At 35.0% G+C, this 57,671-nt stretch carries 52 protein-coding genes and 1 other RNA gene (1 of these 53 running past the window's edge); 11 read left to right on the top strand and 42 right to left on the bottom strand.

The window, feature by feature from the left end:
• Positions 1-193: the beginning of an SdpI family protein gene (locus tag F5ESL0246_RS02905; protein WP_122018019.1), read on the bottom strand. Its footprint begins 203 nt before the window's first position; the window shows 193 of its 396 coding nt (coding positions 1-193); its start codon is at positions 191-193; its stop codon lies off the left edge, out of view.
• 21 nt (positions 194-214) lie between these two features.
• The gene (gene manA / locus F5ESL0246_RS02900; RefSeq protein ID WP_122018018.1) at positions 215-1,183 is read right to left on the bottom strand and encodes a mannose-6-phosphate isomerase, class I; all 969 of its coding nucleotides are present in this window, start codon (positions 1,181-1,183) and stop codon (positions 215-217) included.
• A gap of 599 nt (positions 1,184-1,782) precedes the next feature.
• On the opposite strand from manA, the gene ssrA reads away from it, so the two are divergent.
• Positions 1,783-2,150, top strand: a transfer-messenger RNA (tmRNA) gene (ssrA, locus tag F5ESL0246_RS02895).
• Positions 2,151-2,292: 142 nt separating this feature from the next.
• On the opposite strand, the gene F5ESL0246_RS02890 is transcribed toward ssrA, so the two are convergent.
• The 11 genes from F5ESL0246_RS02890 to F5ESL0246_RS02845 form a co-directional block, all read right to left on the bottom strand.
• On the bottom strand, positions 2,293-3,105 hold the full coding sequence (locus tag F5ESL0246_RS02890; RefSeq protein ID WP_122018017.1) for a Cof-type HAD-IIB family hydrolase: 813 nt from the start codon (positions 3,103-3,105) through the stop codon (positions 2,293-2,295).
• The gene (locus F5ESL0246_RS02885; protein WP_122018016.1) at positions 3,080-3,568 is read right to left on the bottom strand and encodes an HIT family protein; all 489 of its coding nucleotides are present in this window, start codon (positions 3,566-3,568) and stop codon (positions 3,080-3,082) included. Before F5ESL0246_RS02885 ends, F5ESL0246_RS02890 begins: the two co-directional genes overlap by 26 nt.
• 71 nt (positions 3,569-3,639) lie before the next feature.
• On the bottom strand, positions 3,640-4,824 hold the full coding sequence (locus F5ESL0246_RS02880) for an acetate/propionate family kinase (protein ID WP_122018015.1): 1,185 nt from the start codon (positions 4,822-4,824) through the stop codon (positions 3,640-3,642).
• Positions 4,825-4,867: 43 nt separating this feature from the next.
• On the bottom strand, positions 4,868-5,869 hold the full coding sequence (locus tag F5ESL0246_RS02875; RefSeq protein ID WP_122018014.1) for a class I SAM-dependent methyltransferase: 1,002 nt from the start codon (positions 5,867-5,869) through the stop codon (positions 4,868-4,870).
• A 183-nt stretch (positions 5,870-6,052) separates the two neighbouring features.
• A complete protein-coding gene (locus F5ESL0246_RS02870; RefSeq protein ID WP_158592476.1) occupies positions 6,053-6,538 on the bottom strand; it encodes a ComGF family competence protein in 486 nt (161 codons plus the stop codon).
• Between the two features lie 7 nt (positions 6,539-6,545).
• The gene (locus tag F5ESL0246_RS08125) at positions 6,546-6,815 is read right to left on the bottom strand and encodes a hypothetical protein (RefSeq protein ID WP_147441035.1); all 270 of its coding nucleotides are present in this window, start codon (positions 6,813-6,815) and stop codon (positions 6,546-6,548) included.
• Positions 6,808-7,245, bottom strand: a complete 438-nt coding sequence (locus F5ESL0246_RS02865) for a prepilin-type N-terminal cleavage/methylation domain-containing protein (RefSeq protein ID WP_122018012.1) — start codon at positions 7,243-7,245, stop codon at positions 6,808-6,810. Before F5ESL0246_RS02865 ends, F5ESL0246_RS08125 begins: the two co-directional genes overlap by 8 nt.
• Positions 7,223-7,567, bottom strand: a complete 345-nt coding sequence (locus tag F5ESL0246_RS02860) for a prepilin-type N-terminal cleavage/methylation domain-containing protein (RefSeq protein WP_122018011.1) — start codon at positions 7,565-7,567, stop codon at positions 7,223-7,225. The genes F5ESL0246_RS02865 and F5ESL0246_RS02860 overlap by 23 nt, the downstream gene beginning before the upstream one ends.
• A 12-nt stretch (positions 7,568-7,579) precedes the next feature.
• Positions 7,580-8,584, bottom strand: coding sequence for a type II secretion system F family protein (locus F5ESL0246_RS02855; protein ID WP_122018010.1), 1,005 nt, complete (start codon positions 8,582-8,584; stop codon positions 7,580-7,582).
• On the bottom strand, positions 8,550-9,524 hold the full coding sequence (gene comGA, locus F5ESL0246_RS02850) for a competence type IV pilus ATPase ComGA (RefSeq protein ID WP_122018009.1): 975 nt from the start codon (positions 9,522-9,524) through the stop codon (positions 8,550-8,552). Before comGA ends, F5ESL0246_RS02855 begins: the two co-directional genes overlap by 35 nt.
• A 200-nt stretch (positions 9,525-9,724) precedes the next feature.
• A complete protein-coding gene (locus F5ESL0246_RS02845; protein ID WP_122018008.1) occupies positions 9,725-10,450 on the bottom strand; it encodes a YebC/PmpR family DNA-binding transcriptional regulator in 726 nt (241 codons plus the stop codon).
• A 259-nt stretch (positions 10,451-10,709) separates the two neighbouring features.
• On the opposite strand from F5ESL0246_RS02845, the gene F5ESL0246_RS02840 reads away from it, so the two are divergent.
• The 4 genes from F5ESL0246_RS02840 to F5ESL0246_RS02825 all read left to right on the top strand — a co-directional run bounded on the left by F5ESL0246_RS02840 (position 10,710) and on the right by F5ESL0246_RS02825 (position 16,757).
• Complete coding sequence (locus F5ESL0246_RS02840; RefSeq protein ID WP_369916842.1) at positions 10,710-12,317, top strand: APC family permease; 1,608 nt, start codon at positions 10,710-10,712, stop codon at positions 12,315-12,317.
• Between the two features lie 99 nt (positions 12,318-12,416).
• Positions 12,417-13,238 (top strand): Cof-type HAD-IIB family hydrolase, encoded by an 822-nt coding sequence (locus F5ESL0246_RS02835; RefSeq protein WP_122018006.1) that lies wholly within the window; start codon positions 12,417-12,419, stop codon positions 13,236-13,238.
• A gap of 42 nt (positions 13,239-13,280) precedes the next feature.
• Positions 13,281-13,982, top strand: a complete 702-nt coding sequence (locus tag F5ESL0246_RS02830) for an ABC transporter ATP-binding protein (RefSeq protein WP_122018005.1) — start codon at positions 13,281-13,283, stop codon at positions 13,980-13,982.
• Positions 13,983-13,994: 12 nt separating this feature from the next.
• A complete protein-coding gene (locus F5ESL0246_RS02825; protein WP_122018004.1) occupies positions 13,995-16,757 on the top strand; it encodes an ABC transporter permease in 2,763 nt (920 codons plus the stop codon).
• A gap of 252 nt (positions 16,758-17,009) precedes the next feature.
• Here the strand turns inward: F5ESL0246_RS02825 and F5ESL0246_RS08350 are convergent, their stop codons facing one another.
• Both F5ESL0246_RS08350 and F5ESL0246_RS02815 read right to left on the bottom strand, forming a co-directional pair.
• A complete protein-coding gene (locus F5ESL0246_RS08350; RefSeq protein ID WP_147441034.1) occupies positions 17,010-17,099 on the bottom strand; it encodes a GrpB family protein in 90 nt (29 codons plus the stop codon).
• Entirely contained in the window at positions 17,100-17,312 is a 213-nt protein-coding gene (locus F5ESL0246_RS02815; RefSeq protein WP_122018003.1) for a GrpB family protein, read from the bottom strand.
• A gap of 286 nt (positions 17,313-17,598) precedes the next feature.
• On the opposite strand from F5ESL0246_RS02815, the gene F5ESL0246_RS02810 reads away from it, so the two are divergent.
• The 3 genes from F5ESL0246_RS02810 (at position 17,599) to F5ESL0246_RS02800 (ending at position 19,821) form a co-directional block, all read left to right on the top strand.
• Positions 17,599-18,363 (top strand): ABC transporter ATP-binding protein, encoded by a 765-nt coding sequence (locus tag F5ESL0246_RS02810; protein WP_122018002.1) that lies wholly within the window; start codon positions 17,599-17,601, stop codon positions 18,361-18,363.
• A 1-nt stretch (position 18,364) separates the two neighbouring features.
• Complete coding sequence (locus F5ESL0246_RS02805; protein WP_122018001.1) at positions 18,365-19,099, top strand: multidrug ABC transporter permease; 735 nt, start codon at positions 18,365-18,367, stop codon at positions 19,097-19,099.
• Positions 19,100-19,185: 86 nt separating this feature from the next.
• A complete protein-coding gene (locus F5ESL0246_RS02800) occupies positions 19,186-19,821 on the top strand; it encodes an antibiotic transporter permease (protein ID WP_147441057.1) in 636 nt (211 codons plus the stop codon).
• A 93-nt stretch (positions 19,822-19,914) separates the two neighbouring features.
• Here the strand turns inward: F5ESL0246_RS02800 and F5ESL0246_RS02795 are convergent, their stop codons facing one another.
• The 11 genes from F5ESL0246_RS02795 to F5ESL0246_RS02745 all read right to left on the bottom strand — a co-directional run bounded on the left by F5ESL0246_RS02795 (position 19,915) and on the right by F5ESL0246_RS02745 (position 32,654).
• Positions 19,915-21,822, bottom strand: coding sequence for a copper-translocating P-type ATPase (locus F5ESL0246_RS02795; RefSeq protein WP_122017999.1), 1,908 nt, complete (start codon positions 21,820-21,822; stop codon positions 19,915-19,917).
• A gap of 18 nt (positions 21,823-21,840) precedes the next feature.
• Positions 21,841-22,212 (bottom strand): cupredoxin domain-containing protein, encoded by a 372-nt coding sequence (locus tag F5ESL0246_RS02790; protein ID WP_122017998.1) that lies wholly within the window; start codon positions 22,210-22,212, stop codon positions 21,841-21,843.
• Positions 22,213-22,499: 287 nt separating this feature from the next.
• Positions 22,500-23,156, bottom strand: a complete 657-nt coding sequence (locus F5ESL0246_RS02785; protein WP_122017997.1) for a hypothetical protein — start codon at positions 23,154-23,156, stop codon at positions 22,500-22,502.
• Positions 23,157-23,279: 123 nt separating this feature from the next.
• Entirely contained in the window at positions 23,280-23,606 is a 327-nt protein-coding gene (locus F5ESL0246_RS02780; protein ID WP_122017996.1) for a YxeA family protein, read from the bottom strand.
• 2 nt (positions 23,607-23,608) lie between these two features.
• The gene (locus tag F5ESL0246_RS02775) at positions 23,609-24,268 is read right to left on the bottom strand and encodes an ATP-binding cassette domain-containing protein (protein ID WP_122017995.1); all 660 of its coding nucleotides are present in this window, start codon (positions 24,266-24,268) and stop codon (positions 23,609-23,611) included.
• Between the two features lie 10 nt (positions 24,269-24,278).
• Entirely contained in the window at positions 24,279-26,294 is a 2,016-nt protein-coding gene (locus tag F5ESL0246_RS02770; protein ID WP_122017994.1) for a hypothetical protein, read from the bottom strand.
• A 238-nt stretch (positions 26,295-26,532) separates the two neighbouring features.
• A complete protein-coding gene (gene tpiA / locus F5ESL0246_RS02765; RefSeq protein WP_122017993.1) occupies positions 26,533-27,288 on the bottom strand; it encodes a triose-phosphate isomerase in 756 nt (251 codons plus the stop codon).
• Positions 27,289-27,310: 22 nt separating this feature from the next.
• Complete coding sequence (pgk, locus tag F5ESL0246_RS02760; protein WP_122017992.1) at positions 27,311-28,522, bottom strand: phosphoglycerate kinase; 1,212 nt, start codon at positions 28,520-28,522, stop codon at positions 27,311-27,313.
• A gap of 108 nt (positions 28,523-28,630) precedes the next feature.
• On the bottom strand, positions 28,631-29,647 hold the full coding sequence (gene gap / locus F5ESL0246_RS02755) for a type I glyceraldehyde-3-phosphate dehydrogenase (RefSeq protein ID WP_122017991.1): 1,017 nt from the start codon (positions 29,645-29,647) through the stop codon (positions 28,631-28,633).
• A 62-nt stretch (positions 29,648-29,709) separates the two neighbouring features.
• Positions 29,710-30,741, bottom strand: coding sequence for a sugar-binding transcriptional regulator (locus tag F5ESL0246_RS02750; protein ID WP_122017990.1), 1,032 nt, complete (start codon positions 30,739-30,741; stop codon positions 29,710-29,712).
• Between the two features lie 386 nt (positions 30,742-31,127).
• Positions 31,128-32,654 carry a GW dipeptide domain-containing protein gene (locus F5ESL0246_RS02745; protein ID WP_122017989.1) on the bottom strand — a complete coding sequence of 509 codons (1,527 nt, stop codon included), beginning with the start codon at positions 32,652-32,654 and terminating at the stop codon, positions 31,128-31,130.
• A gap of 165 nt (positions 32,655-32,819) precedes the next feature.
• On the opposite strand from F5ESL0246_RS02745, the gene F5ESL0246_RS02740 reads away from it, so the two are divergent.
• Positions 32,820-34,262, top strand: a complete 1,443-nt coding sequence (locus F5ESL0246_RS02740) for an APC family permease (protein ID WP_122017988.1) — start codon at positions 32,820-32,822, stop codon at positions 34,260-34,262.
• A gap of 87 nt (positions 34,263-34,349) precedes the next feature.
• A complete protein-coding gene (locus tag F5ESL0246_RS02735) occupies positions 34,350-34,793 on the top strand; it encodes a Fur family transcriptional regulator (RefSeq protein WP_122018173.1) in 444 nt (147 codons plus the stop codon).
• Between the two features lie 194 nt (positions 34,794-34,987).
• On the opposite strand, the gene F5ESL0246_RS02730 is transcribed toward F5ESL0246_RS02735, so the two are convergent.
• Together F5ESL0246_RS02730 and F5ESL0246_RS02725 are read right to left on the bottom strand one after the other, a co-directional pair.
• Positions 34,988-36,118 carry an SLAP domain-containing protein gene (locus tag F5ESL0246_RS02730; RefSeq protein ID WP_122017987.1) on the bottom strand — a complete coding sequence of 377 codons (1,131 nt, stop codon included), beginning with the start codon at positions 36,116-36,118 and terminating at the stop codon, positions 34,988-34,990.
• Positions 36,119-36,846: 728 nt separating this feature from the next.
• The gene (locus F5ESL0246_RS02725; RefSeq protein WP_369916901.1) at positions 36,847-38,544 is read right to left on the bottom strand and encodes an SH3-like domain-containing protein; all 1,698 of its coding nucleotides are present in this window, start codon (positions 38,542-38,544) and stop codon (positions 36,847-36,849) included.
• Between the two features lie 170 nt (positions 38,545-38,714).
• On the opposite strand from F5ESL0246_RS02725, the gene clpP reads away from it, so the two are divergent.
• A complete protein-coding gene (clpP, locus tag F5ESL0246_RS02720) occupies positions 38,715-39,299 on the top strand; it encodes an ATP-dependent Clp endopeptidase proteolytic subunit ClpP (RefSeq protein ID WP_122017986.1) in 585 nt (194 codons plus the stop codon).
• Positions 39,300-39,418: 119 nt separating this feature from the next.
• Here the strand turns inward: clpP and whiA are convergent, their stop codons facing one another.
• From whiA to secA, 14 genes are all read right to left on the bottom strand, one after another.
• Positions 39,419-40,354 (bottom strand): DNA-binding protein WhiA, encoded by a 936-nt coding sequence (gene whiA, locus F5ESL0246_RS02715; RefSeq protein ID WP_122017985.1) that lies wholly within the window; start codon positions 40,352-40,354, stop codon positions 39,419-39,421.
• 7 nt (positions 40,355-40,361) lie between these two features.
• Positions 40,362-41,390 carry a gluconeogenesis factor YvcK family protein gene (gene yvcK, locus F5ESL0246_RS02710; protein ID WP_122017984.1) on the bottom strand — a complete coding sequence of 343 codons (1,029 nt, stop codon included), beginning with the start codon at positions 41,388-41,390 and terminating at the stop codon, positions 40,362-40,364.
• A 4-nt stretch (positions 41,391-41,394) separates the two neighbouring features.
• Positions 41,395-42,273 carry an RNase adapter RapZ gene (rapZ, locus tag F5ESL0246_RS02705; protein WP_122017983.1) on the bottom strand — a complete coding sequence of 293 codons (879 nt, stop codon included), beginning with the start codon at positions 42,271-42,273 and terminating at the stop codon, positions 41,395-41,397.
• A gap of 88 nt (positions 42,274-42,361) precedes the next feature.
• Positions 42,362-42,904 carry an HdeD family acid-resistance protein gene (locus tag F5ESL0246_RS02700; RefSeq protein ID WP_122017982.1) on the bottom strand — a complete coding sequence of 181 codons (543 nt, stop codon included), beginning with the start codon at positions 42,902-42,904 and terminating at the stop codon, positions 42,362-42,364.
• Positions 42,905-42,960: 56 nt separating this feature from the next.
• Positions 42,961-45,801 carry an excinuclease ABC subunit UvrA gene (gene uvrA / locus F5ESL0246_RS02695; protein WP_122017981.1) on the bottom strand — a complete coding sequence of 947 codons (2,841 nt, stop codon included), beginning with the start codon at positions 45,799-45,801 and terminating at the stop codon, positions 42,961-42,963.
• Positions 45,791-47,833 carry an excinuclease ABC subunit UvrB gene (gene uvrB, locus F5ESL0246_RS02690; protein WP_122017980.1) on the bottom strand — a complete coding sequence of 681 codons (2,043 nt, stop codon included), beginning with the start codon at positions 47,831-47,833 and terminating at the stop codon, positions 45,791-45,793. The genes uvrA and uvrB overlap by 11 nt, the downstream gene beginning before the upstream one ends.
• Before the next feature lie 98 nt (positions 47,834-47,931).
• Positions 47,932-49,659 carry a phospho-sugar mutase gene (locus F5ESL0246_RS02685; RefSeq protein ID WP_122017979.1) on the bottom strand — a complete coding sequence of 576 codons (1,728 nt, stop codon included), beginning with the start codon at positions 49,657-49,659 and terminating at the stop codon, positions 47,932-47,934.
• A 220-nt stretch (positions 49,660-49,879) separates the two neighbouring features.
• Positions 49,880-50,806, bottom strand: a complete 927-nt coding sequence (gene trxB, locus F5ESL0246_RS02680; protein ID WP_122017978.1) for a thioredoxin-disulfide reductase — start codon at positions 50,804-50,806, stop codon at positions 49,880-49,882.
• Between the two features lie 57 nt (positions 50,807-50,863).
• Positions 50,864-51,883: an NAD(P)H-dependent glycerol-3-phosphate dehydrogenase gene (locus F5ESL0246_RS02675; RefSeq protein ID WP_122017977.1), complete on the bottom strand. Its 1,020-nt coding sequence runs from the start codon at positions 51,881-51,883 to the stop codon at positions 50,864-50,866.
• A gap of 41 nt (positions 51,884-51,924) precedes the next feature.
• Positions 51,925-52,761: a prolipoprotein diacylglyceryl transferase gene (gene lgt, locus F5ESL0246_RS02670; protein ID WP_122017976.1), complete on the bottom strand. Its 837-nt coding sequence runs from the start codon at positions 52,759-52,761 to the stop codon at positions 51,925-51,927.
• Complete coding sequence (gene hprK / locus F5ESL0246_RS02665) at positions 52,762-53,706, bottom strand: HPr(Ser) kinase/phosphatase (RefSeq protein ID WP_122017975.1); 945 nt, start codon at positions 53,704-53,706, stop codon at positions 52,762-52,764.
• A 17-nt stretch (positions 53,707-53,723) separates the two neighbouring features.
• Positions 53,724-53,993: a hypothetical protein gene (locus F5ESL0246_RS02660; protein WP_122017974.1), complete on the bottom strand. Its 270-nt coding sequence runs from the start codon at positions 53,991-53,993 to the stop codon at positions 53,724-53,726.
• 15 nt (positions 53,994-54,008) lie between these two features.
• Positions 54,009-55,125 (bottom strand): peptide chain release factor 2 gene (gene prfB, locus F5ESL0246_RS02655; protein ID WP_199688553.1). Its coding sequence is split into 2 segments (ribosomal slippage): positions 54,009-55,052 and positions 55,054-55,125, totalling 1,116 coding nucleotides; the frame shifts between segments, so codons are not numbered across the junction.
• Positions 55,126-55,192: 67 nt separating this feature from the next.
• The gene (secA, locus tag F5ESL0246_RS02650; protein WP_122017972.1) at positions 55,193-57,592 is read right to left on the bottom strand and encodes a preprotein translocase subunit SecA; all 2,400 of its coding nucleotides are present in this window, start codon (positions 57,590-57,592) and stop codon (positions 55,193-55,195) included.
• Positions 57,593-57,671: the final 79 nt, after the last annotated feature.

The following is a 57,671-nucleotide window of genomic DNA, read 5'->3' as shown; positions in this document are numbered from 1 at the left end:
CTAGTGATAATTGAATTAACCCGAAAAAAATAAAATTCAAACTTGCACGTACTTGAGCAAAATGAAAACTGTGCTTATTGACTTGTGCTAAATATGAAAAATAGCCATAAAAATGATTAGGGTGTTCGGCAGGATAAACTAACCATAATAGTCCTACAGTTATTATAATCGAGCCACAAGCAATATAAATCATTTTAACCATCCCTTTTGTAAACTAGTTGTCACTTCCAGGCGCAGAAATCATCATTTTCATCTTTCCAGAGAAAGAAAACTCTTTAATCATATTTGGAATAATAAAATTATCTCCAATAGAAATATTATAAATTTTACTATCTACTTTTATTACCCCTGTTCCTGAAATCACAGTAACTAACATGTACGGATGATTTACAAGACCAGTTTGCCAATCCCCATCGAGTTCTACTTGCCATAAATAAAAATGTGGTGACATAGGCGGTGTGACAAGTATTTTGATAGTAGCATCTTTTTCTTGTTTTACATTAATATTAAGCTTAGGATCAACATGAGGTACTTTGGTTACGTCAATTGACTTTTGCGTATGCAATTCACGTTTTTTACCTGTTTTTTGATCTATTCGATCATAGTCATAGAGTCGATAAGTGATGTCACTGGACTGTTGCGTTTCAATCACCATAATTCCTTTAGTTAGAGCATGGATAGTTCCCGCCGGAACATAGAAAAAGTCACCAGCCTTAACAGGTACTTTACGTAAAAGTTGATCCCACTCTCCATGGTGGATCATTTCTGCTAATTCATCACGGTTTTTAGCAGTATGACCATAAATTAAGTACGATCCAGGATCAGCTTGTAAAACGTACCAACTTTCAGTCTTACCGCTATCATTTTCAATTTTATGAGCATATGAATCATCTGGATGTACCTGTACCGATAAGTTGTCACAGGCATCAAGAAATTTAACCAATAGTGGAAATTCTGAACTTTTGGGATTACCAAAAAGTTCAGGATTTTCACGATAAATTTTTCGCAAACTCTTGTTCTTAAATACACCATTAACAGCTACTGAAGCAGCTCCTTTATAACCAGAAATGACCCAGGCCTCACCAACTTTGCCAGCAGGAATATCATAATTAAAAATTTCCTTTAACTTACGTCCACCCCAAATTTTAGGTCTAAAGTAAGGTTTTAAAAAAATAGGTTCCATATTTTATCACCTCTAAATAAGTGTAAACTTTTATCACAAAAATTTAAAACCATTTCTTAATTTTAAAATCAAAAAACTTCTTTCTTAATATTTTGTTCAAAATTTAAAGACTTTTATTTTATCATTTAAGTTGTTATATTTTAGCTTTAATTTAGTTAAGTTGAACATTGATTTTTACTTTGTACAAAAATCCACGTTAGCTATCAACTTATAGTTGTTAGCAATTTTTAAAGAAATATCCTTAGCTTTTATTGGGAACTGTTAGTTTTTACAATCTTGTTTAAACTTAATTATAATAACCAATTATAAAAAAAGAAACTTTATCCTATCCAACTTTATTGTAATATTCAAGTTGTTTTGTTTATTTCGCTCTAATCATTAACTTTAGATTATCGTTTAAACTAACTTGCATATTAAGTAATAATACTATCTAGATATGAGAATAAAAACTGAAACATTGGTATTGGAATAAAAAAGGAAAAGGCGATTACATTATTTTTAACCTTATTCAAAATTAACTCAATATAACTGGTTAACCATGTACAAAATTACCAAGTGGTCGTATAACATAAACTATGCTATAATATTATTATCAAAAAGGGGATGTTTTGGGATTCGACAGGCGTAGATTCGCATTGACTGCGATCCGTAGGTCACGTCTACGTTAAAACGTCACAGTTTTATAACTGCAAATAAACAAAATTCTTACGCATTAGCTGCCTAATTTAGGCACATGTGTTGCTTCTTACTTGATTACTCACGTCTAGTTTGAGAAGTATCAACTTAGTGAGTTACGTTTAACTACCTCATCTGAATAGTTAAAAAGAGTCATTTCAGATTAGCTAGTTCATTCTTGCCCTGTTATATGGCGTTTTGAATTAGTGAAATTCAAATAGTATAACTATGTTCGTAGATGTTAGTGACGGAATGCGTTTGGACAGGGGTTCAATTCCCCTCATCTCCATTTTAAAAAGCCCTTAACTATAATAGTTAAGGGCTTTTTACTTGGCTAAGGTATCTGAATTGTATCTAATCAATTATTTTTTCTTTGTTCAACATATTCTAAATAATGTCTAAGTTTTTTTCTTTAGCATTTTTTAAAAGTGTAATCACAATAATACATATTTATTGAAGGCTTTCATAATTCCGTTTTCATCATTTGTTAAGGTAACATAATCTGCATGCTTTTTTGCCTGATTAGAACCATTTCCCATTACAACAGATATACCAGCAAAATCAAGCATTGGAATATCATTTCTCTCATCTCCAATTGCCATAATTTCATTCGCATCAATTCTCAGTTGTCTAGCTAAGAATTCGAGGGCAACACCTTTATTAACATTTTTATGCATTACTTCAAGAAAATTTGCCGCCGCCCTTACAACATAATTTCTTTGTCCAAATTTAGCAACTACATCTTGTTCAATTTGATCCAGCTTTTTTGTTTCATCAGCAAAAACTGCTTTGATGATATGATGATTTTCTGATAATTCTTCTGGTTTTCTAATTAAAATTCCAGCATCATTCTCCCAAGCTTGAATTACTGTAATTCGATTAACATTATGATTACTAGTAATAATCTGACTATCGGCATCAACAATGTTGTATGCAACTTTATGCTTTTGGGCATATTGATCTATTTGTTCATAAGTTGTCTGAGATAATCTATCATCCTTAAGCTTACTCCCACCAAGTGACTCAATCACTGCACCATTAAAAGTGATCACATACTGATCATCTCCAGTTATTTTAAGATCACTTAAAAAGTGTTGAACCCCAGCTAACGGCCTACCAGAACAAAGAACTACTTTAATTTCTCGATCTAGTGCCTGCTTAACAACTTTTTTAGTGGATTCAAGTAATCTACCATGGCTATTTAACAGTGTATCATCAACATCAATTGCTACTAGTCTTATCATCAGTTTTATCCCCTACTTTTGCTATTAAGTATTTGGTTATTGCTGCTCTTAACTCACCATGTTTTTGAGAATTATATTGATACTTCTTCTCAGTCCAATACTTCGTATTATATCCAAGCCAAACTGGTTTAATACGTTTAACTGGATTTTCAAATTTATATCTTGGAAAAACATGTGCATGTAAAAACTTATCAGTATTACCTAAAATATCATAATTAATTCGATCAGCATGACAAACGTGTAAAATGGCATCTCCCAATATACTCATATCCCGTAAAAAAATTGTTCTTTCCACAATGCTTAATTCATTCAGAGATGCAACATTCCTTTTTGGTAACAACACACAATAACCAGGTAAAAATTGGGTATCACCGAAAGCAGCATAACCACCCTCTAATTCGGCCATAACCATTGGATTAGTCCCATTTATTGCTGCAGTAATTCGATCTTTTTGCCAATTGCCCATATAAAAACTCCATATTTATATAATAAAAGATCGTTAAAAATTAACGATCTTTATTATATATTAAATTGTGATTAATTTAAATGGGCTAAACGGACAACATCACGTTCAATCATTAATTCTTCATCAGTCGGAATAATCATTGCTTTGATCTTAGAATTTGCTTTAGAAATGAACTTCTCACCATTAACTTTGTTAGCTTCATAATCCGGTTCTAAGCCCATAAATTCAAATGATTGCATAATCTTTTCTCTAACTCCTGCATCATGCTCACCTACACCAGCAGTAAAGATAATTGCGTCAACGCCTTCCATTTCAACAATATATGAACCAACATATTGTCTAACGCGATTAACAAAAATATCACGAGCCAAACTTGCTCTTGAACTAGAATTATTTTCTAAGTCACGCATATCAGAAGAGATTTCAGAAATTCCGAGCAAACCAGATTGATCATTTAATATCTTGATCATCTCATTAATATCAATATTTTCCTTGTTCATAATATATTGCAAAACCGATGGATCAACATCTCCGGAACGAGTCCCCATTGTCACACCAGCAAGTGGAGTAAAGCCCATAGAGGTATCGTAGGACTTGCCATTTTTAACCGCTGTAACTGAAGCACCTGATCCTAAGTGGCAAACGATCAATTTCAAATCTTTTGCTTCTTTACTCAACATTTCTGCTGCTCGCCCCATAATATAACGAACGGATGTACCATGTGCCCCGTATTTACGAACACCATATTTTTCATAATACTTATAAGGAATTGAATATATATAATGCTCTGGATCTAATGTTTGGTGAAATGACGTATCAAAAACACCAATCTCTGGGACACCTGGCAATAATTTCATAAAAGCTTCAATCCCTTTGCCCTCAGCAGGATTATGCAGGGGAGCATATTCTTTCAGTCCGTAAATTTTTTGTAACTTTTCTTCATCAATAATTGCAGAATCAGTAAATTCTTCTCCTCCGGCAACAATTCTATGCCCAACACCAACAATCTCACTTAAATCTTCAACCACTTTGTATTCTTTTAAAGCTTTTAGCAACAAATTAACTGCTGTTTCTTGATCCGGAATAGTGACTTCTTCAGAATGCTTTTCACCATTAGACAATTTAATTTCAAAAGATGAACCTTCAATACCTACCCGATCTGCAATTCCTTCTGCCAAGACTTTTTCTTCAGGTAAAGCAAACAACTTATACTTAAAAGAAGAGCTACCTGAATTAATTGCTAAAACTTTTTTCATAAACTTAATCCTTCCATACAGACAATTTTGACTTTTTCACAAATTAATCAATATTTTTAGTATACCACTCATTTAGTTTAACATTAAGCTTTATTAGGTCTTTCTCTTTTTTTAAAGTGTCCAACTTTGTGAGAAAAACTTCACTAGTATGGACATCATTTCCATGATTTTGAAATACTAAAACAGCCTTTTGATTTAACTTATTTTTAAACATGCTGTCTGGTAATTCAACAATCGCTCGAAGGGCAACTTTTTCTGATAACCATGGCATGAAGTCGCTTCCTCCTTTACCGGAAAGAATTGCTTGCGGTACTAGCAAGAAAGCATAACCACCAGGTTGTAAATTTTTAATGATTTGTTCAATAAATAACAAATGAGCAAAAGAATGTCCTTTTTCAGATTTAGTTGTAAAGTTTACCGCATTATCATCCAGTGGATAATAACCAATTGGCAAATCACTAATAACTACATCAGGATTACTAAATAACCATGGTGTAAGCGCATCTTGACAGTATAAATCAATCTTAAGTTTATTTAACTGTGCGCCAATATCAGTAAAGTTAAGCATTGTTTCATCATTATCTATTCCAATTAATTTGAAGTTTACTTTAGAATGATTTGCACTCTTTAACTGATTAACAACCGAAAACATTAGATCGCCCATTCCAATTGCAGGGTCAGCCAAAAGTAAACTTTTGTTCGGAAGTAACTTTTGCATAAACATTGCAATTATAGTTGAAATTGTAAGTGGTGTAGGCAACTGATTAGCATTAAGACCATCTTCTTCTACATCTTTAAGCAATAAGTAAGTATAAATTTGTACCTTTACTTGTTGGGTAAGCTTTTTATAATGTAGTTGTGAATATTTTTGACTTAATAGCTTGACTGTTTCCGGATCTGGTGCTCCAACTTCAACCTTAATTTGATCATTTTCAAGATTATCAAATGTTTCAGTCAATGCTTCCCCAAAAGTTACATTTAGTGCATCTTGCAAACATTCTACACAACTCAAAAATTCATTATATAATTTTTCGATTTTATCCATTACTATTCCCCTTATCTTCTAATCATTTTAATAGAATAAAGGGAACCAGTGCAAGCAAATCATTCATTAAGCAGATATTCAATTATCAAATAATTGTTTTTCATATCATTGCGATAGATTTCTTGATAAAATTGCAAAAAAATTAAACATGTACTTAATACTAGTACACTACTTAATAAGGCACTAGCTTTCAATTTTAATTTTTTTCTTTTTGCTAAATTCATTTTTTTCTCTCTTCTTAGGCTGAGCACCGAATTTAAAAATTAAATCAGAATTACGATTATCTTTTTCAGTGATATGAATTTCCATTAAACAATCTTTTGTATGAAAATTCGCTCGTTTGATATTCAATAAAAGTGGCATATGCCCACCTTCAGATGTTGTTACACGAATCATATTTTTATACTGAGAAACTAAATAGGTCTTTTTTTGACCGTCTTCATCAACCTTAACAAATGCCCCTTGTCTTGAATTGGATATTTCTGGAAGTGTATAAGCTGCTTTGACCTTATCCTCATGCAAAAACCGATTCAATTGAACGTATGCAAACACAACATCATCAGTTTTGTGAAACATTCGATTAGAAACCGTTACAGTTTTGATTAAATTTTGTAAAGTTAAAACTACAAGCAAAGTTACAATGACCGAAAAAACTGCTTCTGCTAGCATAAACCCCTTATTTTTTGATGTAATAAGTTTCTTTGGTGGATATATCATATATACTTTTTTCACCCCGCAACTCATAAAGTTGATCATGAACCATGATACTTTTAAGATTATTTTTCTTTAGTACACGCCAAGCATAGATTCGGTCTGTTTTCAATTCAATCTTTCGTTCCGTTGTCCTAGTATCACTAACTATTAATGCCATTGAGGAAACCCCCATGATTGCTAAGATTAAAGCAACCATGCTTTCTGCTAATAAAAAGCCTTTTAATCTACGCATTACTATCAATTGCGCGCCCCCAGGTCATTTGTAATTTAATAATTTTAGTGTTTTTTCGATCGGTAATTTTAACTGTGTGAGCTGGCATCGAACCTTTGGCCGAAAGATTGATAGTGGAAAGATTATAAATCTTTATATGCTTATCAATATTTAAAGTTCGTGAGTAACCATTTCCCCAAATCGTAAGCTTGTTAATCGAAGCATAATATCTAATAACAGCAGGTTGATGCCGAATAGTTGAAATTCTAGCGGCCTGTTCAATAGAACTTTTAACTTCCCTAGTAGTATTGTCTAAAAGTAATTTTTCATTATATGTAGCAAGCTGAACGCTTTCTAATAGTACCAAACTAATAGCGATTATTAATGTCACCATTGTTTCAACCAAGGTGAATCCCGATGATTTTTTGTTAATTTTTTTCAACCACACCATTAGTTACCCGATAATTTTTAGACTTATCTAACTGCCTTTTAGTTAAGTAACCATCATTAAACATATTATTGAAATTTACATCCTTTCCATCTCTATCCTTATCATCCTCATATAATTCAACTTGAGTTTGTAATGTGGTTTTAAAAGCATCTTCTGTTCGATCACTTGCCTTTTGTTTCTGTCTAGTTAAATTAGGAGCAATAATTATAATTAACATAACAATAATTGCAACTACTACTACCATTTCGATTAACGTAAATCCTTGAGCCTTACTTGTTTTAGCAATAAGATTTAATATATATTTCTTAAAAAAATTCTTCATTATTAACACTCCTCAAATACTTTGCATCATGGCGTACATTGGCAGCAACAATTTTAAATACAACCCAATAATACATAATCCAATTAAAATAAAACAGAATGGTTGAATATCAACAATTACTTTTTCAATTTCTTGTGTTAAATTCGCAAATAATGTTTGCCCTAGCAGTAAACACCGTTTACCCATATCTTCTTTCTTTAAGCCTGCTTGTAGAAGTAGTAGTAATTCATCAGGTAAAAAATATTCTGCTTTAATTATTTTGCTTAAATTTTTCCCGTCTGCTAGTTGTTGTCCAATTTTATGTCCAATATAATTTTGTAATGAACCTTTTTCTTGTTTAGAAGCATATTCACACATTTTCTGTAATGAAAATCCTCCTGAAAGCAATAGGCCCACATCATAAATCAAGATATATTTAACATATAACTTAACTAACGGACCGATAATTGGATAATGCGCTAACCGAAGAAGAGATTGGTAATCTTGTTTTTTTAGTAATGTCAATACTCTAACCAAATAGTAAAGGAGTAAAAATACCAAAAGAAGCATCCCCATTAACATTAAGTCTCCTGTATGTTCTCCAGAATTAGCGAACTGGTTAGATACAAATGTTTGCATAAAAATCAACAATACAATCATCATCATAGCTAACACAATTGGATATGATAATTCAGTTCTTAGTTTTTTTTCTTGTTCTATTTTTAAGCGATTTAATGTTGCTAATTGTGAAAGACATTCAATTAAACTTCCCTGCTCCATTGCTAGATCAACTTGCGTAGCAACAGTTTTGGAAAACCCTAATTGTAACATTTCATTACTCAAACTTACGCCCGCTTTTATTTCACTGCTTAATTTTTGAATTAACTTTTGCCGACTTGGCCACAAAACAGGCATTATCTCCAAACTATTATTCAAAGAAAAACCATTATTTAAACTATTCTGCAAATAATCAAGAAAATTTAATCGTTCTTGAGCTGTTAACTTATCCTTTTTCAAATTGTTGATATACTTGCGCACTAATTTCACCTCTTTCCTTTAATTTAGCAAGATGCTTAGACCAATTAATAAAATTACTCCGCTTTTTAAGATTAATTTGTGATTGTAAAATTTCTCCACTAGCTATGTCCATCAAGCACGACGGCCCTTTAATTGTTGGAAGCAAGCGTTGATAACAAACGGCTGTTAAACAATTACTTAATTCATTTAAATTTATGTGCAAACTTTCAAGACGTGAAATTGTTTGAAGCGTGCTTTTAGCATGAACAGTTGCAAAAACCAAATGTCCACTTAAAGCAGCATCAACTGCCAAACGAGCAGTTGCAGCATTTCTGATTTCACCAATAATCAAAATATCAGGTCGATGCCTTAATGCTGCTTCTAATAGACTCAAATAAGTGATATCAGCCTCTAAGTTCACTTGTGTCTGCAAAAATGTTGCCTCATGTATTTCGACAGGATCTTCAATTGTCATTACCATTTGATTATGCCCAACTGTTTTAGCCAATTTATACATTGTTGTCGTTTTGCCAGATCCTGTTGGTCCACTAGTAATAATTAGCCCTCGCTGATAGGCTAACTGTTGCAACTGATTAATTTGCTCTTCAAAAAAATAATTACTATCCGCAATTTGATATATGATTCTAATAACTAGAGATTCATTATTGGTAAAATCGCCTAGACTAGATAATCTGAGAAAGTAATTTTGATTGTGATAAACATAAACCTGTGCGCCAACTTGAGGGCGACGGTGTTCAGCAATATCCATTTGAGCACCAAATTTTAAAAAATTAATAAGTTCTCGACCCTCGTTAATTGAAAGAGTAGCCTGTTTTTTTAGTTCATCGACTAATCGAAAATTTACAATCATTTCATCGACACCCACTACGAAAAAAACATCGCTTGCATGTAGATCAATCGCTGACTCAATTAGAGAATTAACCACTTCTTTAATCCGCATAAAAACCTCCTTTTTTGCTGCCAATATTAAATACGCAAAAAAGGCAAATTTTTTCCTCAAAAAAATTTATATTCAGCTTTGTTATCATTCAACAAATTATTTAAGACAAACAAAAAACCTATGAAATTGTAATAATTTCATAGGTTCTCAGTATCAATTATTAACGAAAATGTGGGTTAAAATAATTTTGATTTTAATGCTTAATCTTCGTCAGCAGCAGTGTAAACATTCTGAACGTCATCATCATCTTCTAATGCTTCAACCAAGTTATTAAATTGCTCCTTTTTCTCTTCAGGAACTTCAGTTGTGTTTTCTGGGATCATTGTTAATTCAGCATCCGCTAACTTATAACCCGTTTTTTCCAATGCATCTCTAACTTGAGCAAACTGTTTAGCATCTGTATAAATTTCATAGGCTTCATCACTAGTCTGAAGATCTTCACCACCAGCATCCATAACATCAAGCAGCATTTGCTCTTCATCAGCATCAGTAGTTGAACGATCAATTACAATGTATCCTTTTCGATTAAACATATAGGCAACTGACCCAGTAGCACCTAATGAACCACCATTACGAGTAAATGCAACTCTAACAGACGAGGCAGTCCTATTTTTATTATCAGTTAAAGCTTCAACAAAAATAGCTACACCTCCTGGTGCGTAGCCTTCATAGGTAATTTCATCATAATGCTCATCCGAATTCCCTTCAGCTTTCTTAAGTGCGCGGTCAATATTCGATTTAGGCATATTATTTGCGTGAGCCTTATCCATTACCATTCGCAAATTAGGATTTCCGGAAGGGTCAGGACCACCATTCTTTGCAGCCATATAAATTTCACGAGATAACTTTTGGAAAATCTTCCCTCTCTTTGCATCTTGCGCATTCTTGCGGCCTTGAATATTGTGCCATTTTGAATGTCCTGACATAAGAATCCTTCTTTCTCTTTTTCATCATATTTAATGAATTAATCTTAACGCATACACTGATAAAATTCAATAGTAGCAATCATTTCTGCTTATTTTCACAATTGCGGATTAGAGCTACCATTAATAATAATTTCAGATTTTATCTAGTCAATAACAAGATTAATTAGTAAAATAAAAATAATGGTTTTTAGAAGGAGATAAACTAGTGGAGGAAATAAATTCAAATAAAAAATATATATCTTGGCCAATTTTAACCTTAATGGCCTTTTGTACGGTAATCGGTCTTGATGATATCATGTATAATTTCCAAAATCAGGGCATGCCAGTCGTTACTTCTTGGATTATTATGTGTATTTTTTATGTTATTCCGTACTCATTAATGGTTGGTCAGTTAGGTTCTGTTTTTAATAAAGAAGGCGGTGGTTTGTCTTCTTGGGTTCGCGGAACAAACGGAGAATTTCTTGGCTATTTTACTGCTTGGACATATTGGGCAGCTTCAATCCCCTATGCAGTAGACTCGGCTAATGAAATTATTGTTGACCTTGGTTGGGCTTTAACTGGATCAGAGAAATTTCAAAACCAAATTTCTAATACCAAGTTTGCATTAATGACTTTTGCCATGTTTATTATTTTTATTTTTGTTGAACATTATTTTTCACGGTCAATGGAAGTTTTATCAACGATTGGCGGTGGATTAATGCTAATCATGACATTAATGTTTGTCTTTTTGGCATTTTTAGGATTAGCTAAATCAGGTGGTCACATGGCAACACAACCATTCACCTGGCATACCTTGATTCCTAAATTTGATATGCACTATTGGACCACAATAGCTATGCTAATTTATGCACTCAACGGTTGTGAATTAGTTGCTCCTTATGTAACACAAATGAAAAAGCCTAAAAACGATTTTCCTAAGGCAATGGTAGCTCTCGCACTTATGACAATTTTCTTAACTGTATTTGGTTCATTTGCTCTTGGAATTTACTTTAATAGTTACCACATTCCCAACGACTTAAAAATGAACGGAGCTTACTATGTTTTCGATATGGTTGGTCAACAATATGGTTGGGGTAAGTCTTTGCTATACATTTGGGCTTGGACATCTGTTTTTTACAATGCCGCGCTACTTGCCGTTTTACTTGATGCAATGACCAGAATGTTAATCTCAGATACTGGCGACAAATATATGCCGCACTTTCTACAGAAAAAAGATAAAAATGGTTTACCAATCAATGGCTATATCTTAACCGTGACATTATCGGCCTTTATAATGCTCCTAGGGATTTTCCTACCAGATATGAATGATATCTTTAACTGGTTGCTCAACCTCAATGGGATCATCTCTCCAGGTGTTACCTGCTGGATTTTCTTTTCTTTTATGCAAATAAGGAAAAATTCTCAAAAATTCCCGTCTGATTATGTTTTTTTGAAAAATGACAAGATCGGCTATTTAGCGGGACTATTCTTGTTTATTGTTACTGCCGTTGCCACAATTTTAGGGATTGCTCCACAAGACATAAAGCAGTTCAGCGGCTATTGGTGGTATGAATTGATTATTAATATTATTGCTGTAGTTGTTTTAATTGGTCTCGGAGTAATACTACCAAGCATCAGGCAACGTGAAGAAGAATACGGTATCGCTTTTAATCGTAAGCAATGGATAACAATTTTTGTATTAGTTATTGGATCTATTGTCTTTGACCTATATTTAGGCGGAAATAGCAAGCTTTTTGGTTCTTCTAATATCAATATAGGTCAAATTAAAGTGGGAATTAATATCATTTTAATTATTTTAGAAACTGTATTTGCTATTCTGATATGCTGGCTAGTAGGCAAAAGAAATCCAATAAAAAATAAAAATTAAGTGTATAAAATAAAAACAGATTCATCATAATGACTCTGTTTTTTTGCATTTAGACAAAAAATTCATCATAATATATTTAAAAGTAATAAGGAGCATATAATGACAAAAATTCCTTTTAAAGCAGTAGCAGTTGACATGGATGGAACCTTTGAAAATGATAAAAAAGAATTTGATCATCAAAGATTTGAAAAAATTCTAACTGACTTGCGCAGGCATCATGTTCACTTTATTGTTTCAAGCGGGAGACCATTATCTCGTTTACGACAAGACTTTTATGATTTTTTAGATCGAATTGATATTGTCGCTGACAATGGTTCAATTTTAACTCAAGACAATAAAATTATTTCACGACATGTTTTTACTTACCGCACTGGAATCAAGTTGATTAATTTTATTGAGACAAATTATCCAGAAATTAATATTGCAGCCAGTGGCTTAGAACGAGCATATGTTAACAAAAAAGCTCCAATTCAATTTAAAAATTTAATGCATTTCTTTTATCCCAATGCCATTGATATTGGGGATCTAAGGGATATTCCTACCAGTGATAGTCTAACTAAACTCACGTTGAAATGCTCCTCAGAATTGGCTAATGAACTTGAACGAAAATTTAATCAAAACAATCCCGAAAGAATTCATTGTACAACTAGCGGATTTGATAATATCGATGTAATGCCAAGCAATGTTAACAAAGGCCAAGGAATTAAATATTTCTTACGTTACTTTGCTATTAACCCTGAAGAACTAATTGCCTTTGGTGACGGAATGAACGACCAGGAAATGATTGAACTTGCTGGTTACAGTTACGCAATGGAAAATGCAGACGAACGTCTTAAAAAAATTGCTAAATATGAAGCACCAAGCAATAATGAAATGGGTGTCTTACAAGTGTTAGAAAGTTATTTAAAGCAAGCAGACTAAACACTAAACTATAAATTAATAAAGATAAAAAGGACAAATTTCATGAATTATATCGAAGTACGCCACAATTTCAAGCGCTATCATAGTGGTGAGACAGAAATATTGGCAAACAATAATGTTAGTTTTTCAATCGAAAAAGGTGAATTAGCTATTATTTTAGGCGCTTCGGGAGCTGGTAAATCAACCATGCTGAATATTTTAGGCGGAATGGATACTAATACATCAGGTGACGTGATAATTGATGGAAAAAATATTGCCAACTACAATAAACGACAATTAACAGCATATCGTCGTAATGATATTGGGTTTGTATTTCAATTTTACAATTTAATTCAAAATTTAACTGCCAAGGAAAATGTTGAACTAGCTTCCGAAATTGTATCTGATTCCTTAGACCCAGTTCAAACATTAATCGATGTTGGTCTTAAAAATCGTATCAATAATTTTCCTGCTGGACTATCAGGTGGCGAACAGCAGCGAGTGGCAATTGCTCGTGCTGTAGCTAAAAATCCCAAGATACTACTTTGTGACGAACCAACTGGTGCACTTGATTATCAAACCGGCAAAAGTGTTCTCCAAATAATTGCTAATATGAGTCGTAACAACGGTGCTACGGTTGTAATTGTTACACATAATAGTGCATTAGCACCTATTGCTGACCGCGTAATACACTTTCACGATGGACAAGTTACTAAAATCGAACACAATGCTCATCCAGAAAATATTGCTAATATTAAATGGTAGAAATGATCAATTATGAAAAAAATAATTTGGAAAAATTTTTGGCAGTCAATTGCTCATACGAAGGGGCAATTTCTATCAATCGTTGGTCTTATGATGATTGGTGCTTTTGCATTAGTTGGTTTATTTGTTACTGGTCCAGATATGCGATCTACTGGAAATCATTACGCGCAAAAATTAAATACTCCTGATTTAACTGTTATTAGTAACTATGGTCTTGATCAAGGGGACACAAAGAAAATTCGTCAAGTTAAAGGACTAAAAGATGTCGAATTTGGCTATATGACAGACACTGTCTTGAAAAATAGTGATGACAGTTTTAGGATTTTTTCTAAGCCAAGTAAAATCGGAAAATACCAGATAACTAAGGGATACTTACCAAAACACAAAAATGAAATTGCTTTAGCTGATCATTACTCAAATAAATTCAGATTAGGTCAAATAGTTTCTTTTTCTGAGAAGAAAAATATTCTTGGCTTTACTTTACTAAAACGAAGACGTTTTAAAATTGTTGGTTTTGTACGCTCCAGTCAAATCTTGTCGAATGTAAATTTGGGACAAAGTAGTAGTGGTACGGGAGAGTTAAAAGGCTTTGGCGTCGTTATGCCTACAGCATTTAACCATAAGGTATATACAATTGCCAACTTGACCTATCAAGATTTAAATAGATTGGACTCTTATGGCAAGGATTATACTAATAAAGTCAGCAGTCATAAAAAAGAATTACAGAGTATCCTGAGAAGTGAAGCCTCTAAGCGAAAGAGTCGAATCATTACTTCTGTTGAAAAAGAACTTCAACTAAAAAGAAGTCAGTTAGATAATACACAACAAAAATTTCAATTAGGGCGTCAGGAACTTGACGCAGCTCAAAACCAATTAAAGCAACAAAAAGCCACTTTAACTGCTCAAATAAAACAAAACCCCTCATTAGAAATGCAACAAGTGCAAGCAGAGCTAATAGCAAAAGAAAAGCTATTACAAAAGAAGAAACAAATTCTTGATCAAAAAGCTGCTGAAGTTGAGCCTAGAATTAAAGCTGGTAAAAGAAAATTAGCTAACACCAACAGACAATTAAATAATCTTAATTTGCCATCTTACAATGTTTATAATAGGCGCGAAGTTCCAGGCGGTGAAGGCAATGTTGTGTATACCACTGTAGCGCAAGTAGTTGAAGATTTAGCAAAGGTCTTCCCTATTTTTCTTTATTTTGTTGCTGCCTTGGTCACTTTCACCACTATGAATCGTTTTATTGATGAAGAAAGAATTAATTCAGGTACACTTAAAGCACTTGGCTATGACGATTATGTCATTATCAATAAGTTTATCTGTTATGGCTTTCTTTCTGGCACAATTGGAACAATTATTGGTGTATATTTGGGGCATACTTTATTACCCCAAATCGTTTATCATGCCTACTATAAATCGATTACAATCCCTCCAATTGAGGAGCATTTCCACTGGCAAATTAGTTTAGTTGCATTAATCTTATCATGGATTAGTTCCGTTTTACCGGCATATTTGACAGCTAAAAATGAATTTCGTGAAAAGCCAGCAGCTTTATTGCTGCCTAAACCACCAGCAGTAGGTGCTAAAATTATACTTGAACATTTTCCATTTATCTGGAATCATTTAAGTTTTACGCATAAAGTGACCGCACGAAATATTTTTCGGTATAAAAAACGAATGCTAATGACTATCTTTGGTGTCTGCGGATCTGCAACTTTACTTTTTGCAGGTTTTGCTGTCAAAAATTCAATCAGTAATATGAATAATCGGCAGTTTTCTGGGTTAATTCATTACAACATGATCGTCGCTCAAAAAACACCACTTACGCTTCAAGAGAAACAAGATCTCAATTCTAGATTGCATGGTTCTAATATTAAATCTGAAATACCAGTTTATTATGAATCCATGTCTAAAGTAGCGGGGGAAAATGCTGATACGCAAGATATTACTTTGATTGCTCCTAATTCAAGTAAACAACTCAAAAATTATGTTCATTTAGACGATCGTCAATCTAAACGTCCAATTTCACTAACAAATCATGGTGTTGTTATTTCTGAGCGCTTGGCGAGTTTATTAAATGTCACTAAAGGCGATCACATTACTTTAACTGATAAAAATAACCATCAGCGCACTATGAAAGTCGCAGATATCACTGAAATGTACATGGGACATTTTGTTTTCATGGATCGAACACAGTACGAAAAAATTTTTAGCTCAAGGTACAAAGCAAATGCACACCTAGTTAAGCTTAATGACGGTAGTCGCCAGAATACTAAGAAAATGGCAGCTAAATTTATGAATTTGACTGGTGTTATCGGGGTAGTTCAAAATACTGCTATTAGCCAAGAATTAGATGTTGTCGTTCAATCTTTAAACATGATTATGTTGGTCTTAATTGTAGTAGCAGGACTTTTGGCAATTGTTATTTTGTATAATTTAACCAATATAAATATTGCTGAACGCATTCGCGAATTATCAACAATTAAGGTTTTAGGTTTCTATGATAAAGAAGTCACGATGTATATTTATCGAGAAACAATTTTACTAACGGGAATAGGGATTTTAGTAGGTTATCTAACTGGCGATTTACTTTATCGTTATATTCTTTACGTTGTTCCACCTGCCAATGTCATGTTTAATCCGGCACTTTCTGCTTCAAGTTTTTTATGGCCTTTAGGTGTCATTGGTATTATCACTATTATTCTAGGCTTTATAGTGAATAGTAAACTGAAAAATCTTGATATGCTAGACGCATTAAAATCGGTTGATTAAGCTTAAAAGAAAAGAAGTTGTTTTTAAAAGCCAGATCCAATATAATTTAGGATCTGGCTTTTAATATTTCTTTATTTTAATCATCATTTATATCATTCAATCTTTCATACAATTATTAATTGCTCGTTGCTTAATCTTATATATCAATGGTCCCTTTGCATCAGCATAATCTTGAACCGTTGGCCAGCGTCGTGTTGCTAGTTTTTGTTTTAATTCTTGATATTTTAACCGATTGGTATCATTTTTTCTTAACTAATCACGAAAGAGGATTAAGTCTTTAGCTTCTTGACTATCCGGACCATATACATGAAGGTGTACATCAGGATCAATGCCAAGAAACATTCAATGCTCTTGAAATTCCGGCTCCCGAATTCGTAAAGTATAACCAGCTTGTTGTAATTGAAAAGCATAACTTGCTTCAGCACTAGGATTAAGAACAACCAATAAAATATCAATAATGGACTTAGACATAAGTCCCGTAACGGCAGTAGAACCAATATGCTCAATTTTTAAAGCCGTCGAACCTAAAGCTTGTTGAATTTTTTCCCTTTCAATTTGAAAAAATTAGGGTCATTTATTGTTATATTTAACCAGCTTAACCGACTGATTTTGGTCAACTTGACCAACGGTTACTTGCTGTAAATATTTTAGAGAAGTCATTTTAAAACCTCAAAATAAAAAACTGCTTAATTTAAATAGCAAAATAATATTTTTATGTTATAATTTTAACATAGCTTTAATGTAAATCATCAACAAATCTTCAAATTAACCTGTAAAATCATGATGTCACCCTTCCTTAATAGTGACACTTAAATTTACAACTAATTTTGGAGAATTTATTTTGGAAAATATTTTAGAAGTAAAACATTTAAAAAAGATTTATCATAGCAAGAATGAAAAATTTCACGCCCTTGAAGATATATCTTTTAACATTAAAAAAGGACAAATTGTTTCTTTACTTGGTCCTAATGGTGCTGGTAAAACAACGATTGTTTCAATTATTGGTGGCTATTTACTGCCAACCGAGGGACAAGTATTGCTTAATGGGCAAAATATTATTGGCACAACCCATCACCCGCATATAGGTGTCTCTTTTGGCGGTGATCTCGGTTTTTACCATCGGGCAACCGCCGCCCAAAATCTTGCTTTCTTTGCCGATTTGGCTCGAATACCGTATCGCCAGCAAAAAGCTGAAATCACTCGCGTACTAGAAATTGTTAATTTAAGCAACGTGGCGAAGAAAAAGGTCGGGCAATTTTCTAAAGGTATGACGCAACGTCTGCATATTGCGCGAGCGCTTTTAGGTAACCCACATCTTCTTTTACTGGATGAACCAACTAGCGGACTCGACGTCGAAATTGCTAAAAGCATTCGCGATACAATTAAAAATCTTTCTGATTTTGGAATCAGTATTTTACTAACCAGCCATACCATGTCTGAAGTGGAAGCTTTGGCCGACCAAATTATCTTAATTGGCGCGGGACGAATTTTTTCAACTGGAACAGTTGCTGAAATTGTTAAAGAGTCACAGGTCACCCATATCGACCGCTCTGCAACTTTAGAAGAATCATACTTGGCATTAGCACCAGAATTACGGAGGAAATAATATGAGATTTATCCGCCTGTTTTGGTTTCACTTTAAAGAATATCTGTCAGATCAATATTTTGTTACTTTGACTTTGACGAGTACCCTGTCCATCTTTTTGGTGCAATACACACTCGCCTATGCCAATCATCAATTAACCAACACTAGTATATGGTTACAAAGTGCAATCTTTGGCATGTGGTCTTCTTGTACCACAGCTGCTGGCAGTATCGGCTTTGAAAGATACAAGGGAACTTTGCCTTATTTAATTAATAACGCTTACGATGAACGCTTATCTTTAATTGCCTTATTATTGCCAGCTTCAACCTATGGCTTAGCAGCTTTTCCGCTAGCTTGGTTTCTTGCCCAACTTTTAGGTGTTACAACTGGCGCAATTACTTTCAAGTTCGGCTTCACTGTTATTTTATTATGGCTAGCAATGGCAACTATGGGAATTTTTATTGCCTCTTTCTTTACTCTCACTCCCAATGCAATTACTTATGAAAGTTTGATTGGTACACCACTTGTTCTACTTTCGGGTCTCTTTGGAAATCCTGTTTTTTTGCGGCCACTTATAAAAATCGCCCAGTGGTTTATTCCCATGACAACTCCAATTGCTGCTTTAACTGGTACTAGTTCAACCCTTAATTGGTCGGCTTATTTTTCTAGTTTATTAATTTGGTTTTTTTTAATAATCTTAATGGTTAAAAAAATTAATCAGTTAGCACGTAAGAAGGGAGAATTAACCTTAATCTGATGCTTAAAACACAATTTTCATCATTATCATTTTTGGCAAATTGGCGCACTATCCTAGTCTACTTTTTTATCACGCCTTTTGTTGACATGATCCTTTTAGTTTTAATTAATGCGCAATATACCGGGCACTTTGACTGGTCCATCGTTTTGGCATCAATTGCCATTGATGCCACCCATCTTTCAATGACAACCATGACCCAATCACTAATTACCGACGCCAACTTAGGAATTGACTATGAAATGATTGCTCAACGACCCTTTAGCTTACGTTACTGGACAGATAAAGTTTTTGTGGCTTTGATAGTTGGCTTTATTCTAGCAACATCTAACTTAGCCCTTGCCCTAATTTTTGGTGCACCACTTGTAATTATTAACCGCGTTATCATGGTTTTACCATTATTATGTTTATTTGGCATAATTTTAGGCTTTACTGCCTGGGCCATTAGTTGGGAAATGAATGACCCATATTTTCTGTCAAATCTTATCAGCTCGGTGATGAGTCTAGTAGCCGGAATTTTGGTGGTTATTTCGGCCTATCCCCAATGGCTAGAAAAAATTGCTCTACTTTTCCCTTTTTATGGTCCTATTAATTTAATTAAGTTTAAATATGCTGATTTACGCAGTAGTATTTTAGTTACGATAATTTGGTTAATAATTGGAATTATAACTTATATCGTACAAAGCAAACATGTTTTAAAGACCAGACATCATAAATACAATTAAGTAAATTATTACTTTTTCAACTTAAACTAAAAAATGGCTTAATAAAAAAGCGGATACTTTAACAGTATTCGCTTTTTATTATCACTTAAATATTTATATTTTGCTTTTGCCTAACAAAACCGAGCTAATAACAACTGATAATGAACTAAAGGCCATTGCCAAACCCGCAATCTCTGGACTTAAAACCAAACCAACTCCGGCAAAAACTCCAGCGGCAATCGGAATGCCTAAAACATTATAAATAAATGCCCAGAATAAGTTGAGTTTTATTCGTTGAAAAGTTTTCCGACTCAACTTGAGTGCACGAACAACTGCTAGTAAATCATTATTCATTAGAATAATGCCACCAGCATCTATTGCCACATCTGTACCGGATCCCATTGCAATTCCAACATTTGCTTGTGTTAATGCGGGCGCATCATTAATTCCATCACCCACAAAAGCCACATAGTGTTTTTCTTGCAATTTTTTAATAACCTCTGACTTATCGGTGGGTAAGACACCAGCGATTACCCGATTTATGCCGACTTGCTCGGCAATTGACTGTGCTACTTTTTGATTATCACCAGTTAACATTACGGTTTGCAAACCCATTTGTTTAAGCTCACTAATCGCTTCTTTTGCGTTCTTTTTTGGCGCATCTTGAATTGCAATTAAGCCAATGACTTCATTTTGAACTGAAACAGCAACAACCGTTTTAGCTGCTGTCTCTAATCTCTCTGCCTCATTGGCCAAACTTACAGAAATTTTCAAATTAGCAGCAGATATTAATTTGCCAATGTAGACAGATTCAGTCCCAATTTTACCACAAACGCCGCGTCCCTCTAGAACTTGAAAGTCACTAACAACTGCAGGTACTATCTTTTCTTTGTTGGCATAGGTAATAATTGCAGCCGCCAGTGGATGTTCCGATAACTTTTCTAATCCAGCAGCAATTGGCACTACCTGTTGCTTGTTACCAATTAGATCAGTTACTTCAGGTTTACCTTCGGTCAACGTGCCAGTTTTATCAAAAACCATTGTTCCAATATGATTAGCAGCTTCAAGAATTTCACCATTTTTGATCAAAATTCCCATCTTGGCTCCCCGGCCAGTTCCAACCATTAAAGCAGTTGGTGTAGCCAGGCCTAGGGCACAAGGACAGGCAATTACCATTACACTAACGGCATAATTAAGTGCAGTTGGAATGTCTTGTCCTAAGAAGACATTCCAAACAACAAAAGTAGCAATAGCAATAATTAATACAGTTGGTACAAAAATATTGGCAACTTTATCTGTCAATTTTTGTATTGGAGCATGACTACTTTGTGCCTTTTTGACAATTGCAATAATTTGAGCAAGCATTGTATCATTACCAACTTTTTCAGCTGTAAAAACAAACGAGCCTGTTTGGTTGATTGTTGCTCCGATTACCTTGTCACCAACTGTCTTTGTCACAGGCATGCTTTCACCTGTTATCATTGACTCATCAATATTTGATGAACCTGAAATTATCTTTCCATCAACCGGAATTTTTTCACCAGGTTTTACCTGTATTAAATCATTTTTAACGACTTGACTAACGGGAATTTGGATAAAATCTTGCCCACGTTTAACAAGAGCATTTTTTGCATTTAAGTTAATTAGTTTACTTATAGCACTAGAAGCATTGCTACGCATTTTTTCTTCTAACACTTGACCTAGTAAAACGAATGTAATAACAAAAGCGGCCGTTTCAAAGAAGACCGGTCGCTTCGTCAACATTGCATAAACACTATAAATGTAAGTCGTTAATGTCCCAAGCGCAACCAATGTATCCATGTTGGCATGATGCTTTAAAAAAGAAGCCCAAGCACTTGTGATAAATTGACCAGCAGCAAGAAACATAATAATGCTTGTAAGCACAAACATTGTCCAATTACCACCCGGGAGCATCCAACCCGTGAAGGGATGAATGATCATTTCTAACAACATTGGTATTGATAGGATTAACGACGTCCAAAATCGTGTTGTAATTTTCATATTAAATCTCCCGCAAATTTACTTTACAATAACTTTGCCATGAAACATATTCATACTGCATTGCCAATTGTACTCACCAGCTTTGGTTGTATCTATCTTAACTGATTCAACTTTTCCTTCAGGCAATTTTTGATTAATTCCCAAATCGGAGAAGATTACATGATCAAGACAACTAGCAGAATCAAGTCGCTTAAAGTTTAATGTTGCAGGAATCCCACGCTTCAAAATCACTTTTTCAGGAGAGTAACCGCCCTTGACAGCAATATCAACACTTTGCTTATTCTTAGATACTTCAGCCATTTTTGTTTGCACTGTATGCTTTCCGAAAAACCACCATGCAATAAAAGAAATGATAGCTATTCCAGCAAGTAAGATGATAATCTTTATCATGATAATTTCTCCTTTTTATCTTAATTTTTGTTTTATGTTTACATTTGTAAACTATAATAAGTATATGACAATTAGCTAAAATTGTAAATTTTAATGCTCAATTACTTAATGACAAAAGCATCCAGCTATCTGTCCCAATAAACCTAGTATTAAACTTTATTTTCAACATTAACCTTCAAATATTGGTTGATTTAAATTTGGATTTTGAATAAAAGCTATTTCAATTAGTTCCACTTACAAAATAAAGCCACAGATTGTTTTACAATCTGTGGCTTTAACTATTAAATTTACTTATCGCTTCTTAATAATATCCATTTGCTATAAGTCATATCATCAAACTTTTTCTGATCATATTTATCAGAAAGCTCTTTAGTTCGAAAGTATTGGTTGATTACTGTACCAGCTTGCGGATTACCTTCAAAAACTACAGTTTCTTTCTTACCATCAATTTCTTCAACTTTAGAAGTAAAGGCATAACTATTATCAATTGTTTTGTTACTTACTGGGGTAACAATAATCCAGTTATCACCGTTTATCTTCTTTTCACTGATGCGAACGAACTTAGCAAGTTTTTCTTTATTCTTTTCCTGCCATTTTCTTGACATTTGCCAAGGAGATTTTTTGATGCCCTTTAATTTACCACTGACAACTGCATTAACATATTCTCCGCTAGTAGGCAATCCCAAACCGGTTTGATGAAAATCTAATGGTTCCATTCTTAATAAATTTTTACTATACCATTTACCTTGCAATGAGTCTGGGAATGTATAGGATTTTCCAAAAGCAACCTTAACTGCTTTGGTACGTTTATTTACTTTGCTTCTTCTGCCTTGTTTTATTTTAGCTGCTTGCAAAGTTTGTGCTTTTGTAGCAATTAAGCTAGAAGCGGTCGATACACCGATTGTGGTAGCTGCCAACACAGTTAAAATCTTTTTACTTTTCATGTTTTGTCTCCTAATAAAACTTTTATCATTGGATTATATCATAGGTAATAAATAAAAGAAGCTAATAAGCCTCAAAATAAAATGTAAGATTTTAGCAATATCAGTAACTTGTTAAGTTCTAATTTATTTATTAACAGCAGTTAATTTGGGCATTTTCTTCTTAGCAATATAATCAATTACTTTGACATATTGCCCTTTATGATGAATCGCAATGTACTGCATGGTTGGATCATAACCGCCAACATAAATTATCTTATAAGGTAATTTTTTGCCCGACTTGTCAATCGCCTGTACATTGTAATATTTTTGCGTATTCTTAGGAACCTTGGCATAATCAACTCTCATCTTAATCATTGGATTAAGATAGTCAGTGTATTGGTTATGAATAAAAAATGGAGAAGTAAATAAAACAACTAAACTAGCAATAATTGAAAAAACTATTTTTTTCATTTTTAATCCTCACTTTTATCAATTTCAATTTTCTTATTATTTAATTTAATCACATAATCGCATTGCCGCCAAACCTGTGGGTCATGTGTCGCAATCATAATCGTTGTTTTGGGATCAAAGCCAGTTAACAAAGTATTTAAAACAATTTGACTATTTTCTGAATCTAGTGACCCAGTCGGTTCATCAGCAAAAATCACCTGTGGTTCTTTCAAAATGATTCGTGCTAATGCTACGCGTTGCTGTTCACCGCCACTTAACGTGTATACTTTTTGCTTAAGTGGCAACTTGTCTAAACCAACCTGTTCTAAAGCTTGTCTCATCTTAATATCTATTTCAGCTTTAGCCAATTTTTGGTTTGCCAGACCAAGTAGCAAGTTTTTCTTAACTGTTTGCGTATCAATTAAGGCAAAGTTTTGAAAAATAAATCCAAAATCTTCACGGTATAATTTTCTTCGATTTTTGGAATTGATTACTATGTCATTAAAACTAACCGTACCTGCTGTTGGTGGTTCTAATCCGCTTAAAACATTCAAAAAAGTCGTTTTGCCGGCACCACTTTTACCAACAATTGCATAACTTTTACCAGTTCCTAAACGGCAAGTAAGATCTGCAAAAATGGTCTTTTCTTTAAATTTTTTAGTAAGGCATTTGATTTCAAGCATTTTGTAACTCCTAATTCCCATGATTAAGCGTAATTAATAAATTTTTCTCCGCCCAGTGCCACATTAATAAGATAATTAAACCTTCTAATAAAAGATATGTTAAAGCTATTGGCATCAAAGTTAAATACTTTAATTTTATCAAAATACAGGTAACGATTAACAAATCACATCCTAGATTGATAAATAAGAACGAAGTAACAAGTTTGGTATTCGATTTACCAAATACTCGATAAATTGCCATTTTTTGCCGTTGACTTTGCAAGAAAGTTGAACTCACGAATAAAATAATGAAGGATAGTTGGAACAGTGATAAAACTGTTATGATGGTTAACATGATTAATTCATTATTTGCTTTACGATTATAATCATCTAATCGTGCCTGTTTACTACTTATCCCAATCACATATGGAGTTAAACCTAACTGCTTAATTAAAGTTTTAAGCCGTTTAAGTTTAGTGAACTGAATCGTACCCTGTGTGATGGTTGCTGCATAAAAATCATCTGACAATAGCTTATCATTCACAACTACAATTAAGGGATTGGTTGATATTGATGATGAAATTTCATATCCAATAGTATAATTAAAAATTTGTTGATCACTAGCAATCGGAATAACCTGAATTACGGGTGAATAATTTTTTTGATAATAATTCGGTAAAGTATTTTGAAATTTAATAAAGCTTTTTAACTGCTTTTTAGCTTGTTTAACCTGGTCTAAGCGATTGCGAGGGACTAACAATAAAATTTGCTTGTCGCTAGATTTGCGAGGTTGTAAATGGAATTCACTTTGATTAATAAAATTTTGATTGGCAATAATAACATTGCCATTATCAGTGCTCGTAGACCGTTGGGCAGGCTGATAAATTTGCGAATTGTGAGCCAAAATCACGCTTGAGGACTGGACTACCAATCTATGAACCATTCGAGCTACTTTTCTATCTTCAGAGTGGTTTTTAATATGCCATACGAGCATTGGAGAATATGTATTCTTTTTTACACGCCACTTTTCAATAATTTTAACATCGTTCGTGTAAGTTTTATTGCTGTTGTATAACGAAATCGTATTAATTATAATCAAAATTAAAAGTACGGCTTTTAAGATATAACCAATCAATAAAAAAGGTCGTGTATGTTCAGCTCCTTTTATTGCTGCAGATGGGTTGATTAAGGCCAAAACCACATAAGACAAAAGATTTAAAATAAAAAAGGCAAGAAATAATATCACTAAAATCCCACACAAACGCGGTATGAAAAAACTAAAGCTACTACGGGTTAAAGTGCAGAAACTCCAAATAAGTATTCCACCAATAATTAAGCTGAAGGCCAAAACAAGACTTACAGCTTCATCTTTTAAATCCGTAATAATGATTTGATTAGTACTTAAACCATTAATCTTCATAACTGCATAAGCTTTAAAACGATAAACTTTTTCTAGTACCATGACAATAAATAGAATGCCAATGATATTTGCAGTAATAAGTAAATTGGTAGTAGAAAGATCAGCTAAAATTGATAACAGAAAAGACTTGATTGATAAGGGGTTATCAATTATGTGCACTTTCATTCCCAATGTATGCAATTGTGATAAAAGTTGCTTTAATACTGTTGGATTAGCATTAGTACAATATAACCCATATATTTCTTCTAGTTCAAAATCCTTATTCGTCAGTTTTTTAACGGATTTATTTTGATAAAGAGAAAAATTATTAGTCTTTGTTCCCAAATCATAAACAATTTTAGTTTGATGACCATTAAAATTATCAGTTCGTAATTTAACCAGTGATATATGATTATCTTTAGAAAAATGCTTTAAGGTCTTAAAAAAGTTCTTTTTATTGTGCTTTTTATTCCATTTAATAGTATTTTTTTTATCCCAATTTTTAACAACTTTTGAGTCATAGACATCAATGACTGTTTTACTGTTTGGAACTGAATTATTATCTGAGGAACTAATCAATTCAAAAAATAGAACAATTACTATAATTGATATCAGTGAATATAGAAGAATTTTTGTTTTTCGTAACATATATTTAATCCTAGTTTTTACTTCAAGTAAATCATCAATATGGCGTTTTCATTAAATAATAATTTATCATTATAAAGTCTTAGGCTCTACATTAAAAGCAACAATATTATAAAAAATTAAAAAAATAAATAGAGAAGAAGCATTTTTCATCATTTAGTTACTTCATTATTGTCATGTATTTGGATAAACAAAAACAGCTATTGCTTAGCACAATAGCTGTTTTTTTAATCTTTTTAATTTAGTCTTGGTAGTTAACTAAGTCTAAGTAGGAGTCTGGCTTCAAACTAGCCCCACCAACTAAACCACCATCAATATCTGGTTTAGCCATTAATTCTTTCACGTTTCCTGGGTTAACTGAACCACCGTATTGAATGCGAACGTTTTCGGCCGTTTCGTCATCGTATAAATCTTTGACTGTGTCGCGAATTGTTTTACACATTTCTTCAGCTTGTTCGGAAGTAGCAGTCTTACCTGTACCAATTGCCCAGATTGGTTCATAAGCAATAACTAAGCTTGAAACTTGAGCTGCAGTTAAACCATTCAAAGCAGCTTTAATTTGACCAACAACCCATTCTTCTTGCTTGTTAGCTTCACGTTTTTCAAGTGATTCACCACAACAAAGAATTGGCGTAATGTTGTTAGCAAACAACGCTTTGGCCTTTTTGTTAATGTCTTCATCAGTTTCGTGGAAGTAGTCACGACGCTCTGAGTGACCAATAATGCAGTAGTTAATGCCCATTTCCTTTAGAACCTTAGGTGATGTTTCACCAGTAAAGGCACCTTCATTTTCGAAATAGGCATTTTCTGCACCGACCTGTAAGTCAGAACCTTGAGCCGCTTTTTGTAAAGCATCAAGATCAACAGCAGGTGCACAAATTAAAGATTCGACTTTACTTGCTTGGGGCAACTTATCCTTAACTGCAGTAACAAATTCTACCGCTTGGTTAGGATTCATATTTAACTTCCAGTTACCAGCAATAATAGGTGTACGCATTTATATCAACCTCTCTTCTAGTTTATTTGTCTGAAATGCAGGCAATTCCTGGTAATTCCTTACCTTCAAGATACTGTAAGGAAGCACCACCACCAGTTGAAATATGCGTAATCTTAGGAGCAATACCCAATTGCTTTGCAGCAGCTGTTGAATCACCACCACCAATAATGGTTGTTGCATCTGTTAATTCAGCTAATGACTTACCAACTTCAAGAGTACCCTCAGCAAAGTTGGACATTTCAAATGCGCCCATTGGTCCATTCCAAACAACCGTCTTAGCATCTTTCAAGATTTCCTTGAATTTTTCAACAGTCTTAGGACCAATATCGAGTCCCATCATGTTGTCAGGGATATCATCACCAACAACTTCACGCGCTGCATCATTTGAAAACTCAGTTGCAGCAACATTATCAACTGGTAATACAATCTTACCAGCTGCATCTTTTAACAATTGCTTAGCCAAGTCAACCTTGTCAGGTTCAAACAATGACTTACCAATATCATGACCTTGTGCTGCCAAAAATGTGTAAGCCATTCCCCCACCGATTAAAATGTGGTCTGACTTTGGAATCAAGTTGGTAATGACATCAATCTTGTCAGAAACTTTAGCTCCACCTAAAATAGTTACAAATGGGTGAACTGGGTTAGCAACAGCATCACCTAAGAACTTGATTTCCTTTTCCATCAAGTAACCAGCCGCTGCAGGCTTACCAGATTTCTTCATGGCTTCAGCGATACCAACGTTGGAAGCATGACTTCTGTGGGCTGTACCAAAGGCATCGTTTACATACATGTCACCCAATGATGCCCAGTATTCGCCAAGTTTTGGATCGTTCTTACTTTCACGCTTGCCAAAGTCGTTATCAATATCTTGAAAACGAGTATTTTCAAGAACAACAACATCACCATCTTGCATGTTGTTAACTGCATCTTCAACTTTTTGACCTTCATTTTCAGAAACAAAAGTTACAGGCTTTGCGAGTAATTCACTTAAGCGCTCAGCAATTGGCTTAAGTGATAGTTCTTTTTTATCATCATCAGTCTTTACACGACCTAAGTGACTAAGCAAAATAGCCTTACCACCATTTTCGATGATGTATTTAATAGTTGGAAGAGCAGCAACAATTCTGTTGTCATCACCAATCACGCCATCTTTGATTGGTACATTGAAGTCAACACGAACTAAAACCTTTTTATCTTTTACATCAAGGTCGGAAACAATTAATTTAGCCATCTATATCCTCCGATAACTTAATTATTTTATTTTAAGAAAAAAGACGGAAGGAAGAATTTCCCTCCGCCTTCTCTTTTACTACTTAATTAACAGTAATTAATTTACAGATTAAAGAGTAGCAAATTTCAACAAAGTACGAACCATTTGGCATGTGAATGAGTATTCATTGTCGTACCAAGCAACAGTCTTAACTAATTGATTGTCACCAGCAGTGGTTACCATAGTTTGAGTTGGGTCAAAGATTGAACCAGCAGTCATACCAACAATATCACTTGAAACAACTTCGTCATCGTTGTAAGCAAATGAAGGACTTTCATACTTCTTCATTGCTGAGTTAACTTCATCAGCAGTTACTTTCTTGTCAAGAATTGAAACCAATTCAGTTAATGAACCATCAGTAACTGGAACACGTTGTGCGTGACCGTTAACTTTTCCGTTCAATTCTGGAACAACAAGACCAATAGCCTTTGCAGCACCAGTTGAGTGAGGAATAATGTTAACAGCAGCAGCACGGGCAGCACGCTTGTTACCACCACGAACAGGTCCATCCAAAAGCATTTGAGTTGAAGTGTAAGCGTGGATAGTAGTCATTGTAGCTACCTTAATACCAAATTCTTTTTGCAAAGCATCAACCATTGGTGCCAATGAGTTAGTGGTACATGAACCAGCTGAAACAATTGTGTCACTAGCATCTAAAGTGTCATCGTTCACGGCGTAAACGATAGTCTTCAAGTCATTACCAGCAGGTGCTGAAATCAAAACTCTCTTGGCGCCAGCGTCAAGGTGAGCTTGTGACTTAGCCTTGCTTGTGTAGAAACCAGTACATTCAAGAACAAAGTCAACACCATCGTTTTTAACCCATGGAATGTTTTGAGCTTGTGGTTCAGCGTATACATGGTACTTCTTACCATCTACAACGATTGAATCTTCAGTAGCTGAAACTTCATGGTTAAAAGTACCATGAGTTGAGTCATATTTTAATAAGTGTGCTAAAAGTGCAGGGGTAGTTAAGTCGTTAATTGCAACAACTTCAATATCCTTTGTCTTTTCGCCCAAGTCCATAATCCGACGGAATGCTAAACGACCAATACGACCGAAGCCGTTAATACCAATTTTAACTGTCATATTCTAAAGTCCTCCTTAAGAACTATGTAAGAAATGTAAACAACATTTATTTTAAATGAGAATTATTTCTCCTTTAAAATCTTCTTTGAAGCACCCTCATCAGTAATTAACCAGGTTTGATGAGGAGCATTAGGCATATAAGCCTTGATTGCTTTGGCCTTTCGGCTACCACAAGCAAAAGCAAATATGTGGGGTATTTTATTTAGATTCTCAAACTGCAAGCCAACCTGTTGCACGCGGTCGACAATCTTTCCTTCGTTATCGAAAAAACACCCAAAACATTCGGTAACTACTTTTTTCTCGCGTAGTTCAGATAACCGAATTGAATCGTATCCCCTACGCCGTGCCATATCGTGAGCTAAACCAATCCCGTGAATTACAACATCTGTTTTCGAAATATCTTCAAGAACATCCGCAAATGTTGATTCTCTAATTAACGATTTATAAGCTTCTCTTGAAACTTGTTCTGGTAAATACAATGTTTTGTATTTACCACCTGTCTTAGCTGCCATTAACTGAACGATAGTGTTGCTTTGAATAGCAACATTCTCCCCCAAGGCGCCACGACCTGGCACAAACAATAATTGTCGATTTCTACCTAAACTTTTAGACAAATTGCCCGCTGATTTTGCAAGTGCTTCACCACCAAGAACAGTAATAATTGAATGTCCCAATGGTAAAAGCAAATCTAGCGCTGAGCTAAGCTCTTCACCCATTCTTTCGTAAACAAGTTGCTGCAAATCGCTATCACCGGGAACAATAATTGTTCTTTCAATACCAAGCTTACGCGCCAAATCAATTTCAGTTTGTCGAGCATTGAACAACCGATCAACAAGCGGTGCTGCATCTTGCAACATCTTCTTACCCTTTTCTGTCATAAACATGCCGAAACTCTTGATTTCAATTAAACCAAGATCACGAAGATACTCCGTTTCTGTTCGCACATTTCTTTCAGAAAGTCCTAAAGATTGAGCAACACTTCTTCGCCCAATAGGTGCATGAAGCTCTATCTGTTCTAAAACAAGATATCGTTGCCGAAAAACTTTCAACATATCAGGAACGAGGGCCTCAAGCACAGGAATCTCTGCGTTCATTAACCTCTCCTTCTCTGGGACAATTATGACCCTGTATTTGTCATTATTTGTCCCGCTTTGTCTAAAAATATAAGAGAAACATAGATTTATAAGTTCTAAATCTTACATCCCTCAATCGACAACTTTAGTATAGCAACCTCATTTAAATAATTCAAGTAAAACAGAACTTTGTTGGTAATTACTTTTCCCACAAAAAAGAATTTATCTTTAATAATTTTTCTGGTATAATGGTTAAAGTCATTTGGGGTCCTTAGTGTAATGGATCGCACGTAAGATTCCGGTTCTTAAAATCTGAGTTCGACTCTCAGGGGACCCATAGAGAAAAAGCTAAGAGGTGCATCTGCACCTCTTAGCTTTTTATTTTGTACAAAACAAATTATTTTAGCTTATTTAGTTGTACCTACGGTTAATTCTCCGCGTTGAGCAAACTCGACATATAGCTTGTTGCCCGAAACCGACAAACCTTCTATTTCACGTCCTACATTCAAATGATGTGTTTTTTTATAAGTGCCATTACTTGCAACCTTAAAAATATAATCATTAAAGCCAATGTAGAATTGATCATGACTTTGATCAAAAGTAAAGCCCTGAACTGGAGAGCCATTATTAATAAAGTTACCTTTCGTAGCACCAACTTCAACTGGAGTCCACGTATCACCGTTTCGCGTAACTTTCCAATATTCGTAATAATGATTACCACCATTATGGAATAAGCAGTACATCGTATTGTCATCGACAAAAGTTGCATTGTGAATATATCGAGGTGACATTCCGCTCCAGATTCTAAAACTCCAAATTTGGTTAATCTTCATATCGGATTTACGAATTTGCAAGATTTCTTCTGATTCACTTGAATTCTTAGACTTATTGTCATTAGCAAGAACATACAGATAGTTAGCTGATGAACCGATGGCTTGACCATGACCGAGTTTAATGTAAGGACTAACCTTAATCTTAGAAGCATAGTTCTTAAAGGTCGACCACCTTAAATTCTGCAAATTCTGTGCCTGATATTTATTGATATGTCCTAGATCATATGAAACAAGATGGCCAAATTGATCATTACTTGAATTAAAAATTGCAGTAGTGAAATCAGAACCATGAACAGTAATTCCCTCTGGAATTACACCAACAACGCCCATTTTATCGCCAGTTTCACTATTATTAAGACTCACAAAGCGTGGTTCAAATAATTTTGTTCGTAAGGTTAATTCCCCCGCTTTAAAGACGTTTGATTTAGTTTCCGCTCTATAATGATGGGCCGCATTCCAATTTCTCGAAGAGGACTTTGAACTGCCCTTCCAAGTTGAAACTTCCTTGGGACCAGCAACCGGTGTTACATTGGCGTGCGCTATTCCTTCATTTTTATCAGAGCGCACGGTAACATCTACACTAGCTTTAGCTTGACCATAGCTATAATTTACCGTTGTTTTTCCTGGTGTTGCCGAATTAATCGTTTGCTGCGAAATATTAATTTTAGCTGGATTAACGGCGGTTCCGGTCCGATCAGTTACATAATTGACGGCATCGCGAGTATTAAAAGTGTAGTTACTGTTTTGAACCAAACTAACATTTTGAGCAACAGAAATCTGATTACGGGCAAAGAAATTCTGATTAACCCAACCGACAGTGCGCCCATCTACAATAATCTTCCAAAAAGTTCCCTTTTTGGTATTTACTGATTGCTTGGATTGAATTTGAGCAAGCTTAAAATGTTTGGTTGAAGTAAATTTACCGGCTGGACCACTCTTAAAAGCATGATGATATATAGCAAAATTTCCCGTACCAGGAATTTTAGTCACAGCTTTATGATAACTCTTAGCATTTATATACGAATTGTTGCCACTAACAAATAAGCCCATTGCTACTGTCATAAGTGCAATGGAGATTTTCCCTTTAGAAACTTTTTTCATTATTCTCCTACCTTTCATAATTCAATATATAATTTTACACAATTTCTGAGTACAAGCAATATAAACTATTACAAAAAAATTAGCATCATAATAAAACGATAGCATTATAACAACTTTTAGTTTAAAATAAAAAGTTGTTATAAATTTCATTAGGAGTATTAGTTTATGATTGAATCAGAAAATAATTCTAAAAAGATGATGTGGACTACTCTTGCTATCATGGCCTTCTCCACTGTGTGGGGCTTTGGTAATGTGGTTAATGGTTTCATTTATTTTGATGGAACAAAAGTAATCTTCAGTTGGATTCTTATCTTTCTAATGTTCTTCGTACCATATTCATTAATGGTTGGAGAACTGGGAGCTGTATTTAAAGATTCCGAAGGTGGTGTTTCCTCATGGATCAATGCCACGATGGGTCCAAAATGGGCTTATTACACTGGTTGGACTTTTTGGGCTGTTCACGTTGTATACATTTCAAGTAAGGGAACTGGTGGTTTGAGAGCCATGGCCTGGGGGATTTTTGGAAATACACATTGGTATGATAGCTTACCAACTGCGTGGACGCAGCTGGCTACTTTAGTTGTCTTTCTATTTTTCTGCTGGGTTGCAAGTCGCGGTGTTCCGGTAATTAAAACCTTATCGACAATCGCCGGATCATCAATGTTTATCATGTCAATTCTATTTATTATTATGATGTTTGCTGCACCAGCAATTAATCCTCATGCTGGATATATGAGCATTGGCTGGAATTGGAAGAATTTTGTTCCAGACTTTAATGTTAAATATTTTACATCTCTGTCTATTTTAGTATTTGCTGTTGGTGGTTGTGAGAAAATTTCACCTTATGTTAATAAGTTAAAAGACCCATCCAGAAACTTTCCTAAGGCAATGATTGCTTTAGCTGTTATGGTTATGGTGTGTGCAATTTTAGGGACACTTGCAATGGCAATGATGTTTGATCCAAAAGTTGTTAACCAAAACCTTAACGAATACATATCAAACGGCCCTTACATGGCATTTGATAAATTGGGACAATACTACGGTGTAGGTGGCTTGTTCATGTACATCTATTCTTGGTGTAATGTGATCGGCCAATTCTCAACCTTAGTTCTTAGTATTGATGCACCACTAAGAATGTTATTAGGTAGTAAGGAAGCTAAAGACTATATCCCGAAGAAGCTACTTAAAGTTAACAAAAATGGTGCTTATATCAACGGTATTTGGATGATTGTCATCCTGTCAGGTGGGTTAATTGTTTTCCAAGCACTATTACCTAATGCTCAAGCAGTTATGGCCCAATTAATTAAACTTAATTCAATCGTGATGCCAATGCGTTATCTTTGGGTATTTGTTGCTTACATTGCTTTGCGTAAACAAGTTGATAAGTTCCATACTCCGGGCAACTACCAAATGACTAAGCACCAATGGTTAGCCTTTGCAGCTGGAGGTTGGGCTTTTGCAATCAACCTAATTTGTTGTTTACTCGGTGTCTACTCTACTGACCCCTTAACGCTGGGTTTGAATATCGCCACGCCAATTGTTTTATTCCTACTTGGTTTAATTTTACCGGCTATCCGGAACCACCAAGAAGCTAAAGCTAATGGTTAAGTTCAACACCAAATAATTAAACCGCCTAAAGGCGGTTTTTTTCTTGCAATTAATGCTAAACTAATACTAAAAAGGCAGGAGATGAAAATGGTGGAAAGTTCTTTGAAAGAGGCAACCAATTTATTACATCGTCATCACTTAAAAGCTACTAAACCAAGAATAAAAATTTTACACTATCTGATGACCCATCATGATCATCCAACAGCCGCCATGATTTATGACGCCCTCAGTAACGGGCAGCCTACTCACCGAGCAACAGTCTACAATACATTAAATAAACTGGTTACTGCCGGAATTGTGATCGAAATCAGGAACGGTGACGAAGCAATTCACTACGACTATTTTATAAGACCACACTTTCACATTATTTGTACCAAATGTGGTAAAATCGCTGATGTTTTTTATTCAAATTCGAAAAAAATTGAAAATAAAATGCGCCAAGAAGCCGAAAAGCAAACCGGCTTTATACCTTCGGCTAGTCATTTAGAAATTTTGGGAATTTGTCCCGCTTGTCAGAATACTAAACATTAATCACATGATTGTGTTATTCAATATTATTTCCAGAGCAAGGTTAATACAACTAGAATCTTAAGCACACAAAAAACCATAAGTAAATGAAGTTAACCCCCGGAATTGGACAAAGATTCCAATTCGGGGGTTTTCTTATGTCTAAATATTTACTTATGGTTTTTGAATCCTAATATTCTTCTTCAAGGACAATAGAACTAATTAGTCATTACCGGTTTTTTAGGAATCAGAGAATTTATTTCATAAATTGCCTTGTCTTGAGCATCAATTATCTTACTTATTGTATTAGAATTAGCAATACTGCCTCCAATACGTGTCCCATCATCTTGTCCTTTGCCCAATGCATTATCTAAAATATGCCCAAGGTTAATTTGATCTATTGGATCTATTGGATCGAGGTGAGTCACTGCTTGCTTATAAGCGGCTTTGACTGAATGATTAGCTGCAGATTTGAGATTCTTTGAACCTACTGCATTAACAATTGCTTGATCGTATTCTGTTTGCTTTTGCCTAACTTCTTCGAGCGTTGTTGCGTCATTAATAGCACTCTCGAGCTGCTGTAATCGTTCATTAATTTTATTAAGCTCAGCCGTAGTTCGTCCTTTTCTAGCTGCTGCTTTAGCAAACTCCATTATTTTTTGATTTTGACTTTTAGCAGCATTTTTAGCATCATTAAGTGACTCTCCAGGTGCTGGAATGTAGTTTGAACCAGAACCACCATTAATAATGTTGGTGGTGCTACTTGGTGTTTGAGCACTGGTGTTAGCTGATGGTGCAGTTGGGGCTGTTGGAGTTGCTGGATTAGTTGGAGTGATATCATCAACTGGTGCCTGCTTTACAGCAAGAGCCTTAGCAGGAATGTATCCGCGCTTTATAGCGTAAAACTTCTTACCATGAATGGTAATGGCTTTACCAAAAATTCTAACCTTCTTGCCCTTTGCCAACTTGCTACCCTTAATAGCTTTACCATTTCTGGTATAAAGAGAAGTACTCTTAGCTAATTTGCGTACTTTACCATCAACGTTAGCTGCCTTAATATATTGACCTTTGCCAATTTCATAGTAAGTTACGCCCTTAATGGTCTTTTTACCATAAGTAGTAACTCTACTGCCGGCTCTAACGATTGCGCTTGTCTTAACAGCTTTCTTGCCAACTTTCTTGTAAACAGCAGAATTTACACCAACCACTTTATTCTTAGCTGCCTTAGCGCTAACAGTTGTTGCACTCATTGCATTTTCTTGGCCGCTTACTCCAGCAAAGCCAATTGATAATAATGCCGCTCCAGCGACTGAAACAATCATTTTCTTATTGAAATTACTTTTACTCATCTTTTCAAACCTTTCAATTAAAATTCGAAACAATCTACAACTAAATCACCCAAAACTAATAGCTTGTATAATAATAATTATTATCTTAACTAATGGGTCTCATCAAACTCAAAATTTCTCCTATTGCTTTTTACCACCTTAGTTTTTCAAGCACTGTTATTATTAGACAAATGACCAGTAGCAGTGAATACACAGCTTTCCCACGCCTTTTAATTTTGATCTCGATTAATTAACACCAAATAAGAATTTAACCGTAATATCAAAATCAATTTGTACTAATTGCTAATATGTAAGCTTAAAAGTACAGTGTAAAGCGTTATCTTTATGTTATGACTATTCGTTGAGTATTTAAAGATAATATATAGTAAAATAAAAAAAAAAAAAAAGCAATATATTACATTAAAGAGATAATCTTAAGAATTATATTTTATAAGATTTGAGATAATTTAAATTTGGTTCATGTTAATAGTTTAACGATTTTTCTGCTTTTTATAATTCAATAATTAATAAATAGTTATTATAAAATTTGTCTTTTATAAATTCTTTGACGCTTATTTTTTAAGCTAGTCACAATTTCTTTACAGAATTAAAATTAAATAATTGAAGTTACTCAATTATTACTAAGAGGCAAATTTCATGATAACCAACTTTCATTTATTTAATTTATTCATAAACAAAAAGCTTAATACCGGTTAGACATCGGCATTAAGCTCTTAGTAATATTTAGTTTAATTAATGTTCATGCTTACTAGTAGTTCTGCTCTTTGTGCTAAGTTAACATAAAGTTTATCACCACTAACAGACATTCCTTCAATTTCGCGACCAGTATCAAAGGTATAGGTTTGTTTTAATTCCCCATTACGCGCAATCTTAAAGATCAAATCATTAAATGCTAAGTAGAAGTTCTGATTCTTGGTATCATAAGTTAAGCCTTGGCAAGGAGAATTATTACTTACAAAGCTACCATCAGTTTTACCAACTAATTTTGGATACCAGTTGTCACCTTTACGGGTTAGTTCCCAGAATTCGTAGCGATTATTCTTGGTATCACGATATACCGTGTACATCTCATTATCCGAAACAATTACCCCATTATGGAAGTATCTTGGAGTATTTTCATCACCTACCCAAGTTTTAATAGTCCAAATTTTATTAATTTGTAAATCACTTTTACGAATTTGGATTAATTCTTCTGAGTCAGTACTTTCACGTAAAGTATTATCATTGTTTAAAACATAAATGTACTTATCACTTGAGCCCATAGCTTGTCCATGACCAATTGGAACATATGGACTAACCTTGATATGTTTTACATAGTTATTAAAGTCTTTTTGAGACATATCCAGCAGGTGTTGTGCGTTATATGGATCTTTCAAATTATTTAAATCATAACCAACAATGTGACCTGAAGTTAAATTGGTATGACTTAATAAACTAGTGTATGCCCAACCTTGCGAAACAGTCACTCCTTCAGGTATATGACCAACACGGTTAATATTGTCATCCGTTGGGTCTTTAACGCTTAATAAAACTGGTTGATAAAACCGCGTTCTCAAAGTCAAGTCACCACTCTTAATTTCATGCGGTGTGGTCTCTGGGCTATATTCATTTGGATTAATGTAGTTAATAGAGGAACCGTAGTGCGTCTTCCAAGCCTGATAATCGCTAGTTCCTTTTTGAGCAGGGAACGAATTTACTTCATTAGAATCAGCAATTCCCTCAGTGGTACTTTTTCTAATGGTAACTTTAACAATAGCGGTTGTATTACCGTAAGTATACTTAACTTTATAAGTTTTGGGCTTAGAACAAGTGATGCTATCACGGGATACTTGAACCTGATCATTATCAATTACTGTTCCCCATTTATTAGTTACATACGAAATTGCATCCTTGGGGAAGAAACTATAAAGTTCATTCCTAACCAAACTAACTGTCTTAGGTACGGCAATTTGGTTTCTTGCAAAAAACTTTTCATTAACATAACCAACTTGACGGCCATTAACATAGATTCTCCAGTACCGATTATTTTTCGTTTCGATCAATTGGTCAGACTGAATGTGACTATAGCGAAAATTAATTCCGTCAGCTACTTTTTTGCTGACCTTACCATCAGATATTTCCTGCCAAACTTTATAATTTTTATTACCAGCCACCTTGGTCATCATTGAATAGCCAGTAACCATTTGCTTAGCCTGCTTTTGTTTTTTTATAGTAGTAGGATTAGTATCGTTACTCTTACCATTATCAACAGTTCCATCATCATCATCCATTGGCTCTTTTGTGGAATTATTGGCACTATTAGTCTGTGGTGCTTGCGGTGAATTTGTCGTATCAGCTAGAACAGGATTAGCGGATACATGAGCTGTAAACGCTAAACTACCAAGTAACATCATCGAGAATGTTGCTATTTTATTAGAAAGCTTCAAAATATTTCCTCCAAAAATTAAATTCATTCTCTAAGTATATAACAATAGTGTCGTGATATATAATACAAATTTGATACACTTTCATTGACAGCAATCAATGTAAGTGATTTAATTAGCACTGTACTTTTTAGAGTGCTAAAAATTTGAACTTAAATTTAGGAGGTTAAAAAATGCTCGTACCTACAGTTATTGAACAAACTGCTCGCGGTGAACGTTCATACGACATTTACTCACGTTTGTTGAAGGATCGAATTATCATGCTCAGCGGTGAAATCAACGATGACTTGGCTAATTCAATTATTGCGCAATTATTATTTCTTGATGCTCAAGATAACACCAAGGACATCTCCCTTTATATTAATTCTCCTGGTGGTGTCATTACTTCTGGTTTAGCAATCATGGATACAATGAACTTTATTAAATCAGATGTTTCTACAATTGCGATTGGAATGGCTGCATCAATGGCCTCAATTCTTTTAACCAGTGGGACTAAAGGTAAACGGTTTGCATTACCAAATTCTACTGTTTTAATTCATCAACCTTTAGGTGGTGCTCAAGGTCAGCAAACTGATATTCAAATTGCTGCCAATGAAATTTTGAAGAGTCGTGAAAAGATCAATAAGATTTTACACGAAACCACTGGACAGCCACTTGAAAAGATTCAAAAAGACACTGAACGTGACAATTACTTAACAGCTGAAGAAGCAAAGGATTATGGCTTAATTGATGAAATTATGGCCAATCAAAAGAAATAGTTACACTAACTAAATGAAAGACTTATTAACACAATGCAAAATTTGTGTGGGGACTTTTTACAACACAGTAAAAGAGCTAACATCTTCGTTTGTAAAACGAGGGTTGCTAGCTCTTTATTTTATTCATTTAAATTTTGTGCCAACTCATGTAACTTTTTAAATCGGTGATTGGCACCAGATTTAGAAATAGGACCATCTGGAACTTGCGCAGCTATTTCCTTTAAAGACAATTCCGGATTGGCAAGCCTTAATCGTGCAATTCCCTGTAATTTTTCGGGAATATTTTCTAAGCCAACTTTGCGTTCCAGAAATTCTATATCTTCAACCTGTTTAGCCGCAGCTGTTGCAGTTTTTTTCAAGTTGGCAGTATCACAGTTAACCAATCGATTAACTGAATTACGCATATCACGCATAATTCGCAAATCTTCAAATGCCAACATAGCATTAAACGCCCCAATAATATGAAGAAAATCACCGATTTTTTGTGCTTCTTTCAAATACACAATATAGCCACGGCGTCTCTTAGTAGTTTTAGCATTTAATTGAAAATACCGATTCATTAAATCCAACAAATCATTATTATGATCCTGATAAGCAGAATAAATTTCTAAATGATAGCGACTCGTTTCTGGATTATTGACGCTGCCACTAGCCAAAAATGCTCCACGCAAATAAGACATTGCCCCTTCTCGCGAAGAACAAATACGTTTTGGAATCCGCGTAATCAAACCATTATTAGAAGTTAAAATTTCTAAATTAGTCAAAATTTCCTTAACATGATTTTGTAATCTAACTAAATATTGATTATTTTTCTTCAGTTTCATTCGGCGAGATACAATTAACAACGGTTCTACATGATAGGCCGTCTTAATTAACAAAAAAATCCGTCTAGCAATCGCTGGATTTTCAGTTGTTATATCAAGACTAAACTGATGATCATGAAAATTCAAAACACCATTCATACGCAAAAAAGCTGCCAACTCAGCTTTGGCATGTTCAGGATGAATTGTTAGCGAAGTCAATTCTTTTTTTACTTGGCTTGCATAACTTGACATTAATCATCTATTCCTTTCTGCGTGACATTGCCGCAAACGCTCGATTAATAATTTCCTTAGCTACTTTTTGACCATCATGAAAAACTAAACCACTATGCTGATCAATAAAGTCATCAGTTATTACCCGACATCCTTGCAAACGTAAGCCAGTAAAATCATTTTTAACAGGTTCAATATAAGCATCATAATCATTGGGATCAAATTTCGACATATCAATTTCAGCACCATTAACTAAAGTAGTGTCAATATAATGCCCCCCTAAATGATTGTTAATTACAGCTACATGGTCACAATCTGAGAAGTGATCCGTTTCACCTAATTGCGTCATAATATTGCAAATATAAATAACCTCGGCCTTTGTTTGACGCACAGCTTGACCTAAATTAGGAATCATCAAATTAGGTAAAATTGAAGTAAATAAGCTACCTGGTCCCAAGACAACAGCATCAGCTTGCATAATTGAATTTAAAACAGGCTCAACTGCTTCTGGTTCTTCTTTCGAATTTGAATTCGTTACCCAAACTCGTTTAATCCGCTTATCCATGTTAGTAATTTCTTTTTCGCCAGCTTGAATTGAACCATCAACAAATTCGGCATTTAGCGTCAAGGGTTCATTAGAAGCTGGAAAAACGTGCCCGTCCACTCGCATCATTCGAGATAATGATTGAACCGCATCAAAAATATTACCATACATTTCATTTAAGGCGGCAATTATTAAATTACCAATCGCATGACCGGAGAAGAAAGAATCAGACGAATCAAACCGATATTGGAAAATATTTTTTTCTTCCTGTGATAGTTCACTCAAAGACACAAGAACATTTCGAATATCGCCAGGTGGCACAACATTGATAAAATTTCGAATTGACCCCGATGATCCTCCATCATCTGAGACGGTCACAATTGCCGTAATTTCGGCATCTTGATCTTTTAATGCATTTAAAACAACCGGTAACCCTGTTCCACCACCAATCACAACAATTTTAGGTCTACGACTTTTAGTTACTCGTATAATTTTTGAACCTTCATACGCCATTTTCTCACCTTTTTCTAGTGTAGCGACTAATTTCACGATGTGTAATATCAACAGTGTAATTTTTAGCCAAATCATGAGCAAGCTGCTGCGCAATTGCTACACTGCGATGCTGACCACCAGTACAACCAATCGCTATTGTTAAGCGGCTCTTACCTTCTTTTAGATAGCCTGGCAAAGTGCTCTGAATTAAATCCAGAAATTTATGATAAAAGTTTTGCGTTTCGGATTTATTCATCACATAATCAAAGACTCTCTTGTCAAGTCCGGTAAATGGTCTGAGCTCTTGAATATAATATGGATTAGGCAAAAAACGGACATCCATTACAATATCGGCATCAACTGGCATTTTGTATTTAAAACCAAATGACATTATCTCAATTGAAAATGACTGTTGCTGATTTTCACCAAACTTAGTAGTTAATTTTTGTTTTAACTCTTTAGGAGTCAAATCACTAGTATTAATTATATAATTTGCCTGATTCTTTATCTCACTTAAAATTCGTCGTTCTTCAATTATACTATCAAGCAGTCGACCATTTCTCGCTAAAGGTGGCAATCGTCTTGTTTCTTTGTAACGGGCAACCAATTCATCATTAGATGCTTCCAAAAACACAATGGTTGTCAGTGCTTGGCCGTTGTCTTCAAGTGAATTAACTTCATTAATTAAATCTTTATAAAAATTTTTAATACGTAAATCAACGACAACAGCAACTTTAGTAAAGGTATCCGAGTCGACAATTAATTCCCAAAAACTTGGTAATAGTGTTGGTGGCAAATTATCAACAACAAAATAATTCATATCTTCTAATGCATGTGCCGCAACGGTTTTGCCAGCTCCACTCATGCCAGTTAAAATCAACAATTGTTTTTTACTTGCAACCATTTTGCTAGCCTCCTATATCAAATTATATCATACCAGTTATTTCTTAATTTTTTAGTGCAAAAAAAAAAGTTCTTAACGAACTTAATTATTATCTATTGGCAAAAGCTGCAATAATTTCGCCAATTCCAAATATAAATAACCAAAATGAAACTAACCAAATTAATGTTAGAGCTGATAATGCAGGATTAAACATCAATCCTATCGCAATTAATAATCCAAAAATATTTAAAATAAAGTTAATCCAAAAATAGAATCCAGATGCTGCTCGCATATTCCATGACAGAATAATGCCAGAAATAGAATCAAACAAAAACCAAAAAGCAAACAAGTATGCAATAGTTAACCCCGCTGCATCATAAGAATACAAGAATAAAAGTCCGATTGCGATATCTAAAATTCCGGAAATAATTGCCAACCAGCTGAAAGAAATAAAATAGTGCAAGCGATTATATACAGCTAACCAAACAAGTCCTTGCACAATTGACAAAATCGCAAATAATAAAACAAAGGCATGTAAAGCCTTTCCAGGATGAGCGATCAAGAAGACACCAGCCACAATCATTAAGATGCCAGCTATACAAGCTGCCCAATTAAAACCACGATTTCCCCTATAACTAGAAAAATTATCCATCTTCTTACCTCCTTTCGGCTATTTTACACTTTATCTAAAGTAAATACTAACAAATACTATTTATTTGCTTTTTTAGTTAGCATTGTATCACGTTCCAGAACCGGCTTTAGGTATTGTCCGGTATAGCTTTTCTTTATTCCCGCTAATTTTTCCGGTGTCCCAGTCGCGACAACCTGGCCACCACCTTCTCCACCTTCAGGTCCTAAATCAATTAGCCAATCAGCGCATTTAATCACATCAAGATTGTGTTCAATAATTAAAACTGTATTCCCTTGATCAACAAGCCTTTGTAAAACATCAAGCAATCGTTTGATATCATCCGTATGAAGACCGGTTGTTGGCTCATCTAAAATATAGAAATTTTTGCCAGTAGAAAGTTTTTGTAATTCAGCTGCCAATTTCATTCTTTGAGCTTCACCGCCGGACAATGTTGTTGCTGATTGTCCTAATTTAACATAACCCAATCCAACATCAACAATTGTTTGCAACTTACGGGCAATTTTAGGAATATTTTTAAAAAAGTCGCACGCATCGCTTATTGTCATATCAAGAACTTGTGCAATATTTTTCTTGCGATAGGTTACCTCAAGTGTTTCCGAATTGTATCGATTACCATGACAAACTTCACAGGGAACATAAACATCTGGCAAAAAGTTCATCTCAATTTTGATGATTCCATCACCATGACAAGCCTCACAGCGCCCGCCCTTAACGTTAAACGAAAACCTTGCTTTTGTGTAGCCACGAAGTTTAGCCTCATTTGTTTGTGCAAATAAAGTTCTTATGTCATCAAAAACACTAGTATAAGTTGCAGGATTGCTTCTAGGTGTTCGTCCTATTGGGCTTTGATCAATATCAATAATTTTTTCAATATTCTGATAGCCTGTAATTTTCTGGTATTTTCCTGGTTTTGTTTGATTTCGATTTAATTTTTGCGCTAATGCTCGTTTCAAAATCATATTAACTAATGTTGACTTACCCGAACCCGAAACACCAGTTACCACAACAAATTTGCCCAATGGAAATTCAACTTTTAAGTTCTTGAGGTTATTTTCCTGCGCACCAGTAATTGTAATCTTTTTACCTGTACCATGGCGACGCTTTAATGGCACGGGAACAAATTTTTTACCAGTTAAGTACTGTCCAGTAAGAGAATTAGGATTATTTTCTACTTCTACTGGTGTACCTGCTGCCATTACTTCGCCACCAAAGCTTCCTGCACCCGGTCCCATATCAATTAAATAATCTGCCTGCCGCATAGTTTCTTCATCATGCTCAACTACGATTAATGAGTTACCCAAATCTCGCATTCGTTTTAACGCAGCGATTAAGCGGTCATTATCTCGTTGATGCAAGCCGATTGAAGGTTCATCGAGAACATACATTACTCCAGATAAATTAGATCCTATCTGTGTTGCCAAACGTATTCTTTGTGCTTCACCACCAGAAAGGGTATTTGCCGATCTAGACAAAGTTAAGTAGTCTAGACCCACACTGTTTAAGAAGGTTAGCCGATCTCGCACCTCTTTTAAGATTGGCTTTGCAATAACTGCCTCTTGCTTATCTAATTTAATTTCATTGAAAAAGTCAAGTGCCTTATTAATTGCCAATTCTGACGCTTGCGCAATATCCTTTCCCATGACTTTAACTGCTAGTGCCTTTTGATTGAGGCGCTTACCGTGACACGTTGCACAAGTTAATTCTGTCATATATTTTGCCATTACATCACGCATAAATTTTGACATTGGGTGACGATAGCGACGTTCAACGTTTTCCATCACTCCTTCAAACGCAGCAGTTGTGTCATTAAGACCAAAATCACCTGTTACATGAAACTTGATCTTTCTTTTCGAACCATGAAGAATTGTTTCTTGCTGTTTTTTAGTTAACTTTTTATATGGTTTATCCAACGGGATTTTTAATGCAGCACAAGCTTGCTCTAACATTTGTGAGTAATACTTAGAATTTTTCCACGGTGCAATGGCACCTTCTGCTAGTGTTTTATCCGGATCAGGAATAACCAAGTCTTTATCTACTGATAATTTGACACCTAAACCGTCACATTCGGGACAAGCTCCAAATGGTGCATTAAACGAAAAGAGTCGCGGCTCCATTTCTCCTACTGTAAAGCCACAAATTGGGCATGCATAATACTCCGAAAAATTAAGTGTTTCTCCACCAATAACATCTACGTTCATATACCCATCAGAAAGGCGTAACGCTGCTTCAACAGAATCAAATAGCCGAGAACGAATTCCGTCCTTAACCACCAGTCGATCCACCACAATATCAATTGTATGACGAGCATTCTTGGCTAAGTCAAACTCCTCATCAATTTCATGCATCTCACCATCAACAATCACACGCACATATCCTGCACGCTGTACTCTCTTGAATACTTCCCTATGGGCTCCTCTTTTTGCCCTAATAACAGGAGCTAAGAGCTGAATGCGACTTTTTTGCGGCAATGTCAATATCCGATCAACCATTTGTTCAACAGACTGTCGTTCAATCAATGTACCGTCATTAGGACAAACTGGATGACCCACACGTGCCCATAATAAACGTAAATAATCATTGATTTCCGTCACTGTTCCAACAGTTGATCGTGGATTATGCGAAGTTGTTTTTTGATCAATCGAAATTGCCGGATTTAACCCATCAATTGAATCAATGTCAGGCTTATCCATTTGTCCCAAAAACTGGCGCGCATAGCTTGAAAGGGATTGAACATAACGTCTACGTCCCTCGGCGTATAATGTATCGAACGCTAACGAACTTTTACCCGAACCTGATAAGCCGGTAATAACTACAAGCTTATCTTTTGGAATTGCGAGGTTAATATCTTTTAAATTGTGCTCACGTGCACCTCGAATTACAATTTGATTATTTGCCATTTATTGCTTTTCCCTTTTTTGTAATTGGTTTTCTAGTTGAACTTTCCAGTTCCATAATCGCATCCCGTAAAGTAGCCGCACCCTCAAAATCAAGTTTCTTAGCCGCTTCTTGCATTTGTTTACGAAGATCCTTAATCATTGTCTGCTTTTGTTTAGTAGTCAATTCATTGAAGTTCAGATCAGCAAAACTATCACTTTTGGTTGTCTCTTCGGTAGGCTTAGTTGCTGAAATCACTTCTCGGATTGGCTTAACAATTGTTTTTGGAACCATCTGATGCTCTTGATTAAACTCAATTTGAAGTTTCCGCCTTCTTTGAGTAGCTTCAATAGCCTGACGCATAGAATCCGTGATCGTATCAGCATACATAATAACTTCACCGTTAGAATTTCTCGACGCCCGTCCCATGGTCTGTACTAAGGGGCGATAAGCTCGCAAAAAGCCTTCTTTATCGGCATCAAGAATAGCAACTAGTGATACTTCAGGTACATCAATACCTTCACGTAATAAGTTAATTCCAATCAACACGTCATACTTGCCTAAGCGCAGATCTCGCAAAATTTGCATTCTTTCCAATGTTTTAACATCAGAGTGTAAATACTGAACTTTAATCCCTAAATCTTTTAAGTAATCTGTTAAATCTTCTGCCATTTTTTTGGTTAAGGTTGTAACAAAAACGCGTTCATTATGCTCGATTCGCTTATTTATTTCAGCAACTAAGTCATCGATCTGGCCCTCAACTGGCTTAACTTCAATCTTAGGATCTAGTAGACCAGTTGGCCGTATAATTTGCTCAACTTTATGATCGGTACGTTCAAGTTCGTAGTCGCCGGGAGTAGCTGACACATAGAGAATTTGATTAACGTGTTTTTCAAATTCGGCTAATTTTAATGGCCGATTATCAAGAGCAGATGGTAAACGAAAACCATAGTCGATTAAAGTCTTCTTTCGATTGCGATCTCCATTATACATTGCCCTGATTTCAGGCATTGTCGCATGAGATTCATCAATTAAAATCAAAAAATCATCTGGAAAAAAGTCTAGCAAGGTATACGGGGGTTCTCCCTCTTTACGTCCCTCCATATGGCGAGAATAATTTTCAATTCCATTAGTATATCCAACTTCGCCCATCATTTCGATATCATAAGTCGTACGTTGTTTAATTCGTTGTGCTTCAAGCAGTTTGCCTTGTCCTTCAAAATCTTTTACTTGTAAGTCCATTTCTTGTGAAATTGCTTGAAGTGCTCGTTTTAGCTGCTCTTCATTTGTCATAAAATGTGTAGCAGGAAACAGTGAAATGCTTTTTCGCTCACCAATAATTTCACCCGTTAACGAGTCAATTTCGACAATACGATCAATTTCATCACCAAAAAATTCAATTCGATATGCATGGTTTGAGTTGCCAGCAGGGAAAACTTCAACAACATCCCCACGTACTCGAAAGCGACCACGCTGAAAATCAATATCGTTACGGTCATACTGAATATTAACTAAATCACGCAACAAGGTATTTCTACCGTAATCATCTCCCTCATGAACGGTAATTACACTTGCAGCATATTCATGCGGATCTCCCAAGCCGTAAATACATGAAACAGAAGCTACCACAATGACATCATTTCGTTCCATTAAATCACTTGTGGCTTGATGGCGCAGTTGATCGATTTCATCGTTAATTGCCGAATCTTTCTCAATGTATGTATCAGACTGAGGTACATATGCTTCTGGTTGATAATAATCATAATAAGAAACGAAGTAGTCAACTGCATTATGCGGGAAAAATTCCTTAAATTCACCATAAAGTTGCCCAACTAAAGTCTTATTATGTGAAATAACTAATGTTGGCTTATTTAATTGCGCAATGATATTCGCCATGGTAAAAGTTTTCCCTGTTCCCGTTGCGCCTTCAAGAATCTGTTCTTTATATCCCTTTTTAAAACCAGTTGTCAGTTTAGTAATTGCTTGCCCTTGATCACCAGCCGGCTTAAACTTCGATACAAGTTCAAATTGACGTTTTTCTTGTCGTTTAATCATAGAAAGGCTCCTTGTAAAAAAGTTGGACACAATAAGCCCAACTTTTACTTTATATTTGCCATTTTACGCTTCCGAACATATTTTCGCACGCTTTTTGCTTATTTTAATAAAGCTGCTAAAGCTGTTTGATAATTTTCGGCCACCTTCTGAGCCAAGCTGATATTAGGCTGATTAACCCCAACATAGACTTTAATCACTGGTTCTGTACCCGAAGGACGAAGGGCAAGCCAAGTTTCATCAGCTAGAAAGTATTTTAAAACATTTGATTTGGGTAGATCCGCCATTTTTACTGGCGCCTTACCAATATAACTTTCCTTTTGCATTAAAAAGTCTTGCACTTTAATAACTTTAACTCCATTAATTTGGTTTAACTGCTCTTTTCGCAATTTTACCATTAACTCATTCATTAATTTTTGTCCGCTAATCCCTGGCATTTCAATCGCACGCGTAATTTCATAAGAAGTACCATATTTTTGCCAGATTTCTTCAAGGCCTTCAAGAACAGTCATTTTTCGTGAGGCATAATAAGTAGCTACTTCTGCAAACATTAACGCTCCCTGCATTGCATCTTTATCACGAGCAAACGGTTGAAACAGATAACCATAACTTTCTTCAAAGCCCATTAAAAAGTGACCGTCATGTTGTTTATTCATTCGATCAATTTCTTCACCAATAAACTTAAATCCAGTTAGTACTGATTTTGTTTTAATGCCAAAATCTTGCGCAATCTTTAAAGGCATATTGCTAGAAACAATGGAAGTAATTAATTCATAATCGCTTTGCAATTGTCCATTATTCTTTAAATTAGTTAATAAATAGTAACTCATTAAAGTGGCAATTTGATTACCCGTCAAAACTTGAAAATTCCCGTCTTTTTTCCGAACACATGCACCCATCCTATCAGCATCAGGATCAGTAGCAATGATTAGATCGGCATTTTTTTTATTAGCCAGCTTAATCCCTTCATCAAATACATCTCTATATTCGGGATTAGGCTTTTTGGTAGTCGGAAATTCTGGATCAATTACTGATTGACTTGGAACTGGAATAACATTCATAAAACCATTTTGGCGAAAAGCACGATCATACAGCATCTTACCAGTTCCATGTAGAGGTGTATAAATTAATGTTAATTTAGCACCATTTTCTTTAATCAATGTAGTATTAACATTGATTTTTTTAAGTTCTCTAAGATAAGCTTGATCTAAATCCTCTCCAATTAATTCAAGGATATTCATTGCTCGCAGTTTTTTAATATCAGCTGCATTAACGTTAAAAATATTTTCTACCTTTTGTGCATATTGAAAAACTTGACTAGCATCTTCGGGCCCCATTTGGGCACCATCAGCGCCGTAGACCTTATATCCATTATATTGTTTGGCATTGTGAGAAGCAGTTATATTGATTCCAGCAAAAGCATGTAAATGCCGCACTGCATATGATAATTCTGGTGTCGGACGTAAATCATCAAATAAATAAACATGAATCCCATGTTCACCTAAAACACGAGCTGCATATTCGGCAAATTCACGGGAATGATATCGTGAATCAAACGAAATTACTACACCCTGTTTTTTGGCTATTTCACCTTTCTCAGCAATTAATCGAGCTAAGCCTTCAGTAACTCGACCAATTGTGAACAAGTTGATTCGATTTGTGCCTGGTTCAAGCAAGCCACGCATTCCAGCCGTTCCAAAATTAATATCTTGGCCAAAAGCATCATTAATCCAATTAGAATCCTTGCCTAATTCTATTAATTGCTTTTGCAGATAATCGGGCATAATAGGTGAAGTTTTCCATGCGTTAAAAGTTTCTTCCGCATTCATTGTAATATTAATCCTCTTTTTCTATAATAAATTAATTTTTATAGTCTTATTCTAGCATTTCTTTTCATAAGTATTGTTAAACTTAAGAAAGAATTCATGGTACTATTTAAATTTTTTACTTAAACAAATTAAAGAATAACATAGGCTTCCCGATAGCTTGCGCATAAAAAAAGCCTTAAAAGTAATTTACTTTTAAGACTTAGTATCAAGCAATTTTTTATTAGTCGTTTAAAGCTTGCAAATAATTATAGGCTTCTTGGCCTGCAATACTTCCATCACCGACAGCATTAGCAATTTGACGCAAATCCTTTGCACGTACATCACCAATTGCAAACACTCCGTCGTGCTTGGTCTTCATATGTTCATCCGTAGGAATCCAACCGTTTTGATCAAGAATATCCAAGTTTTTAAAAGCTGTAGTTTGAGGAATAACACCAACATAAATAAATACACCATGTACTGATAAATGTTTCAATTCAGCGGTTTTCTTATCTTTATAAGTTATTCCGGTTACTCGGTTCCCATCGCCTTCGATTGACGCTGTTTCCGCATCCCAAATAAAATGCATTTTTTCATTCGCAAATGCACGCTTTTGTAATGTTGGTTGAGCTCGCAATTGATCACGACGGTGAACTACGGTTACTGACTTAGCATTTTGAGCCAAGTAAATCCCCTCTTCAATTGCGGAATCGCCGCCACCAATTACGGCTAAGTCTTCATCTTTGAAAAAGGCTGCATCACAAACGGCACAATACGAAACACCTTTTCCAGAATACTCATCTTCACCCGGTACATCTAAATGGCGATGATCAGCTCCAGTCGCAATGATTAACACTGGCGCACTGTACTCGCCAGTATCTGTTTTTACTAGTTTAGTGTTTCTTTCAACAGTAACTGTTTGCACATCCCCATATTCAAACTTAGCACCAAACTTCATTACCGAATTGTACATTTTTTCGCCCAATTCGGGACCTTTTATTTCACTAAATCCAGGATAATTATCAATCGCATCTGTGTTATTCATTTGACCGCCATAAGGTCCACGATCAAGAATTAAAACAGAAAGATTTGCACGTGACGCATATAAAGCCGCCGTTAAACCTCCAGGACCAGCACCGATAATGATCACATCATATTTTTGGGTCATATTTTTACCTCAGCAACTTTCTTATTTTTAGTAAGTAAATTTTACAATATAAATCTTTTAAAGTCTAATTTCTGGCTTTGGAATCCTACCCATCATCTTTGTAATTTCATTATCAACATTAGCCTTTTGGTACAAAACACGATAAATTGCTTCACTAATCGGCATATCTATTTGCTTTTCTTGGCACAATTCATGAACAGCTTTAACAGTTGTTGCCCCTTCAACCACTTGTCCCATATTTTTAAGTACATAGTCTAGACTTTTGCCTTCACCTATTTGCTTACCACAACGCCAATTACGTGAATTAACTGAAGTACAAGTTACAATTAGATCACCAATTCCAGCTAACCCACTAAAAGTCATTGGTTTTGCCCCAAAATAATTAACTCCTAGGCGGGTAATTTCAGCAAGTCCACGAGTCATTAACGCCGCTTTAGCATTATCACCATAATTCTTACCAACCAGGATACCAGCCGCAATTGCAATTACATTTTTAACTGCACCAGCCACTTCTACACCAATTAAATCGGTATTTGTATACAATCTTAAATATCCATTAGTAAAAATTTCTTGAACTTTTTGAGCATTATCAGCATTATCCGAGGCACATGTGATTGCAGTTAAATCTTTTTGCGCAACACTTTCAGCATGACTTGGTCCAGAAATAGCAACAATTTTATCAGTATCATTAGGATAAATTTCTTCAGTTAAAATTTCAGAAATCAATTTCTTGGAGCCTGGTTCAATTCCTTTAGTTGCAGTAACTAACAAAGGCTTACTTTTACTTGCTGTTAAAACTTGGTTTACTTTTTTAGCAACTTCGCGAATTGCTTGAGTTGGTAAAACGAAGAGAATAATATCTGCCTCATTCAGTGCTAGTTCCAAATCATCCGTTGCTCGTACAGTTTCATTCACATACCAATTCTTCATATAATGTTCATTGGTGTGATTATCATTAATTTCTTGGTTTACCTGTACATTATTTCCATACAGTATAACTTCGTTACCGTTATCTGCAAGTAATGAGCCTAAAACGGTTCCCCATGAACCAGCACCTAGAACTGCAATTTTTGCCATCTTTTTCTCCAGACTTTCTGTATAAATTAATATAGCTTATCTCAAGCTCTTGTATACGGATACTTAAGTCCGCTACCATCTAAATACCATTTCGGTTTGATTACTTTTCTCCGATATATAAATAACCCAATAGTCACAATAAATAAAATTAAACTTAACAATTGCGAAACACGGATTGTCCCGGCTAAATACAAGCTATCTGTTCGTAAACCTTCAACAAAAAAACGAACAACGGAATACCAAGCTAAGTATAGCATGAAGACTTCGCCTTGTTTGAATAAATATTGCCGGTGACGCAAAAGCAAAATCAGAATTAAGCCTAGAAGATTAAAAACAGATTCATATAAAAATGTAGGCTGATAATATACACCATTAATCTTCATTTGGGCAATAACAAATGTAGGCAAATGCATCTTCTGTAAAAACTCTAAAGTTGTCGGTCCGCCATGAGCTTCTTGATTAAAAAAGTTACCCCAGCGTCCCAATATTTGTGCGGCCATTACTCCTGGTGCAATAATATCAAGCATTAAAAATGGTGGCAGCATTCTTTTATAACAAAACACAAGCAACACTATAAGACCGGATAATAAGCCTCCATAAATTGCGATTCCACCATTCCATATTGCAATAATTTGATCGGGGTGCTGAGCATAATAATTCCATTCAAACACAACATAATAAATCCGTGCCCCTATATATCCTAAAGGAACCGCCCATAGCAACAGATCTATAAAGTCATCGCTTGCGATTTGCCGCTTTTGACCTTCGACAATTGCCATTGAGACCGCCATAATAATTGCCAGTGCCATAATGACACCATACCACTTAACATTTAAACTACCTAGCGCAAATGCAACTGGGTTAATAGTTAACCACATCTATTTATCCTTTTTAGAATTTTGAGCAATCAAAGCAGTTAAATTATCATCAAAAGTTTTGGTTGCATTATATCCCATCTTTTTTGCCCGAAAGTTCATTGCTGCTACCTCAATAATATCCTCCATATTACGTCCTACTTTGACCGGAATTGTAATTTGAGGAACTTCAACATTGCAAATATCCCGACTGCTTTCTTCAAAACCGAGTCGATCATAATTAGCATTATTATCCCAATTCACAAGTTTTATCACTAATTGGATAGGGCCACGATTTTTAACTGCTCCTACGCCGAATAATTCCATTACATTAATAATTCCGATACCTCGAATTTCCATAATATGTTTCAAAATTTGGGGTGGCTCACCCATCACAGTTTCAGTATCCTGTTGATAAGCATCTACCCGATCATCTGCAATTAACCGGTGACCGCGCCTAATTAAACCAAGTGCCGTTTCCGACTTACCAACTCCTGAATCTCCAGTTAGCAAAATTCCTAATCCCTTAACTTCAACCATGACACCATGAATAGTCTCACGAATAGCTAAACGCTCACGTAAATATTCTGTCAAAATACTAGAGATATACGTTGTAGATTCAGAAACTGATAAGATAGGTATTTTTGCTGCCTCGGCTGCGACAACCAGTTCCTGTGGAACACGTAAAGAACGCGAAACAAAGAAACATGGAGTTTGTGGTGTACAGAGCTTTTTAAAAACGCAAACTAAACTTTCATGATCAAGCCTAGCTGCATAGGAAATTTCCGTTCGTCCTAGAAGTTGAATACGTTGATTAGGATAAAAATCAAAATATCCAGTCAATTCCAATCCCGGCCTATATATATCTGAAACTGCAATCTCTTTACCGGTAATATATTGTTTACCATGGACGATATGGACAATTTTATTATCTTGAATCAAATCTTTTAATTTAACTGCATTTGCCATTTAAATTGCCTCTTAGTTTACTTATCTACATCTTTAGTTTCTGCATCTCGCACTTTTTTGCGTTTGGGATAGGGGTTTTCATTATTGGACCAATTTTGCCAAGTTCCTTTTTCGTTAGGTGTTTCATCAGTTTTATCATGATTGGTAAAATGATTAATTAACCAAATAATTACTGCAATTACTAAAACTGCAGGTAAGAGTAAAAATATAATATGAAAAGCAGCAAAAGTAAAACCCAGTATAATTACTGCCAAAAGTACGATACAAATAATTGCCAAAAAACTCATTTCTTCACCTTTTTCCTATTCAGGATTTGCCTGACTAAGTATCCATTGTAAATAAGCATAAACAAATGGCTGCAATTTACCGTCCATCACACCACTCGTGTCGGAAGTTTCATAGCCCGTCCGCAAATCTTTAACCAGATTATAGGGATGAAAAACATATGATCGAATTTGTGAACCCCAACCGATTTCTTTTTGATCGCCCTTTAGTTCTTGTTTATGCTGCCTTTTTTTCTCTTCTTCTAAATGAAAAAGTTTTGCACGCAGTTCATTCATTGCTGTCTCTCGATTTTGCAATTGAGAACGCTGTGCCTGTGACGTTGTAACAAAACCTGTTGGCAAATGAGTTATTCGCACAGCACTAGAAGTTTTATTAATATGCTGGCCCCCAGCACCACTTGAACGATAAACATCAATTCGTAAATCTTTAGGATTAATATCAATTTTTATACTGTCGTCAATTTCAGGAATAACTTCGACTGAGGCAAACGAAGTGTGACGACGCTTAGCTGAATCAAATGGTGAGATTCGAACTAAGCGATGTACACCATGTTCTGATTTAAGCAAACCATAAGCATTTTTACCAGTAATTCTAATACTAGCACTCTTAAGGCCTGCCTCTTCACCTGGTTCATAATTATTAATTTCAAATCCAAAATTACGCTGGTCAGAATAACGTTGATACATTCTTAGCAACATCTGAGCCCAATCCATAGCTTCGGTTCCACCTGCACCCGGATGAATTTCCAATAAAGCATTGTGATTGTCATATTTTCCTGATAAAAGCAAATCCATCTCATATTCATGAAATTTACCTTGAAGCTGCTTTAAATCATTTTCAACCTCTTGTTGAAGATCTGCATCTGGTTCTTCAACTAGTAATTCCAAGGCCGTAGACGCATTTTGATAATTCTCTTGTAAATCTAAAAAAGAATTTCGCTTTTCTTTTAGTAAATTTGTTGCCGAAATCAATTTTTGTGCACGTTCTTGGTCATTCCAAAAATCTGCATCCTGCATTTTATGTTCATTAATTGTAATGCTGTCAGCAATTGCATCTAAGTCAAAGAGACCCCCTAAAATGATCTAAGCGAGCTCTTAAACTATCTAATTCACTTTGAATTTCATTAATTTCCATATGATCAATTACTCCTAATAAATTCCAAAAAAAGGGAAAGCAGCTGCTTTCCCTTCAATCTTAACTTTTAACGACTAAGATTTTGTCTGATTTCAGCTTTCATAAATAAACGAGTTACATCAAACTCAATATTAGAAATCATTTCTTCAAACATATTGTATCCAGAATCTTGGTATTCAACGAGTGGATTAAGCTGACCGTAACCACGTAAACTAATTGATTGACGCAATTGATCCATTGCATCAATATGATCAGTCCAACGGTCATCTACTACCCGTAAAATAACAACTTTTTCAAATTCTAACATATCTGATGGATCGGCCAAAATCTGTTTTTTCTGTTGATAGTTTTCTTCAACAAATTCATACAGTTTCTGCTTTAATTCAGGAACTGTAATTGTCTTAAAGTCAAGTTTTTCAACTTCTTCATCATTTGTCAAACTTGAACTAATGAAATCTCTCAAAGAATCAAGTCGCCACTTGCTACGATCACCCTGCGTAAACATATCAACTTGACTATTAATTGTACGATGAATCATCGGAATTAAAACATCTTTAAGTGAAGTTTCTTCTCCAATAACTTGCATCCGTTCACCATAGATAATTTCTCTTTGAATTCGCATAACATCATCATATTGCAATGTTTGTTTACGCGTATCATAGTTATTACCTTCGACACGTTTTTGAGCTGACTCGACTTGTCTTGTAATTAAACGACTTTCAATTACCTTATCATCGTCATTATCCGATAACCGATCCAAAAAGTCTTTAACTCGGTCACCACCAAAGCGTTTCATCAGATCATCTTCAAGTGAAAGATAAAATCTAGTTACACCAGGATCTCCCTGGCGACCAGAACGACCACGAAGCTGATTATCAATTCTGCGTGATTCATGACGTTCAGTCCCAATCACAGCTAAACCACCCAATTCTTTTACACCAGGTCCCAATTTAATATCAGTCCCACGACCAGCCATGTTGGTAGCTATCGTAACCGCACCACGTTGACCTGCATTCATAATAATCTGGGCTTCCTTAGCATGATTTTTAGCGTTTAATACTGCGTGCGGAATACCGGCCTGATTAAGCATCTTGCTTAATCTTTCTGAACTTTCAACTGCAACTGTTCCGACCAACACAGGCTGTCCTTTTGAATGACGCTCTTTAATTTCATTTACAACAGCCTCAAATTTTGAATTTAGGGTTGGATATAAAATATCAGATTGATCTTTCCTAATATTAGGACGGTTCGTCGGAATTGTGATTACCTGCATATTATAGATTTCACGAAATTCTTCTTCTTCTGTCTTAGCCGTACCTGTCATTCCTGATAATTTTTTATACATTCTAAAGAAATTTTGGTAAGTAATTGTGGCTTGCGTCTTGGATTCTTCCTGAATTTTAACGCCCTCTTTAGCCTCAATTGCTTGATGTAACCCATCGGAATAACGCCGACCACTCATCACACGACCCGTAAATGAATCAACAATTAAAACTTCACCATCTTGAACCACATAGTCAATATCATTAAGCATAATATAATTGGCACGTAGTGCTTGATCTAAGTGATGAACCAATTTTTGATTTTCGACATCATACAAATTTTTTAAGCCAAAATGATCACAGGCTTTTTGAATTCCTGTTCTAGTCAATGCAATCGATTTAGTTGGCCAGTCAATTTTATAATCGCCGTGGTCTTCATCATCATCAGCGTCATCTCCACTAGTATCTTCATGAAGTGATTTAACAAAACGATCAGCTCTGATATAGTCGCCATTAGCCTGCTCGGCTTCACCAGAAATAATGAGCGGTGTTCTCGCTTCATCAATTAAAATTGAATCGACTTCATCAATAATAGCGTAATTTAATTCGCGTTGAACCATTTGTTCTTTATAAACCACCATGTTATCACGCAAATAATCAAAGCCTAATTCAGCGTTAGTTGAATAAGTAACATCACAATCATATGCTTCACGCTTTTCATCAGGTGACATTGAATTTAAATTTAAACCAACAGTTAACCCAAGCCACTTATATAATTGACCCATTTCTTCAGCATCACGACTTGAAAGATATTCATTGACCGTCACAACGTGAACCCCTTTGCCTGTCAATGCATTTAAATAAACGGGCATTGTAGCCGTTAAAGTCTTTCCTTCACCAGTCATCATTTCGGCAATATTACCAAAATGCAAAGCAATCCCACCTAGTATTTGAACATGGAACGGATACAAGCCCAAAACTCTTTTGGCACCTTCACGAGCAACTCCAAAAGCTTCTGGCAATATTTTGTCTAATTCCTCGCCCTTTTCTAGTCGTGCTCGAAATTCAGGTGTCTTTGCCTTCAACTCTTCATCTGAAAGTTTGTCATATTCATCAGCATAATTTTCAACTTGATTAGCAAGCTTTTCAAATTTTTTTAGTTCTCTTTTATCATTATTGTATAGTTTCTTTAAAACGTTTACCATTTAATCGATCCTTATATGTAGTTAAGTATAAAAACACATATTAATTTTAACATGATTAGTGCAAAATTAAAAATAAACA

It is taken from the genome of Lactobacillus sp. ESL0246 (assembly GCF_003692965.1).
Lineage (GTDB): Bacteria > Bacillota > Bacilli > Lactobacillales > Lactobacillaceae > Lactobacillus.
This window is presented reverse-complemented; position numbering and strand designations above follow the sequence as displayed.

Bases quoted from the DNA above. Each gene is read 5' to 3' on its own strand.
- manA (WP_122018018.1), bottom strand. From the start codon at position 1,183: ATGGAACCTATTTTTTTAAAACCTTACTTTAGACCTAAAATTTGGGGT.
- F5ESL0246_RS02885 (WP_122018016.1), bottom strand. From the start codon at position 3,568: ATGGGCAATTGGCAAAAAGATCGAATTACTGCAGCAATAAATGGGACT.
- F5ESL0246_RS02880 (WP_122018015.1), bottom strand. From the start codon at position 4,824: ATGAAAAAAGTTTTAGCAATTAATTCAGGTAGCTCTTCTTTTAAGTAT.
- F5ESL0246_RS02875 (WP_122018014.1), bottom strand. From the start codon at position 5,869: ATGGATAAAATCGAAAAATTATATAATGAATTTTTGAGTTGTGTAGAA.
- F5ESL0246_RS02870 (WP_158592476.1), bottom strand. From the start codon at position 6,538: ATGCTAGCAGAAGCAGTTTTTTCGGTCATTGTAACTTTGCTTGTAGTT.
- F5ESL0246_RS08125 (WP_147441035.1), bottom strand. From the start codon at position 6,815: ATGCGTAGATTAAAAGGCTTTTTATTAGCAGAAAGCATGGTTGCTTTA.
- F5ESL0246_RS02865 (WP_122018012.1), bottom strand. From the start codon at position 7,245: ATGGTGTGGTTGAAAAAAATTAACAAAAAATCATCGGGATTCACCTTG.
- F5ESL0246_RS02860 (WP_122018011.1), bottom strand. From the start codon at position 7,567: ATGAAGAATTTTTTTAAGAAATATATATTAAATCTTATTGCTAAAACA.
- comGA (WP_122018009.1), bottom strand. From the start codon at position 9,524: ATGCGGATTAAAGAAGTGGTTAATTCTCTAATTGAGTCAGCGATTGAT.
- F5ESL0246_RS02845 (WP_122018008.1), bottom strand. From the start codon at position 10,450: ATGTCAGGACATTCAAAATGGCACAATATTCAAGGCCGCAAGAATGCG.
- F5ESL0246_RS02840 (WP_369916842.1), top strand. From the start codon at position 10,710: ATGGCCTTTTGTACGGTAATCGGTCTTGATGATATCATGTATAATTTC.
- F5ESL0246_RS02835 (WP_122018006.1), top strand. From the start codon at position 12,417: ATGACAAAAATTCCTTTTAAAGCAGTAGCAGTTGACATGGATGGAACC.
- F5ESL0246_RS02830 (WP_122018005.1), top strand. From the start codon at position 13,281: ATGAATTATATCGAAGTACGCCACAATTTCAAGCGCTATCATAGTGGT.
- F5ESL0246_RS02825 (WP_122018004.1), top strand. From the start codon at position 13,995: ATGAAAAAAATAATTTGGAAAAATTTTTGGCAGTCAATTGCTCATACG.
- F5ESL0246_RS08350 (WP_147441034.1), bottom strand. From the start codon at position 17,099: ATGTTTCTTGGCATTGATCCTGATGTACACCTTCATGTATATGGTCCG.
- F5ESL0246_RS02805 (WP_122018001.1), top strand. From the start codon at position 18,365: ATGAGATTTATCCGCCTGTTTTGGTTTCACTTTAAAGAATATCTGTCA.
- F5ESL0246_RS02800 (WP_147441057.1), top strand. From the start codon at position 19,186: ATGATCCTTTTAGTTTTAATTAATGCGCAATATACCGGGCACTTTGAC.
- F5ESL0246_RS02795 (WP_122017999.1), bottom strand. From the start codon at position 21,822: ATGAAAATTACAACACGATTTTGGACGTCGTTAATCCTATCAATACCA.
- F5ESL0246_RS02790 (WP_122017998.1), bottom strand. From the start codon at position 22,212: ATGATAAAGATTATCATCTTACTTGCTGGAATAGCTATCATTTCTTTT.
- F5ESL0246_RS02785 (WP_122017997.1), bottom strand. From the start codon at position 23,156: ATGAAAAGTAAAAAGATTTTAACTGTGTTGGCAGCTACCACAATCGGT.
- F5ESL0246_RS02780 (WP_122017996.1), bottom strand. From the start codon at position 23,606: ATGAAAAAAATAGTTTTTTCAATTATTGCTAGTTTAGTTGTTTTATTT.
- F5ESL0246_RS02775 (WP_122017995.1), bottom strand. From the start codon at position 24,268: ATGCTTGAAATCAAATGCCTTACTAAAAAATTTAAAGAAAAGACCATT.
- F5ESL0246_RS02770 (WP_122017994.1), bottom strand. From the start codon at position 26,294: ATGTTACGAAAAACAAAAATTCTTCTATATTCACTGATATCAATTATA.
- tpiA (WP_122017993.1), bottom strand. From the start codon at position 27,288: ATGCGTACACCTATTATTGCTGGTAACTGGAAGTTAAATATGAATCCT.
- pgk (WP_122017992.1), bottom strand. From the start codon at position 28,522: ATGGCTAAATTAATTGTTTCCGACCTTGATGTAAAAGATAAAAAGGTT.
- gap (WP_122017991.1), bottom strand. From the start codon at position 29,647: ATGACAGTTAAAATTGGTATTAACGGCTTCGGTCGTATTGGTCGTTTA.
- F5ESL0246_RS02750 (WP_122017990.1), bottom strand. From the start codon at position 30,741: ATGAACGCAGAGATTCCTGTGCTTGAGGCCCTCGTTCCTGATATGTTG.
- F5ESL0246_RS02745 (WP_122017989.1), bottom strand. From the start codon at position 32,654: ATGAAAAAAGTTTCTAAAGGGAAAATCTCCATTGCACTTATGACAGTA.
- F5ESL0246_RS02740 (WP_122017988.1), top strand. From the start codon at position 32,820: ATGATTGAATCAGAAAATAATTCTAAAAAGATGATGTGGACTACTCTT.
- F5ESL0246_RS02735 (WP_122018173.1), top strand. From the start codon at position 34,350: ATGGTGGAAAGTTCTTTGAAAGAGGCAACCAATTTATTACATCGTCAT.
- F5ESL0246_RS02730 (WP_122017987.1), bottom strand. From the start codon at position 36,118: ATGAGTAAAAGTAATTTCAATAAGAAAATGATTGTTTCAGTCGCTGGA.
- clpP (WP_122017986.1), top strand. From the start codon at position 38,715: ATGCTCGTACCTACAGTTATTGAACAAACTGCTCGCGGTGAACGTTCA.
- whiA (WP_122017985.1), bottom strand. From the start codon at position 40,354: ATGTCAAGTTATGCAAGCCAAGTAAAAAAAGAATTGACTTCGCTAACA.
- yvcK (WP_122017984.1), bottom strand. From the start codon at position 41,390: ATGGCGTATGAAGGTTCAAAAATTATACGAGTAACTAAAAGTCGTAGA.
- rapZ (WP_122017983.1), bottom strand. From the start codon at position 42,273: ATGGTTGCAAGTAAAAAACAATTGTTGATTTTAACTGGCATGAGTGGA.
- F5ESL0246_RS02700 (WP_122017982.1), bottom strand. From the start codon at position 42,904: ATGGATAATTTTTCTAGTTATAGGGGAAATCGTGGTTTTAATTGGGCA.
- uvrA (WP_122017981.1), bottom strand. From the start codon at position 45,801: ATGGCAAATAATCAAATTGTAATTCGAGGTGCACGTGAGCACAATTTA.
- uvrB (WP_122017980.1), bottom strand. From the start codon at position 47,833: ATGATTAAACGACAAGAAAAACGTCAATTTGAACTTGTATCGAAGTTT.
- F5ESL0246_RS02685 (WP_122017979.1), bottom strand. From the start codon at position 49,659: ATGAATGCGGAAGAAACTTTTAACGCATGGAAAACTTCACCTATTATG.
- trxB (WP_122017978.1), bottom strand. From the start codon at position 50,806: ATGACCCAAAAATATGATGTGATCATTATCGGTGCTGGTCCTGGAGGT.
- F5ESL0246_RS02675 (WP_122017977.1), bottom strand. From the start codon at position 51,883: ATGGCAAAAATTGCAGTTCTAGGTGCTGGTTCATGGGGAACCGTTTTA.
- lgt (WP_122017976.1), bottom strand. From the start codon at position 52,761: ATGTGGTTAACTATTAACCCAGTTGCATTTGCGCTAGGTAGTTTAAAT.
- hprK (WP_122017975.1), bottom strand. From the start codon at position 53,706: ATGGCAAATGCAGTTAAATTAAAAGATTTGATTCAAGATAATAAAATT.
- F5ESL0246_RS02660 (WP_122017974.1), bottom strand. From the start codon at position 53,993: ATGAGTTTTTTGGCAATTATTTGTATCGTACTTTTGGCAGTAATTATA.
- secA (WP_122017972.1), bottom strand. From the start codon at position 57,592: ATGGTAAACGTTTTAAAGAAACTATACAATAATGATAAAAGAGAACTA.